Origin of the sequence: Macrococcus lamae, from assembly GCF_004359545.1 — a bacterium.
In the GTDB taxonomy this organism is placed as follows: domain Bacteria; phylum Bacillota; class Bacilli; order Staphylococcales; family Staphylococcaceae; genus Macrococcus; species Macrococcus lamae.
The window spans coordinates 1-57,188 of record NZ_SCWB01000014.1; the positions used below are offsets into that span (position 1 = coordinate 1).

At 42.1% G+C, this 57,188-nt stretch carries 55 protein-coding genes, 33 tRNA genes and 1 rRNA gene (1 of these 89 running past the window's edge); 75 read left to right on the forward strand and 14 right to left on the reverse strand.

Features of this window, described 5'->3' with window-relative positions:
- Positions 1-9: 9 nt before the first annotated feature.
- The 32 genes from rrf to ERX29_RS08380 all read left to right on the forward strand — a co-directional run bounded on the left by rrf (position 10) and on the right by ERX29_RS08380 (position 11,448).
- Positions 10-124, forward strand: a 5S ribosomal RNA gene (gene rrf, locus ERX29_RS08225).
- 10 nt (positions 125-134) lie between these two features.
- Positions 135-210, forward strand: a tRNA-Val gene (locus tag ERX29_RS08230).
- A gap of 9 nt (positions 211-219) precedes the next feature.
- Positions 220-295: transfer RNA gene (locus tag ERX29_RS08235), tRNA-Thr, on the forward strand.
- Positions 296-300: 5 nt separating this feature from the next.
- A tRNA-Lys gene (locus ERX29_RS08240) sits at positions 301-376 on the forward strand.
- Between the two features lie 13 nt (positions 377-389).
- A tRNA-Leu gene (locus ERX29_RS08245) sits at positions 390-473 on the forward strand.
- 4 nt (positions 474-477) lie between these two features.
- Positions 478-552 (forward strand) — tRNA-Gly (locus ERX29_RS08250).
- Positions 553-586: 34 nt separating this feature from the next.
- Positions 587-675 (forward strand) — tRNA-Leu (locus ERX29_RS08255).
- A 14-nt stretch (positions 676-689) separates the two neighbouring features.
- Positions 690-766 (forward strand) — tRNA-Arg (locus ERX29_RS08260).
- A 17-nt stretch (positions 767-783) separates the two neighbouring features.
- Positions 784-857 (forward strand) — tRNA-Pro (locus tag ERX29_RS08265).
- Positions 858-885: 28 nt separating this feature from the next.
- Positions 886-961 (forward strand) — tRNA-Ala (locus tag ERX29_RS08270).
- Positions 962-981: 20 nt separating this feature from the next.
- Positions 982-1,055: transfer RNA gene (locus tag ERX29_RS08275), tRNA-Met, on the forward strand.
- Between the two features lie 29 nt (positions 1,056-1,084).
- A tRNA-Ile gene (locus tag ERX29_RS08280) sits at positions 1,085-1,158 on the forward strand.
- A 10-nt stretch (positions 1,159-1,168) separates the two neighbouring features.
- Positions 1,169-1,261, forward strand: a tRNA-Ser gene (locus ERX29_RS08285).
- 43 nt (positions 1,262-1,304) lie between these two features.
- Positions 1,305-1,378, forward strand: a tRNA-Met gene (locus tag ERX29_RS08290).
- A 4-nt stretch (positions 1,379-1,382) separates the two neighbouring features.
- Positions 1,383-1,458 (forward strand) — tRNA-Asp (locus ERX29_RS08295).
- A 5-nt stretch (positions 1,459-1,463) separates the two neighbouring features.
- Positions 1,464-1,536, forward strand: a tRNA-Phe gene (locus tag ERX29_RS08300).
- A gap of 16 nt (positions 1,537-1,552) precedes the next feature.
- Positions 1,553-1,628 (forward strand) — tRNA-Thr (locus tag ERX29_RS08305).
- A 6-nt stretch (positions 1,629-1,634) separates the two neighbouring features.
- Positions 1,635-1,718, forward strand: a tRNA-Tyr gene (locus ERX29_RS08310).
- Between the two features lie 4 nt (positions 1,719-1,722).
- A tRNA-Trp gene (locus ERX29_RS08315) sits at positions 1,723-1,796 on the forward strand.
- 2 nt (positions 1,797-1,798) lie between these two features.
- Positions 1,799-1,871: transfer RNA gene (locus ERX29_RS08320), tRNA-His, on the forward strand.
- A 10-nt stretch (positions 1,872-1,881) separates the two neighbouring features.
- Positions 1,882-1,953 (forward strand) — tRNA-Gln (locus tag ERX29_RS08325).
- Positions 1,954-1,960: 7 nt separating this feature from the next.
- Positions 1,961-2,034 (forward strand) — tRNA-Cys (locus tag ERX29_RS08330).
- A 238-nt stretch (positions 2,035-2,272) separates the two neighbouring features.
- Complete coding sequence (locus tag ERX29_RS08335) at positions 2,273-3,340, forward strand: hypothetical protein (protein ID WP_133444237.1); 1,068 nt, start codon at positions 2,273-2,275, stop codon at positions 3,338-3,340.
- Between the two features lie 87 nt (positions 3,341-3,427).
- Positions 3,428-3,511: transfer RNA gene (locus ERX29_RS08340), tRNA-Leu, on the forward strand.
- Positions 3,512-3,641: 130 nt separating this feature from the next.
- Positions 3,642-4,685, forward strand: a complete 1,044-nt coding sequence (locus ERX29_RS08345) for a PTS sugar transporter subunit IIC (protein WP_424960633.1) — start codon at positions 3,642-3,644, stop codon at positions 4,683-4,685.
- A gap of 190 nt (positions 4,686-4,875) precedes the next feature.
- Positions 4,876-6,282, forward strand: coding sequence for an ABC transporter substrate-binding protein/permease (locus ERX29_RS08350; RefSeq protein ID WP_243720019.1), 1,407 nt, complete (start codon positions 4,876-4,878; stop codon positions 6,280-6,282).
- Entirely contained in the window at positions 6,275-6,997 is a 723-nt protein-coding gene (locus ERX29_RS08355) for an amino acid ABC transporter ATP-binding protein (RefSeq protein ID WP_133444239.1), read from the forward strand. The genes ERX29_RS08350 and ERX29_RS08355 overlap by 8 nt, the downstream gene beginning before the upstream one ends.
- Before the next feature lie 100 nt (positions 6,998-7,097).
- Complete coding sequence (gene queG / locus ERX29_RS08360; RefSeq protein WP_133444240.1) at positions 7,098-8,234, forward strand: tRNA epoxyqueuosine(34) reductase QueG; 1,137 nt, start codon at positions 7,098-7,100, stop codon at positions 8,232-8,234.
- Positions 8,221-8,697: a tRNA (uridine(34)/cytosine(34)/5-carboxymethylaminomethyluridine(34)-2'-O)-methyltransferase TrmL gene (gene trmL, locus ERX29_RS08365; protein WP_133444241.1), complete on the forward strand. Its 477-nt coding sequence runs from the start codon at positions 8,221-8,223 to the stop codon at positions 8,695-8,697. The genes queG and trmL overlap by 14 nt, the downstream gene beginning before the upstream one ends.
- Positions 8,698-8,708: 11 nt before the next feature.
- Positions 8,709-9,455: an oxygen-insensitive NADPH nitroreductase gene (nfsA, locus tag ERX29_RS08370; RefSeq protein ID WP_133444242.1), complete on the forward strand. Its 747-nt coding sequence runs from the start codon at positions 8,709-8,711 to the stop codon at positions 9,453-9,455.
- Between the two features lie 216 nt (positions 9,456-9,671).
- The gene (gene nagA, locus ERX29_RS08375; RefSeq protein ID WP_133444243.1) at positions 9,672-10,814 is read left to right on the forward strand and encodes an N-acetylglucosamine-6-phosphate deacetylase; all 1,143 of its coding nucleotides are present in this window, start codon (positions 9,672-9,674) and stop codon (positions 10,812-10,814) included.
- Positions 10,815-10,833: 19 nt separating this feature from the next.
- Positions 10,834-11,448 carry a 6-phosphogluconolactonase gene (locus ERX29_RS08380; RefSeq protein ID WP_133444244.1) on the forward strand — a complete coding sequence of 205 codons (615 nt, stop codon included), beginning with the start codon at positions 10,834-10,836 and terminating at the stop codon, positions 11,446-11,448.
- A 158-nt stretch (positions 11,449-11,606) separates the two neighbouring features.
- Here ERX29_RS08380 and ERX29_RS08385 read toward each other — a convergent pair whose 3' ends face one another.
- Positions 11,607-12,515, reverse strand: coding sequence for a nuclease-related domain-containing protein (locus tag ERX29_RS08385; protein ID WP_133444245.1), 909 nt, complete (start codon positions 12,513-12,515; stop codon positions 11,607-11,609).
- A 110-nt stretch (positions 12,516-12,625) separates the two neighbouring features.
- Here ERX29_RS08385 and ERX29_RS11005 point away from each other — a divergent pair, with 110 nt between their 5' ends.
- The 4 genes from ERX29_RS11005 (at position 12,626) to ERX29_RS08400 (ending at position 18,044) form a co-directional block, all read left to right on the forward strand.
- Positions 12,626-12,778: an SAS053 family DNA gyrase inhibitor gene (locus ERX29_RS11005; RefSeq protein WP_165981116.1), complete on the forward strand. Its 153-nt coding sequence runs from the start codon at positions 12,626-12,628 to the stop codon at positions 12,776-12,778.
- A 75-nt stretch (positions 12,779-12,853) separates the two neighbouring features.
- On the forward strand, positions 12,854-14,239 hold the full coding sequence (gene fumC, locus ERX29_RS08390) for a class II fumarate hydratase (protein WP_133444246.1): 1,386 nt from the start codon (positions 12,854-12,856) through the stop codon (positions 14,237-14,239).
- 51 nt (positions 14,240-14,290) lie between these two features.
- Positions 14,291-15,823, forward strand: a complete 1,533-nt coding sequence (gene ppx / locus ERX29_RS08395) for an exopolyphosphatase (protein ID WP_133444247.1) — start codon at positions 14,291-14,293, stop codon at positions 15,821-15,823.
- Between the two features lie 58 nt (positions 15,824-15,881).
- Positions 15,882-18,044 (forward strand): RNA degradosome polyphosphate kinase, encoded by a 2,163-nt coding sequence (locus ERX29_RS08400; RefSeq protein WP_133444248.1) that lies wholly within the window; start codon positions 15,882-15,884, stop codon positions 18,042-18,044.
- A 40-nt stretch (positions 18,045-18,084) separates the two neighbouring features.
- Here ERX29_RS08400 and ERX29_RS08405 read toward each other — a convergent pair whose 3' ends face one another.
- Complete coding sequence (locus ERX29_RS08405; RefSeq protein ID WP_133444249.1) at positions 18,085-18,696, reverse strand: nitroreductase family protein; 612 nt, start codon at positions 18,694-18,696, stop codon at positions 18,085-18,087.
- 64 nt (positions 18,697-18,760) lie between these two features.
- On the reverse strand, positions 18,761-19,582 hold the full coding sequence (locus ERX29_RS08410; protein WP_133444250.1) for an RluA family pseudouridine synthase: 822 nt from the start codon (positions 19,580-19,582) through the stop codon (positions 18,761-18,763).
- 80 nt (positions 19,583-19,662) lie between these two features.
- Between ERX29_RS08410 and ERX29_RS08415 the strand changes: the two genes are divergently transcribed.
- From ERX29_RS08415 to ERX29_RS08425, 3 genes are read left to right on the forward strand one after another with little or no spacing between them, the layout of a single operon-like run.
- Positions 19,663-21,201 carry a bifunctional GNAT family N-acetyltransferase/carbon-nitrogen hydrolase family protein gene (locus ERX29_RS08415; RefSeq protein WP_133444251.1) on the forward strand — a complete coding sequence of 513 codons (1,539 nt, stop codon included), beginning with the start codon at positions 19,663-19,665 and terminating at the stop codon, positions 21,199-21,201.
- Between the two features lie 9 nt (positions 21,202-21,210).
- The gene (locus ERX29_RS08420; RefSeq protein ID WP_133444252.1) at positions 21,211-22,314 is read left to right on the forward strand and encodes a GAF domain-containing sensor histidine kinase; all 1,104 of its coding nucleotides are present in this window, start codon (positions 21,211-21,213) and stop codon (positions 22,312-22,314) included.
- 4 nt (positions 22,315-22,318) lie between these two features.
- Entirely contained in the window at positions 22,319-22,951 is a 633-nt protein-coding gene (locus ERX29_RS08425; protein ID WP_133444253.1) for a response regulator, read from the forward strand.
- Positions 22,952-22,956: 5 nt separating this feature from the next.
- Here the strand turns inward: ERX29_RS08425 and ERX29_RS08430 are convergent, their stop codons facing one another.
- Complete coding sequence (locus tag ERX29_RS08430) at positions 22,957-23,826, reverse strand: cation diffusion facilitator family transporter (protein WP_133444254.1); 870 nt, start codon at positions 23,824-23,826, stop codon at positions 22,957-22,959.
- Between the two features lie 172 nt (positions 23,827-23,998).
- Here ERX29_RS08430 and ERX29_RS08435 point away from each other — a divergent pair, with 172 nt between their 5' ends.
- The 7 genes from ERX29_RS08435 to yhaM all read left to right on the forward strand — a co-directional run bounded on the left by ERX29_RS08435 (position 23,999) and on the right by yhaM (position 33,105).
- Positions 23,999-25,297, forward strand: a complete 1,299-nt coding sequence (locus ERX29_RS08435) for a dicarboxylate/amino acid:cation symporter (protein ID WP_133444255.1) — start codon at positions 23,999-24,001, stop codon at positions 25,295-25,297.
- Positions 25,298-25,460: 163 nt separating this feature from the next.
- Complete coding sequence (xdrA, locus tag ERX29_RS08440) at positions 25,461-25,925, forward strand: XRE family transcriptional regulator XdrA (protein WP_133444256.1); 465 nt, start codon at positions 25,461-25,463, stop codon at positions 25,923-25,925.
- Positions 25,926-26,039: 114 nt separating this feature from the next.
- Positions 26,040-26,405, forward strand: a complete 366-nt coding sequence (locus ERX29_RS08445; protein WP_133444257.1) for a YlbF/YmcA family competence regulator — start codon at positions 26,040-26,042, stop codon at positions 26,403-26,405.
- Positions 26,406-26,461: 56 nt separating this feature from the next.
- Positions 26,462-27,937 (forward strand): coproporphyrinogen III oxidase, encoded by a 1,476-nt coding sequence (locus ERX29_RS08450; protein WP_133444258.1) that lies wholly within the window; start codon positions 26,462-26,464, stop codon positions 27,935-27,937.
- Positions 27,938-28,076: 139 nt separating this feature from the next.
- A complete protein-coding gene (locus ERX29_RS08455; RefSeq protein WP_165981117.1) occupies positions 28,077-29,258 on the forward strand; it encodes a metallophosphoesterase family protein in 1,182 nt (393 codons plus the stop codon).
- Positions 29,255-32,164, forward strand: coding sequence for an AAA family ATPase (locus ERX29_RS08460; RefSeq protein WP_133444260.1), 2,910 nt, complete (start codon positions 29,255-29,257; stop codon positions 32,162-32,164). The genes ERX29_RS08455 and ERX29_RS08460 overlap by 4 nt, the downstream gene beginning before the upstream one ends.
- A complete protein-coding gene (gene yhaM, locus ERX29_RS08465; protein WP_133444261.1) occupies positions 32,164-33,105 on the forward strand; it encodes a 3'-5' exoribonuclease YhaM in 942 nt (313 codons plus the stop codon). The genes ERX29_RS08460 and yhaM overlap by 1 nt, the downstream gene beginning before the upstream one ends.
- Before the next feature lie 63 nt (positions 33,106-33,168).
- Here the strand turns inward: yhaM and ERX29_RS08470 are convergent, their stop codons facing one another.
- The 5 genes from ERX29_RS08470 to ERX29_RS08490 all read right to left on the reverse strand — a co-directional run bounded on the left by ERX29_RS08470 (position 33,169) and on the right by ERX29_RS08490 (position 36,230).
- Positions 33,169-34,092, reverse strand: coding sequence for a foldase protein PrsA (locus tag ERX29_RS08470; protein ID WP_133444262.1), 924 nt, complete (start codon positions 34,090-34,092; stop codon positions 33,169-33,171).
- Positions 34,093-34,191: 99 nt separating this feature from the next.
- On the reverse strand, positions 34,192-34,737 hold the full coding sequence (locus tag ERX29_RS08475; RefSeq protein ID WP_133444263.1) for a DUF3267 domain-containing protein: 546 nt from the start codon (positions 34,735-34,737) through the stop codon (positions 34,192-34,194).
- 45 nt (positions 34,738-34,782) lie between these two features.
- Entirely contained in the window at positions 34,783-35,328 is a 546-nt protein-coding gene (locus tag ERX29_RS08480; RefSeq protein ID WP_133444264.1) for an HTH-type transcriptional regulator Hpr, read from the reverse strand.
- A gap of 84 nt (positions 35,329-35,412) precedes the next feature.
- Positions 35,413-35,769, reverse strand: coding sequence for a YtxH domain-containing protein (locus ERX29_RS08485; RefSeq protein WP_133444265.1), 357 nt, complete (start codon positions 35,767-35,769; stop codon positions 35,413-35,415).
- A gap of 47 nt (positions 35,770-35,816) precedes the next feature.
- On the reverse strand, positions 35,817-36,230 hold the full coding sequence (locus ERX29_RS08490; protein ID WP_133444266.1) for an HIT family protein: 414 nt from the start codon (positions 36,228-36,230) through the stop codon (positions 35,817-35,819).
- Positions 36,231-36,339: 109 nt separating this feature from the next.
- Here ERX29_RS08490 and ERX29_RS08495 point away from each other — a divergent pair, with 109 nt between their 5' ends.
- Together ERX29_RS08495 and ERX29_RS08500 are read left to right on the forward strand one after the other, a co-directional pair.
- Positions 36,340-37,077, forward strand: coding sequence for an ABC transporter ATP-binding protein (locus ERX29_RS08495; protein WP_133444267.1), 738 nt, complete (start codon positions 36,340-36,342; stop codon positions 37,075-37,077).
- Entirely contained in the window at positions 37,070-38,287 is a 1,218-nt protein-coding gene (locus ERX29_RS08500; RefSeq protein WP_133444268.1) for an ABC transporter permease, read from the forward strand. Before ERX29_RS08495 ends, ERX29_RS08500 begins: the two co-directional genes overlap by 8 nt.
- Before the next feature lie 73 nt (positions 38,288-38,360).
- On the opposite strand, the gene ERX29_RS08505 is transcribed toward ERX29_RS08500, so the two are convergent.
- Complete coding sequence (locus tag ERX29_RS08505) at positions 38,361-38,858, reverse strand: antibiotic biosynthesis monooxygenase (protein ID WP_133444269.1); 498 nt, start codon at positions 38,856-38,858, stop codon at positions 38,361-38,363.
- A 137-nt stretch (positions 38,859-38,995) separates the two neighbouring features.
- Between ERX29_RS08505 and hemE the strand changes: the two genes are divergently transcribed.
- From hemE to lplA, 4 genes are read left to right on the forward strand one after another with little or no spacing between them, the layout of a single operon-like run.
- Positions 38,996-40,039 carry a uroporphyrinogen decarboxylase gene (gene hemE, locus ERX29_RS08510; protein WP_424960634.1) on the forward strand — a complete coding sequence of 348 codons (1,044 nt, stop codon included), beginning with the start codon at positions 38,996-38,998 and terminating at the stop codon, positions 40,037-40,039.
- A 13-nt stretch (positions 40,040-40,052) separates the two neighbouring features.
- Positions 40,053-40,988: a ferrochelatase gene (hemH, locus tag ERX29_RS08515; RefSeq protein WP_133444271.1), complete on the forward strand. Its 936-nt coding sequence runs from the start codon at positions 40,053-40,055 to the stop codon at positions 40,986-40,988.
- A gap of 6 nt (positions 40,989-40,994) precedes the next feature.
- A complete protein-coding gene (gene hemY / locus ERX29_RS08520) occupies positions 40,995-42,377 on the forward strand; it encodes a protoporphyrinogen oxidase (protein WP_133444272.1) in 1,383 nt (460 codons plus the stop codon).
- Positions 42,378-42,421: 44 nt separating this feature from the next.
- A complete protein-coding gene (gene lplA / locus ERX29_RS08525; RefSeq protein WP_133444273.1) occupies positions 42,422-43,402 on the forward strand; it encodes a lipoate--protein ligase in 981 nt (326 codons plus the stop codon).
- 77 nt (positions 43,403-43,479) lie between these two features.
- Here lplA and ERX29_RS08530 read toward each other — a convergent pair whose 3' ends face one another.
- A complete protein-coding gene (locus ERX29_RS08530; protein ID WP_133444274.1) occupies positions 43,480-43,689 on the reverse strand; it encodes an IDEAL domain-containing protein in 210 nt (69 codons plus the stop codon).
- 209 nt (positions 43,690-43,898) lie between these two features.
- On the opposite strand from ERX29_RS08530, the gene ERX29_RS08535 reads away from it, so the two are divergent.
- The 14 genes from ERX29_RS08535 to ERX29_RS08600 all read left to right on the forward strand — a co-directional run bounded on the left by ERX29_RS08535 (position 43,899) and on the right by ERX29_RS08600 (position 46,560).
- Positions 43,899-44,462 carry a competence protein ComK gene (locus tag ERX29_RS08535; RefSeq protein ID WP_133444275.1) on the forward strand — a complete coding sequence of 188 codons (564 nt, stop codon included), beginning with the start codon at positions 43,899-43,901 and terminating at the stop codon, positions 44,460-44,462.
- An 81-nt stretch (positions 44,463-44,543) separates the two neighbouring features.
- Positions 44,544-44,618 (forward strand) — tRNA-Asn (locus ERX29_RS08540).
- Position 44,619: 1 nt separating this feature from the next.
- Positions 44,620-44,707 (forward strand) — tRNA-Ser (locus tag ERX29_RS08545).
- A gap of 144 nt (positions 44,708-44,851) precedes the next feature.
- Positions 44,852-44,926, forward strand: a tRNA-Glu gene (locus ERX29_RS08550).
- Between the two features lie 67 nt (positions 44,927-44,993).
- A tRNA-Met gene (locus ERX29_RS08555) sits at positions 44,994-45,067 on the forward strand.
- Positions 45,068-45,071: 4 nt separating this feature from the next.
- Positions 45,072-45,144, forward strand: a tRNA-Asp gene (locus ERX29_RS08560).
- A 10-nt stretch (positions 45,145-45,154) separates the two neighbouring features.
- Positions 45,155-45,227 (forward strand) — tRNA-Phe (locus tag ERX29_RS08565).
- Positions 45,228-45,239: 12 nt separating this feature from the next.
- A tRNA-His gene (locus ERX29_RS08570) sits at positions 45,240-45,312 on the forward strand.
- Positions 45,313-45,318: 6 nt separating this feature from the next.
- Positions 45,319-45,392 (forward strand) — tRNA-Gly (locus tag ERX29_RS08575).
- Positions 45,393-45,399: 7 nt separating this feature from the next.
- Positions 45,400-45,474: transfer RNA gene (locus ERX29_RS08580), tRNA-Asn, on the forward strand.
- Positions 45,475-45,546, forward strand: a tRNA-Glu gene (locus tag ERX29_RS08585).
- 39 nt (positions 45,547-45,585) lie between these two features.
- Positions 45,586-45,674, forward strand: a tRNA-Ser gene (locus tag ERX29_RS08590).
- Positions 45,675-45,790: 116 nt separating this feature from the next.
- Complete coding sequence (locus ERX29_RS08595; RefSeq protein WP_133444276.1) at positions 45,791-46,276, forward strand: PH domain-containing protein; 486 nt, start codon at positions 45,791-45,793, stop codon at positions 46,274-46,276.
- A gap of 20 nt (positions 46,277-46,296) precedes the next feature.
- A complete protein-coding gene (locus ERX29_RS08600) occupies positions 46,297-46,560 on the forward strand; it encodes a hypothetical protein (RefSeq protein WP_133444277.1) in 264 nt (87 codons plus the stop codon).
- Positions 46,561-46,610: 50 nt separating this feature from the next.
- Here ERX29_RS08600 and ERX29_RS08605 read toward each other — a convergent pair whose 3' ends face one another.
- On the reverse strand, positions 46,611-47,531 hold the full coding sequence (locus tag ERX29_RS08605) for a 1,4-dihydroxy-2-naphthoate polyprenyltransferase (protein WP_133444278.1): 921 nt from the start codon (positions 47,529-47,531) through the stop codon (positions 46,611-46,613).
- A 127-nt stretch (positions 47,532-47,658) separates the two neighbouring features.
- Between ERX29_RS08605 and ERX29_RS08610 the strand changes: the two genes are divergently transcribed.
- From ERX29_RS08610 to ERX29_RS08640, 7 genes are all read left to right on the forward strand, one after another.
- Positions 47,659-48,951 (forward strand): isochorismate synthase, encoded by a 1,293-nt coding sequence (locus tag ERX29_RS08610; protein ID WP_133444279.1) that lies wholly within the window; start codon positions 47,659-47,661, stop codon positions 48,949-48,951.
- Positions 48,948-50,624 (forward strand): 2-succinyl-5-enolpyruvyl-6-hydroxy-3-cyclohexene-1-carboxylic-acid synthase, encoded by a 1,677-nt coding sequence (gene menD / locus ERX29_RS08615; protein WP_243720018.1) that lies wholly within the window; start codon positions 48,948-48,950, stop codon positions 50,622-50,624. Before ERX29_RS08610 ends, menD begins: the two co-directional genes overlap by 4 nt.
- Positions 50,590-51,375: a 2-succinyl-6-hydroxy-2,4-cyclohexadiene-1-carboxylate synthase gene (gene menH, locus ERX29_RS08620; protein ID WP_165981118.1), complete on the forward strand. Its 786-nt coding sequence runs from the start codon at positions 50,590-50,592 to the stop codon at positions 51,373-51,375. The genes menD and menH overlap by 35 nt, the downstream gene beginning before the upstream one ends.
- Positions 51,368-52,186, forward strand: coding sequence for a 1,4-dihydroxy-2-naphthoyl-CoA synthase (gene menB / locus ERX29_RS08625; RefSeq protein WP_133444282.1), 819 nt, complete (start codon positions 51,368-51,370; stop codon positions 52,184-52,186). The genes menH and menB overlap by 8 nt, the downstream gene beginning before the upstream one ends.
- A gap of 79 nt (positions 52,187-52,265) precedes the next feature.
- The gene (gene menE, locus ERX29_RS08630; protein ID WP_133444283.1) at positions 52,266-53,660 is read left to right on the forward strand and encodes an o-succinylbenzoate--CoA ligase; all 1,395 of its coding nucleotides are present in this window, start codon (positions 52,266-52,268) and stop codon (positions 53,658-53,660) included.
- Positions 53,647-54,612 (forward strand): enolase C-terminal domain-like protein, encoded by a 966-nt coding sequence (locus ERX29_RS08635; RefSeq protein ID WP_133444284.1) that lies wholly within the window; start codon positions 53,647-53,649, stop codon positions 54,610-54,612. Before menE ends, ERX29_RS08635 begins: the two co-directional genes overlap by 14 nt.
- Positions 54,613-54,865: 253 nt before the next feature.
- Complete coding sequence (locus ERX29_RS08640) at positions 54,866-55,381, forward strand: hypothetical protein (RefSeq protein ID WP_133444285.1); 516 nt, start codon at positions 54,866-54,868, stop codon at positions 55,379-55,381.
- A 25-nt stretch (positions 55,382-55,406) separates the two neighbouring features.
- On the opposite strand, the gene yidD is transcribed toward ERX29_RS08640, so the two are convergent.
- Together yidD and ERX29_RS08650 are read right to left on the reverse strand one after the other, a co-directional pair.
- The gene (gene yidD / locus ERX29_RS08645) at positions 55,407-55,631 is read right to left on the reverse strand and encodes a membrane protein insertion efficiency factor YidD (protein ID WP_133444286.1); all 225 of its coding nucleotides are present in this window, start codon (positions 55,629-55,631) and stop codon (positions 55,407-55,409) included.
- A 9-nt stretch (positions 55,632-55,640) separates the two neighbouring features.
- Positions 55,641-56,396: a hypothetical protein gene (locus ERX29_RS08650; RefSeq protein WP_133444287.1), complete on the reverse strand. Its 756-nt coding sequence runs from the start codon at positions 56,394-56,396 to the stop codon at positions 55,641-55,643.
- Between the two features lie 61 nt (positions 56,397-56,457).
- Here ERX29_RS08650 and ERX29_RS08655 point away from each other — a divergent pair, with 61 nt between their 5' ends.
- On the forward strand, positions 56,458-56,910 hold the full coding sequence (locus tag ERX29_RS08655) for an NUDIX domain-containing protein (protein WP_133444288.1): 453 nt from the start codon (positions 56,458-56,460) through the stop codon (positions 56,908-56,910).
- Positions 56,889-57,188 carry the beginning of an alpha/beta hydrolase family protein gene (locus ERX29_RS08660; protein WP_133444289.1) on the forward strand. 468 nt of this gene lie beyond the right edge of the window, so only the first 300 of its 768 coding nucleotides appear in the window; the start codon lies at positions 56,889-56,891; the stop codon falls past the right edge of the window. The genes ERX29_RS08655 and ERX29_RS08660 overlap by 22 nt, the downstream gene beginning before the upstream one ends.

The window sequence follows — 57,188 nt, forward strand, 5'->3', positions numbered from 1 at the left end:
TCCACCCTGTCTGGTGACGATGGCAGAGAGGTCACACCTGTTCCCATACCGAACACAGAAGTTAAGCTCTCGAGCGCCGATGGTAGTTGGACTGACGTCCCGCGAGAGTAGGACGTTGCCGGGCAGAAACATATGGAGGATTAGCTCAGCTGGGAGAGCATCTGCCTTACAAGCAGAGGGTCGGCGGTTCGAACCCGTCATCCTCCACCATTTTATTATGCCGGAATAGCTCAACTGGTAGAGCAACTGACTTGTAATCAGTAGGTTGAGGGTTCAAGTCCTTTTTCCGGCACCATGTAAGAGCCATTAGCTCAGTTGGTAGAGCATTTGACTTTTAATCAAAGGGTCAGAGGTTCGAATCCTCTATGGCTCACCATTATTATTAATATGCGGGTGTGGCGGAACTGGCAGACGCACTAGACTTAGGATCTAGCGCCTACGGCGTGGGGGTTCGACTCCCTTCACCCGCACCATATTGCGAAAGTAGTTCAGTGGTAGAATACAACCTTGCCAAGGTTGGGGTCGCGGGTTCGAATCCCGTCTTTCGCTCCATTATTATTTTTTTGTCAAAAATCGAGATATACCAGCCGGGGTGGCGGAACTGGCAGACGCACAGGACTTAAAATCCTGCGGTAAGTGATTACCGTACCGGTTCGATTCCGGTCCTCGGCACCATTAATATTATTTATGCGCCCGTAGCTCAATTGGATAGAGCGTTTGACTACGGATCAAAAGGTTAGGGATTCGACTTCTCTCGGGCGCGCCATTATTATTTTAAAGCTACGGGAAGTAGCTCAGCTTGGTAGAGCACTTGGTTTGGGACCAAGGGGTCGCAGGTTCGAATCCTGTCTTCCCGACTTACTTCTAAATGTAGTAATATATTATGGGGGCTTAGCTCAGCTGGGAGAGCGCCTGCTTTGCACGCAGGAGGTCAGCGGTTCGATCCCGCTAGTCTCCACCATTTATAATAAAATTTAATACGGCGGCGTAGCTCAGCTGGCTAGAGCGTACGGTTCATACCCGTGAGGTCGGGGGTTCGATCCCCTCTGCCGCCACTAATTTTTAAGTGTAACTTCTGGATTTAGGACCTTTAGCTCAGTTGGTTAGAGCAAACGGCTCATAACCGTTTGGTCGCAGGTTCGAGTCCTGCAAGGTCCACTTTTATAATGGAGGAATACCCAAGTCCGGCTGAAGGGATCGGTCTTGAAAACCGACAGGGGCTTAACGGCCCGCGGGGGTTCGAATCCCTCTTCCTCCGCCATTATTTTTACTTCAGCAAATAGCAAGACCATATTTATTATTATCGCGGGATGGAGCAGTCTGGTAGCTCGTCGGGCTCATAACCCGAAGGTCGGTGGTTCAAATCCGCCTCCCGCAACTAAGGTCCCGTGGTGTAGCGGTTAACATGCCTGCCTGTCACGCAGGAGATCGCCGGTTCGATCCCGGTCGGGACCGCCATGTATGGCTCAGTAGCTCAGTCGGTAGAGCAATGGATTGAAAATCCATGTGTCGGCGGTTCGATTCCGTCCTGAGCCATCTTTTTATTGTATATGCCGGAATAGCTCAACTGGTAGAGCAACTGACTTGTAATCAGTAGGTTGAGGGTTCAAGTCCTTTTTCCGGCACCATTGCTTGGAGGGGTAGCGAAGTGGCTAAACGCGGCGGACTGTAAATCCGCTCCTTCGGGTTCGGCAGTTCGAATCTGCCCCCCTCCACCATAATAGGGGCATAGTTTAACGGTAGAATAGAGGTCTCCAAAACCTTTGATGTGGGTTCGATTCCTACTGCCCCTGCCATGGCGATTGTGGCGAAGTGGTTAACGCACCGGATTGTGGTTCCGGCATTCGTGGGTTCGATTCCCATCAGTCGCCCTTTGATTAATGGGGTATAGCCAAGCGGTAAGGCAACGGACTTTGACTCCGTCACTCGTTGGTTCGAATCCAGCTACCCCAGCTTTTCTGGCGCCATAGCCAAGTGGTAAGGCAGAGGTCTGCAAAACCTTTATCACCGGTTCAAATCCGGTTGGCGCCTCCATTAATTAAATATGCGGGAGTATTTCAACTTTTAGAATACTGACCTTCCTGGTTAGAGATACAGGTGTAAGTCCTGTCTTCCGCTCCATTTTTTAGAGACTATGATAGTCTTATTTTTTTTGATTTTTTTCCTTAACTAATTCTTAAAAGTTTGATTACTTTAAATATAAATGTTTACAGTAACTGTAAACCCCCTATATAATTGTGATGTACCGAATATAGAAAAAAGGGGAACTACTATGAAAAAAATCATTCTATCTACTGTTGCTGCTGCTTCACTACTTTCGCTCAGCATTCCTTCAGTCCATGCTGCGTCTTATCCTAAAGATGCTTACTGGCCATCTCCAGCTACAAAGAATCCTGTTAAAGTTGAACTACCGAATATTAAGAGTAAAACTGTGATTAATCAGATGAAGAAAGGAACATACGCTGTTCGCGGAATTAAATTAGGTTCTCCATACGGCTATGTGATTAAACAGCTGGGCGTATCCAAAGAAGAAATGATCAACCGATCAGATGACTATGTAGAAGTCACAGCAGCTTATGGAAATATGTATATCTCAGCGGATGCTGAAGAACGTTATGCATCTCTTAATGATCTGAAAGTGTCTTATCTGTCTTTCAATTACTTGCCTAAGAAAATAAAGCAGAAAGATATGATTAAACTGCTCGGTAAAGCAGACAATACAGAAATATATGGTGACGATACTAAAATAACTGACGATGACTTCATGATGAATGACTATGGTCACCTTAATGTGACTTTCACTAAACAAAAGGGACTGTGGGTATTGGAATCTGTCTCAGTCAGTCCAGTCGATGAGTCAGACGCCGGGAAGACATTAAAAGATAGAAAAATTAAAGCTTTGACTGATCAGGAATTACTCTCAATGAAAAAAGGAACTTTCAGTTTTTATGGTGTCAAACCTGGCATGAATCATGCTGAAGTCTTGAACCTGGTAGGAGAGTCCTCTGACGATTATATTTATAGAAATGGGAAGTCCGTTAACATAATAGCGAATTATGGTAGTGATAACGATGTGACTTTCGAATATCAAAGCAACGCGAATCAAGAGATGGTATTGAAGACGATGATGTGGGCAAACTATAATCAGCAGTCTAAATTATCAGCACTTGAAAAAATAATCGGAAAACCGACAAAGAAAACCTATGACAGCTATACCAGTGAAGAAGATGGTAAAAATGTAGTTTATAAAACTTTCCAGCATTTTTATGAAAAACATATCGTCGTATCAGGTGAGCAGTCTAATAAAGTCTGGTATGTCAATGGCATTACTTATAAATAATAAAAAGGCCGTGAAGGCCTTTTTATGTTATTGACGTGAGTTTCATATTAATATATAATAAATTCGTTGTCTGTTAATACATATTAAGCCACCGTGGCGGAATTGGCAGACGCGCCGGACTCAAAATCCGGTTCCCTCGCGGGAGTGTCGGTTCGACCCCGACCGGTGGTATCGAAGAAAGCCTCTAAACGTAATGTTTAGGGGCTTTTGTTTATAATGAAACTAAATGACCTCTGTTTTTGATATTGTCTCTTGATGCATTATACGTTATGATTTACCTTTATAAGAAGTAAGGAGTGGCATGATGAATAAAAAAACGTTTTTCTTTAATATATTAAATGGTATGGCGACCGGTATTGTTGTTGCACTGGTGCCGAATGCGCTGCTCGGTGAACTGGTCAAATATCTGACTAACTGGTTCCCGGCGCTTAGTGTCGTGTCCCAGGCGCTTGTACTGTTCCAGTTTGGTGCTTCCTTATTTATCGGGACGCTGGTCGCTTATCAGTTCAAGATGAACGCTGCGCAGACGTCGATTGTTGCGGGCGCCAGTTTTCTAGGTAGCGGGGCGGCTGCTTTTAAAGCGGGTGCATTTACTTTAGTCGGTATCGGGGATTTAATCAATATCATGCTGGTAGTCACGATAAGCTGTCTGATCATCATGGCGCTTGGTAATAAAATGGGCAGCTTAAATATTGTCTTCCTGCCGATTCTTGCTGGCATCATCCCGGGTGTCATCGGTATGCTGACGCTGCCCTATGTGCGAACGGTGACTGGAGCGCTTGGAAATATGGTTGAACACTTCACGACGCTCAATCCGCTGCTTATGTGCATATTGATCGGTATCACTTACAGTATGCTAATGGCGTCACCCGTATCTCTTGTTGCTATTGCGACTGTTGTCAGTCTGTCAGGACTTGGAAGCGGAGCGGCTAACTTAGGAATTGCTGCCTGCTGTTATACGTTTATCTTTGGATCATGGCTCGTTAATTCCAAAGGGGTGAATACGACTCTTGTCATCGGTGCAGCGAAGATGATGATGCCGGTATTATTCAAAAATCCAGTGATTTTTATTCCGCTGCTATTAAACGGTATTGTCGCAGGAATGTGTGCTTATTTCTTAAATATACAAGGCACACCGATGTCAGCGGGCTTCGGCTATACAGGATTTGTCGGGCCGATTAATGCGTTTGCATTAATGGATGGCAGCACGACGAGCAGACTAGTGAATCTGCTGCTCGCATATGTAGTCATTCCTTTACCGGTAGCACTGGCAGTCCACTTAGTTCTGAAAAAACTAATGCCTTCTTATCAGGACGATGTTTATAGGTTTACACCAGAAGCGTAACAATCAATTTTCCATTGATTGTTACGCTTTTTTTGATAAATGCATTCACTAGTGAAATAAAATATAAATTAAATGAAAAATGTCATTGAATATATATTAATAATAATGTATATTAATTATACAAAACGATGGAGGTACAAGCGACTTGAAAATTAAAGAATTTATCATTTTAGTCATGGTATGTGTAGTAATGCTTACATTGTTACTTTTTCATCAAGCTTCTGCAGCAGGAGACAAGCTTGATGACATTAAGAAACGCGGCGAGCTGCGTGTGGGTTTATCAGCAGATTATGCGCCTTATGAATTTGAACACACAAAGAACGGTAAGCGAGAGTATGTCGGTATTGATATTGAACTCGCAAAAAAGATTGCTAAAGATTTAGGAGTGGAACTGAAAATTGTTAATATGCAGTTTGACAGTCTGCTTGGTGCTCTCAAAACAGATAAAATTGATGTCATCATATCTGGAATGAGTCCAACGCCGGAACGTAAGAAAGAAGTCGACTTCACTGATGAATATATGCAGGTGAAGCAACGTATGGTTGTGCAAAAGAAAGATCAGTCAAAGCTTCGAACTGCTGAGGATTTTAAAGGTAAAGCAGTTGCAGCACAAAAACAGACGACTCAGGAAGAGCTGGCTCAGACAGAATTACCGGAATCAAATCTAACATCACTGACACGTCTACCAGAAGCTATCATGTCGCTGAATACCGGTAAAGTGGATGGGGTCATTATGGAAGGCCCGGTTGCAGATGCTTATTTATCGAAGAATACTAACTTAGCATATTCAGACCTTGAATTCAGTAATGCAGACAAAGGAACAGCAATTGCACTGCAAAAAGACTCTCCGAAGCTGCTGGATGCTCTGAACAATTCTATTAAAGAAGTCAATGACAACAAGCTTATAGCCGGATATAAAGATAAAGCGAATGAAGCGATGTTTGATGATGGCTCGTTTTTAAGCAAATACGGGACGTATTTTCTCCACGGTATCGGAGCGACGATATTGATTTCCATATTCGGTGTTTTGTTTGGATCTCTGCTCGGTGGAATATTTGCGTTCATGAAATTGAGTACCAACAAAATATTAAAGGTAGTTGCCTGGGTTTACATTGAATTTATCCGTGGAACACCGCTGCTTGTCCAGGTGTTTCTCGTCTACTTCGGTACTACTGCAGTACTTGGGCTTGATCTATCAGCCTTTGTTTGCGGGGCCATCGCGTTGATTCTAAACTGTGGGGCTTATATTGCAGAAATTATTCGTGCAGGTATCAAAGCAGTTGATAAAGGACAGATGGAAGCAGCAAGGTCGCTTGGGATGAGCCATAGCCAGGCGATGAACAAAGTCATCATGCCGCAAGCGATTAAGAATATTCTACCGGCACTCGGTAATGAGTTTATCACTGTGATTAAGGAAAGTTCGATCGTATCGGTTATCGGTGTCAGTGAACTGATGTTCAATGCACAGGTTGTTCAAGGTGCATCATTTGATCCGTTTACACCGCTATTAATCGTGGCTATTATTTACTTTATTCTGACATTTGGTTTATCACGAGTGATGAACTTGTTCGAAAGGAGAATGAGTGTAAGTGATTAATGTTAAAGACCTCCATAAAAACTTTGGAACTGTTGAAGTATTAAAAGGAATCAACCTCGATGTCGATGCAGGAGAAGTAGTGGCGATTATCGGCCCGTCAGGAAGCGGTAAGTCGACGTTGCTGCGCTGTCTCAATTTACTTGAAACACCGACGAGTGGTGAAATAGTGTTCGAGGGCAATGTGCTGAACGACAAACGAACAAACATTAACCAGCACCGTCAGAAGATGGGTATGGTGTTCCAGAGCTTCAACTTATTTCCGCATAAAAATGTGCTTGATAATTTGACGATGACGCCGCAGTTGCTGAAAAAAGGATCAAAGACTGAACTTGAAGCAGTTGCTCTTGGGCTGCTCAATAAGGTCGGCCTGGAAGAAAAAGCGAGTAGCTATCCTTCTCAGCTGTCTGGTGGTCAGAAGCAGCGTGTCGCAATTGCACGAGCATTAGCGATGAATCCTGATGTCATGCTGTTTGATGAGCCGACTTCAGCACTTGATCCTGAGGTAGTCGGGGATGTGCTGGGAGTCATGAAGAACCTTGCACGTGAAGGGATGACGATGGTCGTCGTAACACACGAGATGGGGTTTGCCCGAGAAGTAGCAGACCGTGTCATCTTCATGGACAAGGGAATCGTTCAGGAGGAAGGACCACCTGAGCAGCTCTTCGGTAACCCTCAGAACGAACGGACACAGAGTTTTTTATCCAAAGTACTATAATACAGAGTTTTTTATCCAAAGTACTATAATTTAGTGCACAACGTTCCGACGTTGTGCTTTTTTGTGTTAAAATAATTGCATTGCTTTGGAGGTGAGAAACATGTCAGAACAGCTCAAACAGGAGATTATTGAATACAGCCGAACAATTGGTATTGATGCAATCGGCTTTACAACGGCTGAGCCATTCGAAGAGCTGCGGCCGAAGCTTGAGGAATATTATATGAAGGGCTATGCTTCTGGTTTTGAAAGTTCTGATATAGAGCTCAGAGTTAATCCAAAGAAATCACTGCCTTCTGCCCGTTCAATTATTGCGATTGCAGTCGGTTATCCGAACCGTCTGCCTGACGCACCTAAGAGCACACGCGGAGAACGACGAGGAATGTTTGCGCGGTCTTCATGGGGAATGGATTATCATTCACTGCTCAGGAAGCGGCTGACACTGCTACAGTCATTTATCGAAGAACGTGTACCTCATGCAGAATGTCTGTCGATGGTAGACACGGGTGTGCTGAGTGATCGGGCAGTTGCAGAACGCGCTGGTCTCGGGTATGCTGCGAAAAATGGATTTATCCTGAATGATAAACTTGGCACTTGGACATATTTAGGAGAATTGCTCACGTCTATTCCGCTGCCGCCGGATCAACCGGTTATTGACAGCTGTCTTGACTGTACGATTTGCGTTGACCGCTGCCCTACTGGAGCGCTGGTCGGGAACGGACAGTTAAACGCACAGAAATGCATCAGTTTTCTGACACAGATGAAAGGATTTCTTCCCGACGAATACCGCGGAAAAATCGGTAATAGATTATACGGCTGTGATACGTGCCAGCAAGTCTGTCCGAGAAACAGAGGAATCAACACGCAGCAGGATGATATCATCCTTGAGCCGCTTAAATTGAAGCCATTACTGGAACCACTGCTCACCATTAGCAATAAGATGTTCAAAAATGAATTTGGTCATTTAGCAGGCAGCTGGCGTGGGAAAAAACCGATTCAGCGTAATGCAATTATTGCACTCGCGCATTATAAGGAGACAGCTTCCATCCCGACGTTGAAAAAAGTAGCTGTAGAAGATGAGCGACCTGTCATCAAAGGGACTGCTTACTGGGCAATTGGCAGAATCGCAGGACAAATGGAAGCGCCATTTCTGATGGAAAGGTATAATATAGAAGAAGACATAGAAGTCAGAAACGAAATATTAAAAGGGTTAGAGGAGATTGAACATGTCATCAATTAATGTCGTTTTATATCAGCCGGAAATTCCGGCTAACACTGGTAACATCGCACGGACTTGTGCCGCTACAGATACAACACTGCACTTGATCCGTCCGCTCGGATTTTCAACCGATGATAAGATGCTTCGTCGTGCAGGTCTTGACTACTGGAAGTTCGTCAACATCATCTACTATGACAGTATAGAGGAATTTTTTGAGAAGACAGCCGGAGGTCATTATTACTTGCTGACTAAATTCGGTAATAAACCGCATACGACGTTTGATTATTCGGATACATCAATTGAGCACTACTTTATCTTCGGTCGCGAGACAACAGGTCTGCCTGACTGGGTGAAGGAAAAGTATATGGATACAGCGCTTAGAATACCGATGAATGACAATGTACGATCATTGAATCTATCGAATACGGCAGCTATTTTAGTGTACGAAGCATTAAGACAGCAGAATTACCCTAATCTTAAATAAGGACTGATTAAATGAATGAAGTCATCAAGCAGTTAATGGAGCATCGTTCGATCAGGAAGTTTACAGATGTGCCGCTTGACCAATCAACGGTAAAATTGCTTGTTGAAGCGGCGCAGCACGCTTCAACGTCGAGCTTTGTACAGGCGTATTCAATCATCGGTGTGACTGATCCTGATATTAAGCATGAGTTGAGCCTTATCGGGACACAGAACTTTATAGAACATAACGGTCATTTATTTGTTTTTGTAGCCGATTTCAAACGTCATCAGCTGCTGTCAGAACGCGCTGGACTTGATGCACAGCCATTTATTGGTGCGACTGAACGATTCATCGTCGGTACTGTTGATGCGAGTCTTGCGGCACAAAACCTGGCTGTTGCCGCTGAAAGTATGGGTCTTGGTATATGCTACGTCGGTGGTCTGAGAAATGATATGGCGAAGGTTATCGAATTGTTAAAACTTCCTGAGTTCACATATCCGTTATTCGGTATGGTTGCAGGCTATCCGGCACAGCAAGGCAGTAAAAAAGAGCGTCTGCCGTTTGACCATGTTTATCACGAAAATCGTTATGTAATTGATGGTGATTATATGCAGCAGATTGAAGATTACGATCGATCAATAGCAGAGTATTACCGGACTCGTACAGCAGGTGAACGTGTTGATACGTGGAGTCAGCAGATGGTTGGTAAAGTCAGAGGAAATGCACGTGAAGAAATTGATTCAACAGTTAAACGGCAAGGATTTTTAAGTCAGAAATAAAGAAAGACAGAATCGGCTCAGCCAATTCTGTCTTTTATTTGTGGAGATCTTCGTCTCTGATTCCGTAGTTAGATTCTCTGCCGGCAGTTAACATTGCGACAATGAACGATAAAGCAACCATACCAATTAATAATGTGCCCATTGATGTTGGCCTCCTATACTATTATTGTTTTTATTATATACTAAACATAGGATAAAGAAAAGGAGACGTTAGTCATGCATGTCATAAACAATGTGAAAATTTACACAGAAGATGAAGTGATTGATAGAGGTTATGTCATCATTGAAGACGAGCGTATAAAAGCTGTAGAGCATGGCGATTATGAAGGAGATCAATCCAATGTGACGGATGGCGGCGGAAATATTCTGCTGCCGGGATTCATTGATATTCATATTCATGGTGGGTACGGAGCGGACGTGATGGATGCTGACGATGAAGCGCTGGAAACACTCGCTGAAGGGCTGCTCACAGAAGGCACGACCTCATTTCTTGCGACGACGATGACCGAAGATTTAGAACGTGTGAAAAAAGCTATGACTGCTGCCAGTTCATATAATGGGGCTGGTGCTGAAATCATCGGTATTCATGTAGAAGGTCCATTTATCTCAGAACATAAAGTCGGCGCGCAGAATCCAAAATATGTGAAGCGACCGACCGTTGAATTGATAGAAGAATTGCAGGAAGCAGCAGATCATAAGATTAAGATTATGACCATTGCTCCTGAAGTCGAAGGAGCAATGGATGTGATTCGCGCTAAAAATCAGGACTTCATCTTTTCAATGGGCCATACCGTAGCGACATTTTATGAGATAAACGTAGCGGTAACAGCCGGGGCTCGGCATATCACGCATCTCTATAATGCTGCTACACCATTTACGCACCGAGATCCGGGAGCATTTGGAGCAGCATGGGTGAACGATGGACTTAAAACCGAATGCATAGTGGATGGTGTTCATTCTCATCCGGCAGCCGTGAAAATTGCCTATCGACTGAAAGGACGGGACAATTTTATGGTGATTACAGATGCCATGCGAGCTAAAGGAATGCCGGACGGCGAATACGAACTTGGAGGACAGCAGGTCATAAAGAAGGAAGGAAGAGCAGTGCTTAACGACGGAACGCTTGCCGGAAGTATTCTTAAAATGAACGATGCGCTCCGTAACTTTATGAGCTATACTGGAGAGACACTGGAGAATGCATGGCGTGTCGTAAGTTATAACCAGGCAGCAGCGCTCGGCATGCAGGATGACATCGGCAGCATTAAAACAGGGAAATATGCAGACCTTGTTTTAGTGGATGAAGAGTTAAATGTTTTAACAGCAGTAAAAAAAGGGTATATGAAATTGATAAAAAACTAGGTTTTAGGAGGAAAACACCATGGCAATGAACTTTAAAATATTTGATTCTAAAGGGATTGCAGCGAAATTTGCAGCAGACCTTGTACGTAAGCAGATGAATAACAATCCAACGTCTATCATCGCCTTTGCAATGAACGATGAACAGGACTTCTTCTATCGTGCTCTGCAGGAAGACGTGGCAAAAAATCCTGTAGATGCAAGTCAGATTCATATATTCGATTATGATAACAACGAATCTAGTTTCAAACAGATAGGTGTTGTTAAAGAGCAGTTTCATAAAGCCGATAAAAACGGCAATTTAAAAGACGATGTAAAGAAAGTTAAAACAAAAGAGAATAAAGGCAAGCTGACTATGCTTGTTTCAACTTTTAATCCTGATGGCAGCATCGGCTACCGCGAAATTGATGCGGATGATGATAAAGGTCTATTAACTGCACGTGAAGTCATCGTGCTGGTCACTGGTCCGGAAAAAGCTAAAGCCGTTAATCGTCTCTATGAAACATCAGAAACGCAAACTAATTTTGAGGCAGCTAATCTCAAAGCGCACCGAATGGTAACAGTAATTTTAGATCACGATGCGGCTCAAGGATTACCAGCTGATATTCGTGAGTATTACCGCTCATTATTCTCCTAATACCGATTTGACACCAGCGTGATGCTGGTGTTTTTTGTTGGATTAGAGATAAGTAACGGCACTGGCGACACTCACGGATGAACAGAAGGCTGAGTGACGTAGTTAGCGACACTCGCAGATGAACAACGGACGGAGTGACGCGTTCAGCGACACTCGCCTTATCGATAATGGTGTCCAAAGTGATGAGATTCAATTCTCTCATAATTATTCTTCATAATCCTTTGTACACTTCTGATGCTTACTCCATTTCCGAGCCAATCGGCAATCAACTTGGAAGTAATTAATTGATCCGGCCATATTTTTCCGATATCTTTTACAGCGTTATGAACTATATCAGATGTGTTGGAATGCTGATTACAATTCACACAAAAAACCCTCCTCTGGCTGATTCTTTGCATTTCCTTAAAGCAAACAGAACAATATACTCCTTTTTTTACAAGCGAGTAATCTACTTCCATCCTTTTATCAAAATTATTGGGAACGCTGCGTTTTAACAAGTATTTTGTTATAGCAGCAGCGGGGCCTAAATTGAACTGCTTGCGATATTCCATTAAAACATGCTGGTAATTATCTTTGACGAGTACATCGCCATTCAATAATATGCCGTGAATGGTCTGCTCTGGATTGACAAAAAACGGATAAACAATCACGTCCACAAAAGGATCATACTGCGCAATATATGAACTCACGACTTTCTTAAGTCTTGCCAACTGCTCGTTTAATGCGCTAAATGGTTCACCGTTCATCAAATAAAAATTACCGTCACGATAGTTCAGATCAAAAGACAAATTTTTAACTTCAAATACAATTACACAGTTATCGAGTACTAGAAGGCTGTCAATCTGCACTTGCTGATAATTGATGTTTAACCGTAAGTCACATAGATAAATCCCATCATCATGCTGAAAAAACAGATGCAGCAACTCATCTGCAATCGCTTCGCCTTCTTCTCCCTTAACAAGTTTATTGTATCGTTCCTGTTCATCTTCAGAAAATACATAACGTGCTTGCAACCCTCTAAAACAAAATGTTTGATGGAGCGACTCTCGACACTTCAAAGTCTTCATTCAATCCTCCTATAAAATAAATGTAAACAATTATAAAATATATCATTTTGTTAACATTAACAACTCCCATCTATCTGTAGTATAATTATTTAAAAAAGGAGGTCATCATCATGACAGACCGCTATCACGATCAGGACAATGAAATGGTTCAGGACTTTGACGAAGTTGTTGAGCTCGGCAAGGAAATGGAGCAGATTTCACTGCGTAATGAAGAAGACCGGGATAATGACTGGTCCGAAGAAGATGAACAACAGAACAGCTGATTTCTCTGAAAACAGATGAATGAAAGTATTGTTTAATGTAAAATGGAGTTATTAAGTAGATAAGGGGAGAATAGAATGTCTGTAAGAATTGAACATGATACGTTTGGTGAAATTGAAGTACCTGCTGATAAATACTGGGGAGCGCAGACTCAGCGAAGCAAGCAGAACTTCCCGGTCGGCAAAGAAAAAATGCCTCTAGAAGTCGTATATGGTTTCGCCCATCTGAAGAAAGCAGCTGCAATTGTCAATAAAGATCTCGGCAAATTATCGGAAGCAAAGTCTGATGCGATCGTCAAAGCTTGTGACGATGTCCTAGCAGGTAAACTGGACGAGCATTTCCCGCTTGTTGTGTGGCAGACAGGAAGCGGTACTCAAAGTAATATGAACGTCAATGAAGTTGTCGCGTTCGCGGCTAATCTGTATTTACAGGAGTCAGGCAGTGATGAGTCTGTTCACCCGAACGATGATGTCAATAAATCTCAGAGCTCAAATGATACATATCCTACAGCGATGCACGTCGCACTTTACAACGAAATTGAAGTAAAGCTGATGCCGGCGCTCGATAAACTTCGCAATACTCTAAAAGAAAAAGAAGAACAGTTCGACCACATCATTAAAATCGGTCGTACACATCTGCAGGATGCTACGCCTTTGACACTTGGCCAGGAAATCTCAGGCTGGAGATATATGCTTGATAAATGTGAGTCTTTACTTAACTTATCCAAAAAGGAATTATTGAATCTGGCGATTGGCGGCACAGCGGTCGGTACAGGAATCAATGCTCACCCGGAATTTGGAGACAGAGTAGCAGCCCAGATCAAAGAACAGACCGGCTATAATTTCATCTCTTCTCCGAATAAATTCCATGCGCTGACGGCTCATGATGAAGTGACATTTGTCCACGGTGCATTGAAAGCGCTGGCAGCAGACTTGATGAAGATAGCAAACGATGTCCGCTGGTTGTCATCCGGTCCTCGTGCAGGTCTCGGTGAATTATCCATTCCAGAAAATGAACCGGGATCTTCTATCATGCCGGGTAAAGTGAATCCGACGCAAAGTGAAATGCTGACAATGGTTTCGGTTCAAGTCATGGGTAATGATGCTGCTGTCGGCATCGCAGCAAGTCAAGGTAACTTCGAACTAAATGTATTCAAGCCTGTCATCATGTACAATACACTTCAGTCCATTTATTTACTGGCAGATGGTATGAATTCGTTTAATGATAACTGTGCAGTGGGTATAACACCAATAGAAGAAAATATTTCAGACTACTTGAGCCGCTCATTAATGCTCGTGACGGCACTCAATCCTCATATCGGATATGAAAAAGCAGCATATATTGCTAAGACTGCTCACAAAGAAGGGCTGACTTTAAAACAGTCTGCTATCAACAGCGGCTATTTAACTGAAACTGAATTTGATGAGTGGATTAAACCGGAAGAAATGATTCATCCAAAATAATGTGAATGCCTGCAAAGTTGCGGGCATTTTTTACTAAAGAGGAGTTTATCAATGAGAAGATTAGGATTAGTAGATATAGGTTCAAACACCATCCGTCTTGTTATCTTCGAGTATACTGAGTCAAAAGGATTGCAGGAACTGCAGAATATTAAGACACCTGCGCGGCTATATCAGTATCTTGATAAGAACAAAGTGATGAAGCAGGAAGGAATTGACGTACTCTGTGATACACTTAACAGCTTTCAGCAAGTAGCCGCTAAGTTTAATGTAGAAGCATTGTATCCTGTCGCTACAGCTGCGGTCAGACAATCGAAGAACATCGAAGAGATCATCGAACGCGTCAAAGAGAACACAGGAGTCACGATGCAGATTATCACAGAGAAGGAAGAAGCATTCTTCGGCTACTATGCTGTTGTCCATACGCTTAACTTCAGCGACGGTGTGACCGTGGATATCGGCGGAGGAAGTACTGAAGTCACTTACTTCGAAGATAAAGAACTGAAATTTTCACACAGCTTTCCGTTCGGTGTCGTCACTTTGCAGAAATTATTCTTTGACAATAAAAAACATAACGATGAAAAAGCCGTTTCGCAGGCACGGGCATTTATTAAAGAACAGCTGCAAGGCCTAAAATGGCTGGCAAAGCGCAAAGTTCCTATCATCGCAATCGGTGGCTCTGCGCGTAATATCGCTCGTATACATCAGTCACTCGTCGAATATCCGATTGCCGGCGTTCACGGATACTCAATGAAAGAAGAAGCCATTGAAGTTGTCTACAAGAAACTGATGAATTCTTCGATGGACGATCTGGAAGACCTGGACGGATTAAGTCGTGACCGTCGTGATATCATTATACCGTCGACTCTGTTATTTAAAGAACTGTATCATGAAGTTGAAGCGACAGAGTTCGTGTTCTCCCGTAAAGGTCTGCGTGAAGGTGTCATGATGTCTATTTTAGAAAAGGAGTATAAGCATCCTTTTGATAAGCATGAAGTTTTCAAAGAAAGTTTGAGAAATCTGGCATACAGCTATAATATCGGACAGGAAGAAGCGCAGCAGCGTCAGAAACTTGCAGAGATGATTTATTACGAGCTTGAAAAGAATGGTTTGATTGATGGCAGCAAACTGGATAAAAAACTGCTCCTGCAATCGGCATATTTGTTCTATCTTGGCAGTTACATTGATTCGGATGCGGCGAGCCAGCATACGTATTATATTATTTCTAATTCAAGTTTAAACGGTGTATCCCATAGAAACAGAGTAAAACTCGCTCTTTTATCAAGCTATAAGAATAAAACGCTCCTTAAATTTTACGCGGATGAAACAGGCTGGTTCACTGAAGCTGAAAAAGCTAAAATACAGCTGCTTGGCAGTATTCTAAAGTTTGCTTACGCACTTAACAGCAGCAATACGAATGTAGTTAACTCCCTTTATCTTGAGAAGAGCAAAGACCGGTACAATCTAGTGATTCTGTATAATGGTGATCCGATAGCGGAAGAGTATCAAGTTGAGAGACAGAAAAAACATCTTGAGAAAATTGTAAAAGCAAAAATTTACATCACTTTTACAGAGAATTTACAATAGTTCGATATAACTGAAGTTGGGATAATATACAAACTATTAAAAGTGGAAGTGATTATATATGGAAACAACAAACGCGATTGATCTTAACAACAAAGATTATTACAACAATAGAGAAGTCAGCTGGGTTGCTTTTAACCATCGCGTCATTGAAGAAGCACTGGATAAAAGAAATCCGCTTTTAGAACGTCTGAAATTTCTCGCTATCGCTTCTTCAAACCTTGATGAATTTTTCATGGTGCGCGTAGCTGGCTTAAAGGACCAGATCACACTCAACTTTAATGAACGTGAAAATAAAACACAGATGACGCCTAGAGAACAGCTGGTTGCGATAGACAGAGACAACCGTGAGAACGTAAGGCTGCAATATGAACAGTATCATCACCTGCTACAGGAACTGGAAGGGCATCATGTCTTTTTGAAACAGCCGGATGAACTGGAAGCCCATAACTATGAAGTGATTAAACAGCGCTTTGAGTATGAAATTCTACCGACCTTAACACCTCTTGGCATTGATGCATACAGACCATTTCCGAAACTATCGAATAAATCATTGAATGTATTTGTTGATGTTGTTAATCCTGAAGGCGAAAATAAATCGGCCATCGTGCAAATACCGGCATTATTAGACCGCATCATCTTGCTGCAGGATGATCAGCGTATGATTTTCGTCATGCTTGAGGATGTCATTATTCATTTTATCAATAGATTGTTCACTGGCCACGAAGTACGTCGCGCATTTACGTTCAGAATTACACGAAATGCGGATTTATCTATTCATGAAGACGGGGCTGAAGATCTGCTGATTGAAATCGAGAAGTTTCTGAAAAAACGTAAAAGTGGTGCAGCGGTACGTCTTGAGATCGATACGAGAAATGATCCGACAATTGGCGGCTCATTTTTAACTCATGAGCTGGAAATAGAGGAACGCGACGTCTATAAGATTGACGGACCTCTTGACTTGACGATGTTGTTCCAGTTATCAAGTATGGTATCGAAAAAATATCCACAGTTTGAATTCAAAAAATTTGAACCCGCACCTCCTGCATCACTCGGAATGAAGAATATTTATGCAGCAGCGCTTGAGCGGGACGTGTTCTTCCATCATCCGTATGAATCTTTTCAGCCGATTGTAGATTTTATCAAGGAAGCGTCAGAAGATCCGGCAACTCTTGCGATTAAACAGACGTTATACCGTGTATCAAGTGATTCGCCTATCATTGAAGCGCTTAAAAATGCAGCTGAAGCTGGTAAACAGGTCACTGTTCTTGTCGAGCTTAAGGCACGTTTTGATGAAGAGAACAATGTCCACTGGGCGAAGATGCTTGAAGAAGCCGGCTGTCATGTGATTTACGGGATGACTTACTTGAAAACGCACAGCAAGATTACGTTGGTCATCAAAAAAATAGATGATGAACTGATTCCTTATGTCCATTTAGGAACAGGGAACTATAATGATAAGACCGCGAAGATTTATACAGATATGGGAATCATAACGACAAACAGAGAAATCGGTCAGGATGCGATGAATTTCTTCAACTATCTAAGCGGCTATTCTGAAAAACCAGAATATAAGCGGCTTCACGTCGCACCGTTTGAAATAAGAGAAGAATTCCTTGATCATATCGATCAGGAGATTGAATCTCATCTTCAGAATGGCAATGGTCTGATCATCGCAAAAATGAACTCGCTGACCGACAAAGCAGTGATCAAAAAATTATTTGAAGCAAGTCAGGCCGGTGTCAAAGTCAACTTGATCATCCGTGGGATCTGCTGCTTGAAGCCGGGAATTCCAGGCGTCAGTGAGAATATCCGTGTCATCAGTATAGTCGGTCGTTTTCTTGAACATTCAAGAATTTATTATTTCTATCATAATGGTAAAGAGAGAATGTATTTATCCTCAGCGGATATGATGACGAGAAATATGATTAAACGTGTGGAAATATTATTTCCGATTATTGACGATAAGATTGTGACGCGACTCAAAGAATTTTTGCAGCTGCAGTTGAATGATAATCAGAAAGCACGTGAACAGGATAGAAACGGTATCTATCATTATGTGAAAAATGATCTTGAACCGACCAATTCACAGGAATATTTAGTGAAAGAATCAGAACAGTTCAGACGCACATTGACGAAAGAAAAATCGGTCGTACATGAACCAGTCATGTCACGGCGCTCCAAATTACTTGATCGGGTCATCTCACGCATCAGAAAAAACTAAAAACAGACATTCCTGAAGGAATGTCTGTTTTTGCTCGTTATTAGAGAAATGTTGCGGTTTCTTCCACTGTTAATCTAGAAGTTTCACGCGGTTCTTTAAGGGTTTTGCCGATAGTGATCAGCATCAGAGGAAGATAACGCTCTTCAATGTTGAACTGCTTAATGAGTTCTGTTCGTTTGAAGCCGCCGATCGGACATGTTCCAAGTCCCGCAAGAGTAGCTGCATTCATCAGCTGCATCGCTGCAAGTGAGGCGTTCAGTACGCCGGATTCGAAGCGGTATTCCGGTTTGGCATACGCGCTGTCAACCTGCTTAGTCAGCAGCTCCTTGATTTCTTCAGTCATACGACCTTCTGCAACGTCCTGGCTGAAGATAGGCTCTGCCTGCTTATGTCCTTCTCTGTCCGCAAGAATAATGACTGTAGCACTTGAATCCATGATCTGCTGCTGATAAAACGCAAGCGGCAGCAATTTTTCTTTTGCTCCATCACTATGGATGACCAAGTATTTCCAGTGCTGCAGGTTCCATGCAGAAGGTGCCTGATTTGCCTGTCTGATTAACTCAGACAACTGTTCCTGAGCCAGTTTGAATTCAGGATCATACTCCTTCACTGAACGTCTGTCAAAGAAAATATCTGTATGAGTTTGTATCATAATAATCCTCCATATTAAAACTTCATATTTAATATGGTATAGCTGAAAGTATTAAATTGCAATATTACTGCTTAAGTTCTGCCTGTACCAGTTCACCGGTGAAGGGATGAATGAAACTTAATTTATACCCCGTAAGTTGCAGTTGACGAAGCTTGGAGTCACTGTATAATGGGTCGCCGAGCACAGGATAACCGATTGCTGCCAGATGAACACGGATCTGGTGAGTGCGCCCTGTATCAAGTTTCAGTTCGACTTCTGTAACTCCGTCACCTAGTACTTTAGAGCTGATGATATGAGTCACTGCATGCTGACCTGTATCGGATACCCGTCGTTTATTAGGATGGAATTTATCTTTGCCGATCGGCAGTTCAATGGTCTGGTTTTTAATAGGGAGCAGGCTTCTGACTTTTGCTTTGTATGTTCTAGTAATTTCACGCTGTTCAAGCATCCTATCAAGAATTTTTTTAATCAGCGGATTTTTAGCAACAAGCACAAGACCGACTGTCTCCTGATCAAGCCTGTGAATCGGTTCTACATAGTCTGATTTCAATGTATAGACAGCGTGGTTCAGCAATGTATTCGTCTCCATCATATCGTTCGGGTGAGTCTTCACGCCTTTTGGTTTGATGAGTATCGCCAAATAGTCATCCTGATAGACGACTTCACATAGACGGTGTGACGACTTATAGTGACTGTGTTCTTCTGTAATAGGAAGGTCGAGAATGTCTCCCGTGTTCAGTGCTGTACTGAACAGCGCCTGCTCTCCGTTAACTGTCAGTGCTTTTGACATTCTTAGCTCATGAATCATTTTTTTCGGCAGTACCCAGTGTTTCAGCAGTGCCTCTATCGTCATTCCATCGAATTGCTCATTTATTGTTATTTTCATTGTTTCCTCCAGTGCAGTTCGTTTGATTGTAACTTTATTCGTGTATAATATATGTATAGTTTACATGAAGGAGCCTGAACATGACAGAAGAATTGAATTTAGAGGAATTAAATAAGTCAATAGAAACGCGTCCAATGACGTTCGAAGATATAGATGAAGTGATGCAGCTGCAGGAAATCTGCTTCCCTGGCATGGAGCCATGGAAGAGAGAACAGCTGGAATCGCATCTGCATTTATTCCCGCGAGGGCAGATGGTTATTGAGTATGAAGGAAGCATCATCGGTTCATGCTCCAGCCTGATCATCAATTTTGACGAATATGATGATAGACACACGTGGGATGATATTACCGATAACGGTTATATTACAAACCATAACGAAAATGGACATAATTTATATGGTATAGAAGTCATGGTACATCCAGACTACCGCGGAATGCGTGTGGGCCAGCGTCTATACGAAGCACGCCGGGAAATAGCATATGAACTGAACTTGAAAAGTATCATTATCGGGGGTCGTATACCGAATTATCATCTGTATAAAGATGAGCTGACACCACGTGAATATGTGACAGACGTTATGAAACGGAAAATTAAAGACCCGGTACTGACGTTCCAGTTTATGAACGGCTTCACATTGATGCGTATCAATCCAGGTTATTTGAAGGACGATGTGAAAAGCAGCAAATATGCGACGTTGATGGAATGGAACAATCCGGACTTTGTGGCTAAGTCGAATCTTCACTTTAAGACGAGCCATCCGATACGTATTTGTACGGTCAACTATATGATGCGTAAAATCGATTCATTCGAAGAGTTTGCTAACCAGATTGAATATTTCGTAGATGTAGCTTATGATGCCGGCAGTGATTTTGTTGTATTTCCTGAGCTCTTGACCACACAGTTGATGAGCTTTGATGAAAAACGCAGCCCTGCTGAATCCATCCGTCAGCTGACAAAGTATACAGAACAGTATATTGAAATGTTCAATGATTTTGCGATGCGCTACAACATCAACATTATCGGCGGTTCTCATTTCGTTGAGGAAAATGATGATATTTACAACATTTCATATTTATTCCGTCGTGATGGTTCCATAGAAAAGCAGTATAAAATACATGTGACACCGAATGAACGACGATGGTGGGGAATTTCACCTGGGAAAAAAGTCGAAGTATTTGATACAGACTGCGGAAAAATTGCTATTCAGATTTGCTACGACAGTGAATTCCCGGAAATGGGACGTATTGCTACAGAAAAAGGTGCGAAAATCATCTTTACACCGTTCTCTACTGAAGACCGTCAAAGTTACCTGCGCGTGAAGTACTGTTCAATGGCACGTGCTATTGAAAATCAGATCTACACTGTAACAAGCGGAACTTGCGGGAACTTACCGCAGACAGAAAACATGGACATTCAGTACGCTGCCTCTGGAATTTATACTCCAAGTGACTTCGGCTTTGCTCGTGACGGTATTGTCGGAGAAACAGGAGAGAATGTAGAGATGGTAATGATCGGTGATGTCGATTTAGAAGTTTTACGACGTGGCCGTGAAGACGGCACTGTCAGACAATTAAGAGACCGTCGTCATGATTTATACCGAGTTGAATATAAGAGGTAAGGTGAGACGATGAAGTCTAAGACAGGGTTACTGAAAGAGATTGCGGAATTCCTGAATGAAGAGACGGAAACATATTCAATGCTGGATGGTGCGTTAAAACGTCTTGTAGAAGGCACTGATTTTGCGACCGGCTGGATTTTCTTCATCGATGACACCGGTAATCACCAGCTGGTTTCCGACTATCGGCTGCCGGAAGCTCTGGAACAGAATGACTGTCACTATATGACTGAAGGTCCATGCTGGTGCGTGTCACGCTATCATCAAGGCAGACTGACTAAAGCGTCCAATATCATCACGTGTTCACGTATCGTCAAAGCGAGCCGTAAATATCCAGATGGTACAGATGATATAACGCATCATGCAACTGTACCGCTGCAGTCCGGTCAGGAACGTTTCGGTCTGCTCAATGTGGCGACACCTCTTAAAAAGAGTTACAGCGAAGATGAACTCGAGCTTCTTGAATCTGTAGCATTTCAAATAGGAAGCGCGGTTAAACGAATTTTTCTGACGGAGCGGGAACGCGAGATTGCTTTGACGAATGAACGGAACCGTCTCGCACGTGATCTGCATGATTCTGTCAATCAGATGCTGTTCTCGCTCAGGCTGACCGCTCATGCTGCGGCATCCAATACAGAGGATGATAAGGCGAGGTCTGCATTCGAACTGATAGAAGCGACAAGCCAGTCTGCTGTCAATGAGATGCGGGCATTGATCTGGCAGTTGAAACCGATTGGACTTGAGCAGGGTCTTGCTCATGCAATACATCAATATGCAGATGTACTGGATTTGAATGTCACAATGCATGTTGACGGCTTGATTCAACTCAATAATAAAGAGGAGACCGTTGTTTTTAGAATTGCTCAGGAAGCGCTGAATAATATTAAGAAGCACGCGGGAACTGCTGAAGTGGAAATTATCATTGATCAGCTGACAGCATTCAGTATGACGATCAAAGACAGCGGAAAAGGCTTCATGGTGAAATCAGCAAAACAGCTCCCGACTCACGGACTCAGCAACATGAGGACACGGGCAGAATCAATTGGCGGCACGCTTTTGATCACGAGCAGGAAGGATTCAGGAACAATTGTGACTCTGACGATACAGGGAGGATGAGAATATGACATCTATTATACTGGTCGATGACCATCATATCGTCAGGCAGGGATTGAAATTTCTGATCAGCTCTATGACAGACTTTTCAATTATTGGTGAATTCAATGACGGTGTTGAAGTGATTGATTATTTATCTTCAAATGAGCCGCCGGACTGCATTTTAATGGATCTTGTCATGCCGAAGATGGACGGTATCAAGACAACTAAGAAATTAAAGGAGCTCTATCCGGATATTAAGATTCTCGTGTTATCGAGTTATATCGATGAAGAGCATGTAATCGGAGTGATGGAGGCGGGAGCGGACGGCTATGAAGTCAAAGATACAGAACCTGCGAAACTGATTGAAACAATCAGCCAGGTAGCAGCAGGCGAGAAAGTCTTTCATCCTTCAGTAATCACGGCAGTCAGAAATGCAGAGCAGCTGCCGCATTTGCAGAAGAAGCTGTCGAAGCGGGAACTGGAAGTGCTTGAGCAGATGGTCAAGGGACTGACAAATAAAGAAATTGCAAATATTTTATTTGTTTCCGAGAAGACAGTAAAGACTCATGTCAGTCACATCTTCTCGAAGCTCGCAGTCAACGACCGGACTCAAGCTGCTATTTATGCGATGACTTATAATTTAGTGAAGAAACAGTAACAGGTTTAGATATCTTCAGGTTCTATATGAACAATCGTTTCAACAGACCCGAATTTTTCTTTCATCTGCTGTTCAATCTGTTCAGCAATATCATGGCTTTCCTTGACAGAAAGAGTAGGCTGTACAGTAACAGTAACATCCACAAAAGAAATAACGCCGTGATTCCGTCCTTTAAGATCCATTACCTGTATAACTCCTGGTATCGATGACACAAGATTTTTCATCTTCTCTAAAGTCTCAACTTCAAAGCCATCAGTCAACGTAATAGCAGTATCTCTGAAAATATCGATTGCTGTTTTCATGATGATAAAACCGACAACAATGGCCGCGATGGTATCGAGCATCGGAATTCCGACATAGACACCCATGATGCCAATGAATGTCCCGATGCTGACTAAAGCGTCGGATAAGTTGTCATAAGCTGCTGCTTTCAGGGCACTTGAATCGACTTTCTTTGCGAGATTGCGGTTGTAGAAATACACGCCGAACATAATGATAGCTGACAGAATAGCAACTACTGCTGCTTCAATCGTAGGAGTTGAATAGTCTCCTTTGAAGAAATTTGTGACGCCGTGCACAATGACTTGAACTGATACGGCGAACATAATAAATGACGCTGTGAGTGATGCGATGAATTCAGAGCGGTAGTGACCATAGTTATGGTTGGAATCAGCTGGTTTCATAGAGATTGATAGTCCGATGAGCAGAGCGATGGATGAAATGACATCTGTCGCATTGTTCAGTCCATCGGCAACGAGTGCCTGAGAGCCGTTTATCCAACCGAAAAGTAATTTAGTCAATGTCAAAATAATATACATTAAGATACTGAGGCGTGCGCCTTTTTTCGCCTGCTCCAGCTTATCTTTAATATGCACTATAATCGCATCCTTTACGTTTAATACTGTCTTATTATGAAGTATTATCATAGAAATATCTAGTAAATATTATTAATAGTACATTCATTTCTACTATAAAAGTTATTGTATAATAATAATATTTACTTTATAATTATAATAAGTTGTCAGAATATTTAAAAAGAGGTGGACTATGAAAATAAAAAATAATATGACTGTTAGAATCATCATAGCATTAATATTAGGTATAGCTGTTGGTTCTATTTTTAATCTTTTTGCCGAGGCAGACTGGGTTAAAGGCATCAATCAATATGTCTTCAATGTTCTTGGACAGGTTTTTCTTAATCTTATCTTTATGCTTGTCGTACCGATTGTATTTGTTTCTATTGTACTGGGCGTTGTCGGTGTCGGTGACCCGAAACTCCTTGGAAACATTGGACTTAAAACGCTGCTGTTCTTCCTGACAACTACAGCGCTTGCTATCATTATTGCGATGGTACTGGCATCAGTGTTTAAGCCGGGAGAAGGAAAGACAGATCTGCTGCAGAGCAATGACGTCAAGCAGTATGAGCAGGAGCAGAAAGCGAAGGCGAAAGAAGCAGAGGAGCAGGGAATGGCGACGGAACAAACTTTTGATCAGACGCTTATCAATCTCTTCCCGAAAAATCCTATTCAGGCAATGGCTACAACGAATGTGCTGCAGGTCATTACATTTGCAATATTTATCGGTGTCGGAATGATTGCTCTTGGTGATAAGGTCGCAGTGGTCAAGACATTCTTCGAGCAGGTCAATGAAATATTGATGCACATTGTTATGATGATCATGAAATATTTCGCTCCATTTGGAACGTTCGGCCTTGTTGCTACAGCATTTACCAATGCCGGATTCGGCGCCATAAAACAATTATTCATGTACTTCTTTATAGTACTGCTTGCATTACTGATTCATATGGTAGTTGTCTACGGAGGAGCTGTCAAATTGCTTGCCGGTAAAAGTCCGGTCTGGTTCTTTAAGGGATTTGCTCCAGCGATGACGGTCGGTTTCAGTTCTTCAAGTTCAAATGCGACACTGCCTATTTCTTTGGAGTGTGCACAGGATAACCTTGGTGTACGTAAGGAAATCTCTTCTTTCGTCCAACCGCTCGGTGCAACGATCAATATGGATGGTACAGCAATCATGCAAGGGGTCGCCACAATATTTATCGCTCAGATTTCTGGTGTGGACCTCACGTTCATGCAGCTTGTAACAGTAGTCATTATCGCTGTCGTTGCATCTATCGGTACAGCAGGAGTTCCTGGTGTCGGACTAGTGATGCTGGCGATGGTGCTGACAGCCGTGGGACTAAATCCAGCTGCTATTGGTATCATCCTAGGAATTGACCGTCTACTTGATATGTCACGTACTGCAGTGAACATTACAGGCGATGCAGCATGTGCTGTCATTATTTCAGAACGTGAAAAAAGAAAATTAAATCGTACAGCCGCTCATTAAGTGACAATTTTGCGACAGAGGGAAAACTTCGAGTTTTTCCTCTTTTAATTTGCTGTAAATTATATTAAGATGGTAAATGTGTCTTAAATAGATGTGTATTATTTCAATTTCATGCACTGAACATATATTAGAGCATAAATATATAGATGAAAGGTCGTATATAATGGATAAACAAAACTTCACAGATTTATTACAGACAAAATTTAAAATGGTCCGTATAGAAGCTGGCTATACTCAGGATACAATGGCTCAGACGATCGGTTTGTCTAAAAAGACGTTAGTTCAAATTGAAAAAGAGCGTGTGCTGCCTAACTGGACAACTTGTGTATCGTTATGTGCATTATTCAGAGACTCAGAAGTGTTACAGACAACGCTTGGCGGAGATCCACTCGAAGTTATTCAAGTGATTTCACGCGGCGCCTGTGCTTACCCAAAGAATGAAAACCTTGATGAACTATGGTGGGAGACGAAGCAGAAAGAAGCGGGTTACACTCTGCAATTCAATAAAATTTCTAACCTATACCGTGTCATCGATTCAGCAAACCAACCATTATTTGGTTCAAACAAAGAACGTGAAGCAGATACTTTCTTCAATAGAAGAGTGTCTGACCAGTTAATCAATGCTTAAGCAGACGACCAGTCGTTTGCTTTTTTTGTCACTGTAGCTGTATGGCTATTCATTGGTTAATCCATTGAATTATGGTACATTATTATCAGATATTATTTAAAGGAGCTATTCAAAATGACAGTTAATATTTATGATGAAGCAAATCGTCTCGAAAGTGCATTACGTCAAAGTGACGAATACACTGCAGTAAAAACTTACTTTGAGGCAATCAATAATAATCCTGAATCGAAAAAGCTGTTCAATGAGTTCAGAAACATCCAGCTGACTTTACAGGAGAAACAGATGTCTGGTCAGGAAATCACTGAAGAAGATATCGCAAGTGCAAACAATGTAGCTGCTAAAATTGAGCAGGATGAAAATATTGCTAAATTAATGCAGGCTGAGCAGCGTATGAGTCAGATTATCGAGGATTTAAATCGTATCATTATGAAACCATTACAGGATTTATACGGTGTAAACGACGCCGCAACAGAACAATAATAAAGTGAAAATAAACGAAATCGACATTTCGTTTATTTTTTTTAAGAGGTTATAAGATGAAGATATATGTAAATCATCCGGAACTTGAACCACAGCTGCTGTTCATCAAAAACATCTTCAATCTATATTTTGAAGATGCTATATTACTCATTGGGACAGGAGATAACCAGCTGACGTTTGATGTTACAACAAATGTCTCAACGGCTGTGCAAGCGACATTGACACTTAATGGCAGAACTTATCATGCAGCCGCAGAACGGCAGGAGACCGATAAGAAGTCTGTTAAGCAGGCGATGGCGAAGACACTTGTTACTATGCTGACAGAGCACACAGGCATCACACAGAGCTGGGGGACGCTGACCGGAATACGTCCTACTAAGCTCTATCATCGGCTGTACAGACAGGGTCTTGACCATGAAGCCATCTGTGAACGGTTGTCAGCAGATTATTTGATCAGCCGGGAGAAGCTTGACTTGATGCAGGACATTGTCCGTATTCAGAACGAAGCAATACCTGACCTGTATGACTTGAAGCGTGAAGTCAGTGTCTATATCGGTATTCCGTTCTGTCCGACAAAATGTGCTTACTGCACATTTCCTGCTTACAGCATACTCGTCCATAAAAACGATGTTCCCGAGTTTCTTGTCGGTCTACTGCACGAAATCAAGGAGACTGGAGAATGGCTGAAAAGGAATGATATTAAAGTCACTTCCATCTATTTCGGCGGCGGAACACCGACTTCTATTACTCCTGAAGATTTAAAGCTGTTACTTGATGAATGCTATCGTTCGTTCGATATGTCAGCAGTACGTGAAGTCACTGTTGAAGCAGGACGTCCGGATACGATAGACCATGAAACATTGAAAGTACTGAATGACTTTAATATCGACCGTATCAGCATCAATCCGCAGAGTTTCACTGACGAAACATTGAAAGCAATCGGCAGACATCATTCTGTGGCTGAGACAGTGGATAAATTCAAGCTTGCACGACAGCATCACATGAATAATATCAATATGGATCTGATTATAGGTCTGCCGAATGAAGACCGTACACATGTCAGACATTCACTTGCTGAAGTGGATCAATTGAAACCAGAATCACTGACCGTTCATACTCTGAGCTTCAAACGAGCAAGTGAGATGACGCGTAATAAATCAAAGTATCCGGTAGCTGACCGAGAAGAAATTATGACGATGATGAATATGACGAAAACATATGCCAGAGACAATGGTTATGTTCCTTATTATCTATACCGCCAGAAAAACATTCTCGGTAATCTTGAAAATATTGGCTACGCTACCCACGAAGAATACTCTCTTTACAATATCCTGATTATGGAAGAAGTTCAGACTATTCTAGGACTTGGCTGTGGTGCTTCAAGTAAATTGATTCACCCCGAAACGGGGAAAATTGAAAATTACTTGAACCCGAAAGATCCGAAGAGCTATAACAATTCATACGAGCATTACACGACAGAGAAAATCAAAAAGTTAGAACGGCTCTATAATGGCATGACGCTCGTTCAGTAAGAAATGTTCCTTCATCGATAGAGATGAAGGAACATTTTTTTGTCATCATTCAATGAATATAGACCTTTTTTCTGGTATGCATACAACTGACCTAGTTTTTGTTGTAAAATAAATTGAATACTAGAAGTGAGGGATGCTTATGATCAAATTTATCCACTGTGCTGATTTACATCTTGATGCACCATTCAAATTGAATCACTACGTATCAGACGCTATTATGGGAGACATACGCAAATCCAGTTTCGAAAGTTTCAGACGGCTTGTAACAGATGCTATTAATCTGAAAGTTGATTTCATTCTGATAGCAGGTGACATGTTTGATTCTAGAAATCAGTCATTATGGACGATGGTGTTTTTAAAAGAGCAGTTTGAACGACTGCAGGATGCTCATATATTCGTCTATATCATCCGGGGCGAAGCGGATAACATGAAATATTCGCGTATTAAATGGCCTGCTAATGTCGTTGTGTTTGGTGAGCAGGTTGAAACATATGAGTTTATCACTAAAGAAGGAAATGTCGTCTATATTCATGGCTTCAGCTACAAGGAACATACAAGTTATGAAAATAAACTTGAACAATATCCGACTAATCAGGTGGATTCAAGTATACATATTGGAATGCTGCACGGTACATTCGTCAAGCATCAGACTGAAAACCCGCTCACTGAATTCAGTCAGGAGGAACTGAACGAAAAGCTCTATCACTACTGGGCATTAGGTCATATTCATGAGCGCCGGCTGATCAGTGAACTCCCTCACATTCATTATCCTGGCAATATTCAAGGTTCTAATATTGGAGAATTAGGTAAGAAAGGTTATCTGCTTGTAGAAGGTGATCATGTATCGATGGATGTCGTCTTCGTGCCGACGCAATATATTCGCTTTGAGAAAGCAGAGCTGACATTGACGGATACGGGCAAGAATGCCATCTATCAAGATTTGACTGATTTCAAGAATGAACAGAGAAAGTATGGTAAATGTATCTACCAGGTTAGACTCGTTAACGATAGTGAGCAATTGATCAATCAAAGTATGCTTGAAGAGCTGCTGACACTCGTGCAGCAGTATGAGACACATGAGCAGAACTTCATCTGGATAGATCAGCTTACACTCTCTCAGCAGCATGATGTAACGACACTTAACCAGGAATTTGACAGTGATTCTCTTAATGATGAGCGATTATACAGTGAAGCACTAAGTCCGTTATATCATGATCAGACGTTCAGCAGATTTCTGGATAATTTCGAAACATTCGATAAGAAAGAGCTTCTTGACATCGGTGAGAGACGGATCAAAGGGCGAATGAGGGATGACGGATGAAGATAAAATCACTTGAAATATATGGTTACGGTAGATTACAGCAAAGGACATATAATCTGGACCGGTCATTCACTCAAATTTTCGGTGAGAATGAAACTGGTAAATCAACAATGCAGCTGTTTATTCATTCGATTTTATTCGGATTTCCCGAGGCAGGTGATGAACCGCGGTTGATGCCGAGATTTTCTACGACATATGGCGGTAGTCTGCTGCTTGAAGTGGGTGGAGATGATATGTTCATAGAACGGGTGTACCGTAATGGCATGGAAGAACTGACAGTGAGGTTCAATGACCTGCTGAAAGATGAAGCATGGTTAAGTCAAAAACTGAACTTTATTACGAAAGATACATATAGACAAATATTTTCATTCGATGTGTTACGCTTGCAGCACGTCCATCAGCTGACTGAGAAGAAACTGCAGAACTATTTGCTGCAGGCAGGGGTATTTGGTTCTACTGAATACGCTAGTCTTGAGGAGAAACTGGAGGAAGAAAAAACACATTTAATCAGTGACAATCATGAATCGGGAGAGCTGTATGATCATGTGCTTGAGCTGACGAACCTTGAGATACAGATCAGAGATGAAGAGAGTAAGCTTGAGCAATATGACATTCATGAAAGCCGTGCTTATCAGCTGAGAGGGAAGATTGATCTGTTGAATTCCCATATTGAACAGCTATCTGTCATACAGCAGAGAAAGCAGAAGGAAATGATGTTCCATGCCGATATGAAAGAGTGGAAACAGCTTGAACATCAATTGAATATTGAACCGATCACTTTCCCGGATAATGGCATCGAACGGTTTGAATCACTGAAACGTCAGAGTTATAATACTGACCGGGATATTATGCTCCGTGCTGAAAAGGTGGAGAGTCTGACAAAAGAAATGACCGGCATAGAACTGATGCCGGATCATGCATACGAGGCGGCTCAGCAGCTGCTTAAAGAAGAACCGGTCATCAAACAGCATGAGAAGACGCTGAAGACACTTGACCGCGAGATACTGGATAAACAGGCTGCATTGCATGCCATGCAATCAGATATCGGCTGGACTGATTATTATGATGTTCCTCTTAGCAGCCAATTGAAAGAACAGGTTGTATATAATGTCGCAGAAAAAGAACGGCTCGTCTCACAGCTGGACCAGCTGAATCGTGAGCTTGAGCAGGCAAAGTCAGAAGAAACGCTCACAGAGAACGAGCGATTGGAACTGATCCTTCATATCGTTTCTGATGATCAGTACAACGACGGCATTCAGCTGACTGCTCAAAAAGATGAGCTCGCACAAAAGACTGAATTATATAACAAACTAAATAGCGAACAGAAGAAACAGGCACTCATCGAAGAAACGAGAAGGAAACGGTTAAATATCGTTTATAGTGTGCTCGGCACTGCAGCTCTTATCGCAGCCATATATTTTTTCTTCAGTGCTCTTGTTATTCCAGCTATAGCTCTGCTTGCTATTCCTATTGTGATGATTATACTTCTTCTGATGAATAAACCCTCACTTAATCATCATGGTATGATTATGGAAGATGAGATTAATAGCCTTGAACAGTCTATTACAGCGCTATCCGGCCGACTGGACAAATCTTTTAAGCTGGCTGAGCAGCAGGAATTCAGAGAAAGAATGACGGTCTTGTCGAGAGAACTAGAGGCTCATGGACGAAAAGAGCAGCAACTGCAGTCAAGAATTGAGAAGAAAAAGGATGAATTCACTTCAATCGGTAAGGAATTAATACAGACTAAAGAACAGCTGCATCTGCCAGCAGACTTTGAAGACAGTCTGCTGCATCACGCTTACCGAACAATTGATAAAATGCAGCAGCTGTCAGCTACTATTGCTCAGCTGAAAGAACAGTATTCAGCTGAACAATCAGCACTCGAGAAGTTTAATGAACAGCTGAGCCACTTTGATCATAAATGGGACATTGAACACTTAACGCTTGTTTTTCAGGAACTGAACACGCTAGTCAAATCTGAGGATAAGAAACGCGTGCAGCAGCTGCGTCTGACAGAGCAGCTGGCACTCAGTGAACGGGAACTGGCTGCCGTTAAAAAATCAGCCGAAGAAATGAACAATGAAACGATGCAGCTGTTCAGTGACGCAGGTGCAACTGATGAAGCTGCTTATTACACGCGTTATAATAACTACACTCAGTATAAGAATAATTTCGAACGTCATCAGTTGCTCAGCCGGAAACTTGAAGATGAGAATTTTACTTATGAAGTAAATACAGAGCTTGCTTATACGTCTGCTGAAGACTTAAGAATAGCAGAAGCAGAACTTAGCAATCAGCTCAACCAGCTTAAAAACGCTCTTCAGTCAGAACAGTTTGAGCTGCATCAGACAGAGCAGGCGATGCATGCGCTAGAACATGATACGACATTATCAGAACTGAATTATCGTTATGAAATTGAAAGACAGATTGTCAACAGAATGGCTAAAGCACATGGTGCACTCAGTTATATTGAAAAATTGATTTCAGTACACCGTCAAAAAGTTAAAGAACAAAGAATACCGCATATCATTGGTGAAGCATCACAGATTTTTAGTACACTGACAGAAGGTAGATATATTGCTGTCATGTATGAATCAGAACTTGTGGTCAAACATAAAGATGGACAAGTGTATCATCCGACAGAATTATCACAGTCGACTAAGGAACTGCTGTATATTACTATGCGCCTCAGTCTGATTCAACATCTACATCAGCTATATCCATTGCCGATCATCATTGACGATGCGTTTGTTCATTTTGATAAGCAGCGAAAAGATTTTATTACGGAGTATTTAATGAAGAATGAAAACAACCAGGTTCTCTACTTTACGCCAAACCGTTCAGCGAATATACCTAGTAAAAATACGCTTGTACTTGAGCGTCATGACAAGGAGACTAAATAATGAGAACAATAGAGACTTTGAAGCCAGGTGAATCCGTTGATGCTTTTTTCATGATTCACCGGGCAGTTCAAGGAGTGACAGGGCAGGGGAAACCTTACTTGACGCTCTATCTTAAAGATAAGAGCGGCGATATAGAAGCAAAAATGTGGACAGTCACAGAAGAAGATATGAAAAGACTTGTTCCTGAGACACTGATCCGTGTGAAAGGAGACGTCATTGATTATCGCGGCAGAACGCAGATGAAAATTAATCACTGCCGCCTTGCAGTACCGGAAGATGGTGTGAGACTTGAGAACTTCCTTGAATCAGCACCTGTAACAGCTGACGACATGACTGATCAGCTGATGACTTATGTGATGGATATCAGCAATGCGAACTTGCAGCGTGTGACGCGTCTATTGCTGAAGAAGTATCAGCAGGAATTCATGACTTATCCTGCAGCAAGCTCGAACCATCATAACTTTGTGTCAGGACTGATGTATCATGTAGTGACTATGCTGAGACAGGCTGAAGCGTTATGTAACATCTATCCCTCACTGAACCGCAGTCTGCTGTATTCTGGAGTGATACTGCATGACATGGGGAAAGTGAAGGAATTATCCGGACCTGTCGCGACAAGTTATACAGTAGAAGGAAATTTGCTGGGACACATCTCAATTATGAGTGATGAGATTGCAGAGATAGCGAAGGAACATAACATTGAAGGGGAAGAAATTCTTCTGCTCAGACATTTAGTACTATCACATCACGGCAAGTATGAATACGGCTCACCTAAGCTGCCGATGATCAAAGAAGCTGAGATTCTGCACTTTATTGATAACATCGATGCCCGTATGCAGATGTTTGATAAACATCTGAAAAAAGTGGACAAAGGACAGTTCACAGAACGTATATTCGCGCTTGAGAACAGACAGTTCTATAAGCCGGAATCGCTGGACTGACCCAACATATATTGATCTCAGACAAAAAAGCACAGCCGAATATTCGGCTGTGCTTTTTAGCTGTTACTGCTGAGCTCCTTGCGTTGTAAGAATCTGCTCATCCACTACTTTTTTGATATCTTTATCTTTATAGTCAACATCATAGTCTTTAAGCAGCTTTTTGTAAGCGTCAATCATCAACTTAGGATTTTCCTGGATTTTCGCTTGACGTACTTTTTCTTTTAAGCTGTCTTTTTGCTTATTGAAGTCATCCTGCTTGTCTGCTTTAATGATGTGATAACCGTAGTCGGATTTAACAAGACCGGAGATTTCATTTTCATCAAGTTTGAACAGTGCTTTTTCGAATGCTTCTACAGTCTGTCCTTTAACGACATAACCGAGTGATCCGCCGTTTGCTTTAGAACCAGTGTCACCGGATTCTTTCTTAGCGATTTTTGCGAAATCATCAGGATTTGCTTTAACTTCTTTTAGTACATTCTCTGCTTTTTCTTTCGCTTTTGTAGCCGTCAGGCCTGATGGATCTGTTTCAGATTTAATTTTGATTAAAATATGTGAGCCTTTTTTTGCGTTCTTTTTCACTTCATTGTCCGATACTTTGACAGTATCTTTCATCAGTTCTGTCTGATATGCATCGTTAATACGTGATTCTTTGTATTTACTGATTGTCATACCGGCCTGCTGCTGCTGAAGAATGGATTCAAACTGTTTTTCACCGCCGTATTTCTTTACTTCAGCGTCGACATCTTTTTTAATTTTATCTTCATCGACTTTTTTACCGTATTTATCTTTCAGTATATCTGTCATGAGAATCTGAAAGGCTGTCTGAGCCACTTCGTCTTTGCCCATCTGGTCGATGACATTTGCAGAGCTGACATCGCCTGCTTTAGATGTAATCAATGTTTCGCCTTCGTTGTTGCCACATGCTGCCAGTCCAAGCACTGAAACAGATAGTACAGCAGGTAGTACAGCCGTTTTGAATTTATTCATTATAATTCTCCTTTTTTAGAAAACGTACACCCAATATAGCATACTGAAATAATTGATTGCAATTTACTGTATCATTCACTGATTAAAATGATATGAGAATTACCCATCACATTTAATGAGTAACTCAAGACCGTAACGTCTTTCTTCGATGAAAGTACCTCTAGGTGTATTAAAAATATACTTCAAATAGATGAAGTCAATAAACGAGATGCCGACATTCACTGAACACAGAAATAAAAAATAGTGCCCATATTCCGGCATAACGATGGCAGCGGCAATGGTTAAAGTAGTAATAATGACAAATGGTAACAGTAGCGCAATGATAAAATGAAACTTGCTGACTGGATGATTCACCCGCACATTGATAAGCGGCGGCCATGAGTTTCTTGTAATCTTCTGGATAACAAATGATTTCGTATCCCCGATAAAAGCTAATAAATGAAGTAATTTATGAACTGGATATAGGAGGAAGAGCGCGCACAGAAAATAAAGAAAATTGGCATCGCTGAACTGTCCTCTGACAAACGATATAAAGATCTCAAATGATATCAGGAAAATAACAGTACTGACAATGGCTGAGATGAAGATGATTCTCTGAATACCATACGTTGTTTTAATATTGAAATTTTTTGTGCATGATAACACGTTAAAAACTCCTTATTTATTAGAAATGTAGTCATATCTTTAGCATTATGCATTATCACTATCATTTTCGTCAAGTAGAATTTTCAGCAGGTCATCATGACTCTTGTTCAGCTGTTCAATGAAATCTTTTCCATAAATCTGACCGACCATAAAAGTAATATCAGTAAAATGAGGTAAGGACAGCATGAATTCGTTGTATTCCTCAGCAGCATCGTAAATCCGATTGTCGATACTATTGTAGCCGACATAAGTCTCATACAGCACATCTTTGCCTTTTTGTGTCAGCTCTAAATAGGTGTTTCGTTTATCAAATTCGCTCTTCGGCATCGTTAAATAGCCGCGCTTTTCAAGGTTTTTAGCAAAGTTGAATACAGTAGAGACGTGCATGACACCATACTGTGAAACTTCAGATATCGTCGCTTTCTCAAGGTTTCTGATGATGATGAGAATATGATGTTCATTGATATTCAAATCATACGGCTTGATCCAGTTCTGCCAGTCTTTCTCAACAGTTTTCCATAATGCTTTACTTAGCTGTGAAATTCTATGAGTATATAACATTTTCTCGATCGTCGCGCGATCTCTTTTCATTGCCTGACCTCCTTGATATAAAGAAAAGCATGATGTTATGCATCATGCTTTTTAAACTCACTTATTATTATTTTAGCATAGCTATTATTTTTTTGAAAACGTTTGTTTCACTTCATCAGCGCGATTTTTCACATTTTCAACATTCGATTTAATGTGTGTAATGTTAGGGTCAATATCACTTTTATACGTGGCAATCATCGATTTTACTTCATCGCCCATCGTCTTCATGACAGCCTGACTTTCATTTTTTGTTTTCATCACATAATCTTTAACTTCAGTCGCTTCGATTTTCAGCTGATGAAGTAATGACTTTGTTTCATAAGAATTTGAGACGAAGTTCTGTTCAACTTCATGCTGAGGACGAGGCGATCTCATCATTCCTGTGATGATGCCTGTTGCAACACCTGTCGTAAAGCCGAATAGCACGGTTCTTAATTTCATGTTAATTCCTCCAATATTTTTGTTAGTTATACCCCAGAACGAGATTATCAACCATTGTTAATCTTATTCAGAAGTTCTGTCATGTCAGCCGGGTCAACGTTATGTGTCTCCCAGTGATAGCCGAATCCGTCCATCTCATGCTGATAACGAGGCATAATATGGAAATGCAGATGGAAAACGCTTTGATCAGCGAAGCTCCGATTATTCTGGATGATATTAATACCATCTGGTTTTAATGCTGAATCAATCTGTTGTGCCACTTTTCGGACAGTGGTGATTGTATGCTGCAGCACTTCAGTATCAGTACTGAGCAGATCGTCACTATGCTGTTTCGGAACGACGAGAGTATGACCTTTTGATACTTGTGATATGTCGAGAAAAGCAAGTGTATGCTCATCCTCGTAAATTTTATAGGCTGGAATTTCACCGTTGATGATCTTGCAGAAAATACATGTTGTCATATGAGTCCCTCCAATCATTTAGTGATATTATATCATTTAATTGATTTCGATAGGAGAATGGATAAGTTATTTGATACAATATGAATTAAAGAAAAGTGGAGGTGCGCGTGTGACTGTAGAAGTAAAACAGCTGACCGGTGGTTATGGTAACCAGCCGGTCGTCCATGATATTAATTTCACATTACAGAAAGGTCAGATTGTCGGTCTGATCGGGTTGAACGGTGCCGGTAAGAGCACAACGATAAAACATATGCTTGGCCTGCTGAGACCGATGGAAGGGGAAATTTTCATCGATGACTTATCGTTGAATACATCACCTTATGATTATCGAAAGCAAGTAACCTACATTCCGGAATCACCAGTGCTTTATGATGAACTGACATTGGAAGAGCATATAGACATGACAGCGATGGCCTATGGACTTTCTAAAGACGAGGCGAGAGAGAGAAGTATGCCGCTTCTTGAAATATTCAGATTGCAGGATAAACTGAAGCAGTTTCCTCAGAACTTCTCTAAAGGGATGAAACAGAAGGTGATGATCATCTGCGCCTTTTTAAGCAGACCGAAACTACATATTATTGATGAGCCGTTTCTAGGGCTTGATCCGCTTGGAATTCAGTCGATGCTTGAACTGATGGTCAGCGCAAGAGAAGATGGACGGACAGTGCTGATGAGCACTCACATTTTAGCGACGGCTGAGAAGTATTGTGACTATTTTCTGATTATGCATCAGGGAAGACTTGTTGCTAAAGGAAATATGCATGAGTTGCAGGATCAGCTTCACATGCCAGGTCAGTCACTTGATGATATCTACATCCGTCTGACACAAGGTGAAGTCAATGTTTAATGCACGGACGCTGTTTGATAAACGGTCGACTGATAATAGAAAAGAAGTGCTGCACTACAGCAGATTTATTTTTAACGGTCATTTCATATTGTTTCTGTCAGTGGCATTTGGAGCTTTGATGCTGCAGTACAGCGATCTACTTAAACATCTGCCTCGCGGTATTAACTACCACTTTATCATTGCCTTACTGTTATCAGTGAGTGCGATTGCATCACTCAGAACTTATTTCAAGGAAGCGGACCAAGTCTTTCTGCTGGCATACGAAAAGCAGTTGAACTCATATGTGAAGAAGTCCATTATGGCAGCATTTATAAAACAGGCCGTGATATGGACTATACTGTTTGCATTATTATTTCCGTTGTATCAGGCAGGATCTCATTTCTATCCAATAGGTATGGCATGCGCTTATGTATTCGGGCTTGTCGCGATGAAGCTCGGTCTATTCGTCCGCTGGTCAGCGATGAAGCTTGGTATGAGCAATATGGCTGTCAACATTCTGTTGTTTCTTATATTGATGGCGGGCATTTATAATTCACTTGAAGGTGTTTATTTCACAGCGCTTGGTGAACTGGCCTTTTTAGCGGGTCTGTTATACTTGATGAATCATATTACGAAGAATTATGTATTTAACTGGGAGACAGTAATCGATTATGAACATGAGCTGACGCAGCGGCAGTATAAGACGATTAATATGTTTACTGATGTCAAAGGACTGAAAGACAATGTCAGACGTCGTCGTTTCCTGGATGGCCTGCTTAAACAGCCGGACAGAAAATATAATCAAAAGAGCATGTTTCTCTATCTGTTCAAGCGTAATTTTGTCCGCAGTAAAGATGCCTTCTGGATCATCATCAGGTTAGTCGTGATTGGCGGCTTAATCATCTGGCTTGTACGGCAGCCTATTATCGCAGCGATCATCGGTATTTTTCTTATTTATATTGTTGTGCTGCAGTCCTCGCAGTTCTATAAACAGCAGGCTTATCAATTATGGCCGCAAGTCTGGCCGGTACGTGAAGAGTTGGTCATCGATGGTTTCAGACAGTTTTTATGGCAGCTGTCACTCGTTACGGCGATTGTCATTACGTTAATCTACGTGGCATTCTATCCGGGTCATTTTTATTATGCGGCAGCCTTCTTTATAATCATGTGGTGGACCAATCAGCAGGTAATGAACAAACTAAAGAAGAAGATGACATTGCTGAAAGACTAATGCATCTATCGATTTAAAATATGGCTCAATATTCAACAAAAATTGAGCCATATTTTGATTTATGGCTCAAAATTCAATCTGTTATTGGTCGCAGTAGTTTTGTGAAATGAATATTAGAGATGAAATCTGCTGTTTCATACTGCTTAAGTACCGCATTTTCATAATGCTCGCGGTAAACCGAGCTTTTCCTGAAATCGTCAAGCATGTCTTCATCCTGAAACTGTAGAGCAACACAGTATGTCTGGCCGCGCAGTGGTCTGAGCAGACGATAAGCTATGTAGCCGTCATACTCAGCGAAGTTCTTCTCTCCAGTCAACCTGCTCTCTGCTGCTTTTCTCCGTTCATCGCTGACTTGGAAGTAACGCAGCATCAAAGGCGCATCATCAGTCATTGAACCATCACTTTCAACGACTTCGAATGATTCAGGAGAACTGAAGACAGATTTCTCTGTAGTTTCCTCATATAAGATAATATCTTCCTGACCGGCATATTTCATTAATGTCCGGTCATTATTGTTATCAATCAATCTCTGCATATAGTATTCAGAACCATGTGTTAAATAAGTATACATCTCATTCACTCCTTTATTAATATCTTACCCAATTATTTTGTATTATGTCAGTTTTATGACAAATGCATATTCGAGAGCGGCTTAATTATGGTTGTGTTAAAATAATTTATAATCATTATTAAGTAGGAGGAATAGCTTTGAAGCCGTTCAACGATACAATTTTAAAGGCTGCGTATGGTGAGAAAACAACGCATACGCCGGTCTGGTTCATGCGTCAAGCTGGCCGTAGTCAGCCAGAGTACAGAAAAATCAAGGAAACACATTCTTTATTTGAGATTACACATGATCCAGAGCTATGTGCCTACGTCACGAAGCTGCCGGTCGATCAGTACAATACGGATGCGGCTATTCTATACAAAGATATTATGTCACCACTTGGTGCACTTGGTGTAGATGTGGAAATTAAGTCAGGCATCGGTCCGGTCATAGGCAATCCGATCCGTCATATCAGTGACGTTCAGAAACTAGGGGAAATTAACCCGGAACAAGATGTGCCTTATATCCTTGATACGATAAAATTACTGACGACTGAACAGTTGAATGTCCCTTTGATCGGTTTTACAGGTGCACCGTTTACGCTTGCGAGCTATATGATAGAAGGCGGGCCGTCAAAGAATTATAATAAGACTAAGGCATTTATGTATGAGCAGCCTGAAAGCTGGCATCTACTGATGGAGAAGCTAAGTGACATGTGTATCACCTATACACATGCTCAGATTGATGCGGGCTGTAAGATGATTCAAGTGTTCGATTCATGGGTCGGTGCACTTAACCGTGAAGATTACCGTACATTCATTGCGCCTCATATGCAGCGTATTTTTACAGGCATTAAAGAAAAAAATGTACCGGTAACGACATTCGGTGTCGGGGCAAGCCACTTAATAGAAGAATGGAATGCGCTGCCGGTTGACGTGGTTGGTCTTGACTGGCGCCTTCAGATTGAAGAAGCACGTGAAAAAGGAATCACTAAAACATTACAGGGCAACCTGGATCCTGCGATTCTGCTTGCGCCTTGGGCAGTAATTGAAGAACGTCTGAAACGCATTTTAGATCAAGGGCTGCAGTCAGACAGCTATATCTTTAATTTAGGGCACGGGGTATTTCCGGAAGTTAAGCCTGATACATTAAGACGTGTATCTGAATTTGTCCATACGTATTCAGCAGATTACAAATCGAAGTAAGGAGTTTTATGTAATGAAAAAAAGAGGATTACTAGTAATGGCGTACGGCACGCCTTACAAAGAAGAAGATATTGAACCGTATTACACACATATCAGACACGGCAGAAAACCATCCGAAGAAAGTCTTCAGGACTTAAAAGACCGCTACAAAGCAATCGGCGGCATCTCCCCGCTCGCCGGCACAACAGAACGTCAGGCTGAAGCACTGCGCGATGCGTTGAACAAACAGAGTAAGGACTTTGAATATGTTCTTTACATCGGTCTTAAACATATTGCACCGTTCATCGAGGATGCAGTGAAACAGATGCACGATGACGGTATTGAAGAAGCGGTGACGATTGTTCTCGCTCCTCATTATTCAACGTTCTCTGTTGCCTCATATAATGAACGTGCAGCAGAAGAAGCATCTAAATATGGTATTAAACTAACACACGTCAAAGACTTTTACCGTCAGCAGAAGTTCATTACATTCTGGCGCAACCAAGTGGACGATACATTGAAATCAATTCCGGACGATGAATTAAATGAGACTGTTCTCATCGTCAGTGCACACAGTCTGCCGGAGAAGATTAAAGAGAAGGGTGACCCGTATCCTGATCAGTTGACAGATACAGCACGGTTAATCAGTGATGTCTCGCAGATCAGAAATGTAGCAATTGGCTGGCAGTCAGAAGGTAACACACCTGACCCATGGCTGGGACCGGATGTCCAGGATCTAACCCGTGAATTATACCGTCAGCATGGATATAAACATTTCATCTATACACCAGTCGGTTTCGTCTGTGAACATTTAGAAGTGCTGTATGATAATGATGTTGAATGCAAAAATGTCTGTCATGAAGTCGGTGCAGTATACCACCGGCCAGCAATGCCTGATACACACCAATTGTTCATTGAATCCATGGTCGATGAAATCAACTCAGTACTCAAAACACAGGAAATGAAGTGACCTCTCATGAAAAAAGTAGCAGTCATCGGGGCAGGAATTACCGGCTTATCAGCGGCATATTATCTGCAGCAGCAAAGTGACGCTCAAATTGACATCATTGAACAATCAAAACGCCCAGGGGGCAAGATTAAGACCTATCAGCGTGACGGCTATACGATTGAGCTCGGTCCTGAGTCATATTTAGCCCGCAAAACGATTATGACAGAGCTTGCTGAAGAACTCGGCATGGCAGATGAACTGGTGACGAATAACACAGGTCAGTCTTATATTTATGCACGTAATCAGCTGTTCCCGATGCCTAGCGGCTCAGTCATGGGCATCCCGACTGAGCTGAAACCTTTTATAAAGACTGGTCTGCTGTCACCGGCAGGTAAACTTCGCGTGGGAATGGATTATTTCATCAAGCCGAAAGAAATGACGACAGACGTGTCAGTCGGCGCATTCTTTCGGAAACGCCTTGGCAATGAAGCACTTGAGAATTTAATCGAGCCGCTGCTGTCAGGTATTTACGGTGCAGATATTGACAAGCTGAGTCTGAAATCGACATTTCCGAATTTCAAGGAGCAGGAAGAGAAGCACGGCAGCCTGATTAAAGGTATGCGTATCCAAAAAAGCAGTGCACCAAAATCTACAGGCAAACCAAAAGGACAGTTCCGGCAGTTCCTTAACGGTCTGCAGAGCTTCATCGATAAACTGGCAGAAACAGTGACAGCCCAAGGTGCAGCTATTCATTACCAAAGTGCGGTCACAGGCATCGAATACCGTAACAATCAGTACGCGGTGATGGTGAATGATGTTGAAAAACACTATGATGGAGTGATTATCGCGGTGCCTCATACGGTGTTCAGCAAGTGGTTTATTGATGCGCCGCTGCGTTATTTCAAACATATGGCTGCTACTAGCGTTGCCACTGTTGTCATGGCATTTGACGAAAATCAGGTGAACAATGAAGAGAACGGCACAGGTTTTGTGATTGCCCGTAATTCAGATACTGTGATCACTGCATGTACATGGACCGATAAAAAATGGGCTCATTCAGCACCAGCTGGCAAAGTGCTGCTCCGCGCCTATGTCGGTAGACCAGGGGATAATGTGGTGAAAAACCACTCTGACGAAGAACTTGTTAAGCTTGCGAGACATGACCTTGATAAAATGATGCACATTAAAGGTGAGCCTGAATTCACTATTGTTACACGACTGATGCAAAGTATGCCGCAGTATGAAGTCGGGCATATTGACCGTGTGAAAGTGGTAAGAGAGTATGTAGAGAAACAATACCCGGGATTATGGCTTGCTGGAGCTTCATTTGAAGCGGTCGGTCTTCCAGACTGTGTCAAGCAGGGGAAAGAAGCAGCGACAGCCTTAGCCGTTGAATTAAATCATCATTAATACAAATTCCTATTTGCATGACTATCACGCTCTGGAGGATGACTATGAAATTTATAAGTAATAATAACATCACTGATCCTGCAATTAACCTGGCAATGGAAGAGTATGTTCTGACAAACCTGACAGACGATTCATATTTTCTGTTTTATATCAACGAACCGTCCATCATTATCGGTAAAAACCAGAACACTTACGCAGAAGTCAATCAGGCTTATGTGGATGAACACCATATTCATGTTATTCGTCGTATTTCAGGTGGAGGCGCTGTCTACCATGATCTCGGTAACTTGAACTTCAGCTTTGTGACGAAGGCAGATGAAGATAGTTTTCATAATTTCAAACGATTTACGATGCCTATTGTTGAAGCATTGAATGAAATGGGAGTGGCAGCCGAACTGTCGGGCCGCAATGATCTGCAGGTCGGCGAGCGTAAAATATCAGGCAATGCGATGTTTCAGACTAAAGATAGAATGTTCTCGCACGGTACGCTGATGCTGAACAGCGATATTGAAGAAGTTGTACGCAGTCTGACCGTTAAAGAAGAGAAACTGATTACGAAAGGCATTCGGTCTATCCGTTCACGTGTCGCAAATATATCAGAGTTCCTCGATGAACCGATTACGATAGAAGACTTCAAGCAGCACTTATTGAACCATATTTTTCAAGGCAATGTAGAAGAATATGTGCTGACTGATGAGGACTGGGCTGCTATTCATCAATTAAGCAGAGAGAAGTATCAGACGTTTGAATGGAACTACGGAAAGAATCCTCAGTATAACTACGAAGTGCGGCAGAAGTTCCCAGGAGGACTACTGGAACTGAAGATGAATGTTAAAAAAGGAATCATCGAAGACATAAGAATCTATGGAGATTTCTTTGGAGTCGGTGAGATCGCTGATATTGAACAGCGGTTGGTTGGTGCTGCCCATCAAAAGCAGACGATTGCTGACCAGCTTCGCGAGATTGACTTTGCACATTATTTCGGCAGAGTCACTGAAGAAGAGTTTTTAAGTTTATTGTCATAATAAAAAAGATGTTATTCATTTCCGGTAGAAGTGAGTAACATCTTTTTTATATATAGTGATTATAATGACTGTTCAATTTACATTTCCTCCAGCTCTTTTAAAGCTTCAGTATAAGTTAGGAAGGCTGCTTCATCGCGATTTAGTAACGACTGGTCAATCAGCTGGTGGTATTCTGCTTTCTTCTGAGTTCTCAGCACGTCATCAATCAGAAGTTCGATATATAGATTGTTCAAATTGCTGACAAATGTTTCAAGTCCATTTTGTTTAACTTGTGGATACTGGTTCATGGAAATCCCTCCTCAATATGATTTGTATCAGTATAAATTAATTATACCCAAAATTCAATGAATATTCAGAATATTAATATATAAAATATTGTAATTTTACATGATAGTTTTAAAGCGCTGTAAAATTTGTAAAATTAGCTAAAATGTTAACTAAAATATAACATTTTATTTTATAATTAACGTACTACAACTACATCTTGGAGGGCTATATGGCAAGCTTTCGATATATTATTCGTGAGACAACCATGTATATCAAACCAGTATCAATTGATAACAAGATTTATTCAGAAGTCAAAGAATATAACAAACCGACATTTATCATCAAACAGAAACCGCTGACACTGATAGAACAGTCATGCCATTTCTATAACACAACCTACTCAGCAAGAAAAGAGACGACGAGAATTGTCGCTGATATTTGTCAGAAGCCGCCGATTGTGCTGAAGCCGGAAACAGGAACTTATTTCTTTCCGACGCATAGTGACCGCATCAAAGAAATGCACTGGTTTAATTTGAGTATGATCAAGTACTACCGGCGAGGTAAATACAATGATACGGAAATTTTCTTTGATGATGAGAGTATGGTAGTTGTGCCGACCAGCTACCATATTATCAATACCCAGTACCTGCACGCTGTTAAATTGGAATATTGCTTAAGAACTAAGGCTATAAAAAATGATAAGGTCAAAAGTCAGGATATTGATTTTAAGCAGGCATGCACTAATATATATGAAGTATTAGCCATGTATGCACTTCTTGAACGGCAAGTGTAAATGTTCCATAAAAAATTTTACTGAAAAACCTTGTAATATTAGGTGGAGTTGATATAATAATATTTGTTCATTAAAAACTGATCCACAGTAGCTCAGTGGTAGAGCTATCGGCTGTTAACCGATCGGTCGTAGGTTCGAGTCCTACCTGTGGAGCCATGGAGATGTACTCAAGTGGCTGAAGAGGCGCCCCTGCTAAGGGTGTAGGTCGGGTGACCGGCGCGAGAGTTCAAATCTCTCCATCTCCGTTATCTTAAACCATCACGTGCGTGATGGTTTTTTTGTTTCCTGCAATCAAATAAAAGATATCCATTCAAATAATAAAAACAGTATATAAATAAGGTGTTGACGTCTTTACTGATTATTTATATACTAAAAAAGTCCTTAAATTCGGCCCCTTGGTCAAGCGGTTAAGACACCGCCCTTTCACGGCGGTAACACGGGTTCGAATCCCGTAGGGGTCACCATTTACACTTTTTAATCGTTGACTGGTACGAGTCGAAAATGATATATTAGAAAAGTACTTTTTATTGGCGCGGGATGGAGCAGTCTGGTAGCTCGTCGGGCTCATAACCCGAAGGTCGGTGGTTCAAATCCGCCTCCCGCAACTAAGGTCCCGTGGTGTAGCGGTTAACATGCCTGCCTGTCACGCAGGAGATCGCCGGTTCGATCCCGGTCGGGACCGCTTTTTTTTTGGCTCAGTAGCTCAGTCGGTAGAGCAATGGATTGAAAATCCATGTGTCGGCGGTTCGATTCCGTCCTGAGCCATCTTTTTCTATGGCGATTGTGGCGAAGTGGTTAACGCACCGGATTGTGGTTCCGGCATTCGTGGGTTCGATTCCCATCAGTCGCCCTCGATGCGGGTGTAGTTTAGTGGTAAAACCTCAGCCTTCCAAGCTGATGATGTCGGTTCGATTCCGATCACCCGCTCCATTATTTTTCCACAGTAGCTCAGTGGTAGAGCTATCGGCTGTTAACCGATCGGTCGTAGGTTCGAGTCCTACCTGTGGAGCCAGGCCCCTTGGTCAAGCGGTTAAGACACCGCCCTTTCACGGCGGTAACACGGGTTCGAATCCCGTAGGGGTCATATATCAGAGGTGAAATATCGCTTCTGATTTTTTAATATGGAGGGTTGTCCGAGCTGGCCGAAGGAGCACGCCTGGAAAGTGTGTAAACGCCACAAGCGTTTCGAGGGTTCGAATCCCTTGCCCTCCGTTTAATATATCAATTTCATTTCCAAAGATAAAATCTCGAATTTCTTGGTTTTATCTTTTTTTGTTTTTATTAGAAACGGGTATTATAATATTATAAAATAGTTAAATGAGGTTACTATGGTAAAGAAGAAACAATCCACCAGAGACGTCCTGGAACAGATTAATTATCCAATTAAATATAAGAAGTTTTCTAAGGCATTCAAAAAGATCAAAAAAGCTGATAGACGTTTTTTTATCAAACTTCTGAAAGTATTCTGTACTGAAATCAATAACCATGAATATGTTCACTATGCATCATACAGCGCGCTGAACTTAAATCAGCAAGGCGTTATTCTTCTGCTCGATGATCGCGCTATACTTGTGCATAGTAAAGAGAAGACAAAATTAGTTCACTTTAATCAGATTAAATATAAAGAGATTGATACGATTGATTTTGATCGTGTCAATAGTGACAATAAAGATGAACTATACGGGTCATTGTTCTTAAGAGTGAAACGTAAGAATTTGGGTACAAAGAACTTTACTGTAAGAAATCTGAAGCGTGATGACTTGCCTGAAATCACGGAGTTTATTAGAATGAAAATGCCGATACACAAAATATAACGACAAAAGGGGTGTTTGAAATGGCTAATATTGATAAATTAGTGCAGTATGCTGAACTGAAAGTGGGACAATTTGGTGCTGATTACCGTGAGAATTACGAGGATGACAAAGTCGCAGAAGTGAAACCAAAATCTATTCATGCTGAAGGGGAGCAAGTGATTGTAGCGTATGATGACAATACTTACACGATTGACTTGAACCGTTCAGGTGTAGCAAATGATGTGACACCGGAAGAAGCTGCGGAAGTAGCAGCACGCGTTGATGAATATTTCAGATACGTTTAATAGCTAATAATAAAAAAAATTCACAAGGAAATGATTCCTTGTGAATTTTTTTATATTGCTAGTATCGCCATAAAGTATAATGCGATAGCTAAGAGGAACCCGAACAGCGTATTGAACTGACCGGTCACTTTCATCGCAGGCATCAGTTCAAGGGGTTTGTCGCCTTTCAAGAATCTGTTGACTGCTTTGATCGGTAGGTTCGCACTTACCAGGACAAGCAGCAGGAACAGTGAGCCGTAGAGTTTCGTGAACGCGATGTAAATAATCACCGCAAAGCTGATGAAGTAAAGGATAGCCATTGTCATAATGGCGATTCTTTTACCGACAAGAATCACGTATGTCTTGCGGCCGCTTGCTTTATCTTTCACGCGGTCACGGATATTGTTAGCCATATTGATCATCCCGATATTGATAGAGATAGGAATGCTCATTAATGCTGGATACCAGTGGACGTGGCCGGTCTGGATGAAGAAAGTGATCATAATGATGACAAATCCCATGAAGAAACCGGCAAATACTTCTCCGAATGGTGTCCATGATATCGGGACAGGTCCGCCGGTATACAGGTAGCCGACTGCCATACAGATTATCCCGACGACAAGTATCCACCATGACGAATTCGCACAAATATACAATCCGAGAATAGCGGCAATGACATAAAACGCAATAGCCAGATTATATACTGCACGCGGCGACATCCCGTTCCGTACGATGGCGCCGCCGATACCGACTGATGTATGGTCGTCAAGTCCGCGCTTGTAGTCGAAGTACTCATTAAACATATTGGTCGCAGCCTGTATCAGAAGGCAGGCAATCAACATGACAATGAGCAGATCTAAACGGATGTGACCGAAAGTCCGGGCAGCTGCTGTGCCGACCAGAACAGGAACGAATGCAGCAGTCAATGTATGCGGCCGCATCAGATGATAATATTTTTTTAAACCCGTTTGTGCTGTTAAATGTTCTGACATATGTAATCTCCTATTCGTTCATTTACAGATTGTATTTTATGCTTATTTCAAATAGTAGTCAATGACGAGTGCATCATATCCACTTCTGCTGAAAAAGTGGTAAACTATATATGTATATAATAGTGAATTGAAAGAAGCTGAAAGTGAAATGATGGAGGACTATACATCCAGAAGGACTATCTATCAGATACAGTGGGATAAAGAAATCCTACCGTATCAGTTATTTAATTTATATCAGGAATATGCGGGGTCACGCTATTTCTTTATGACAAAGGAAAAGGACGAATGGCTGCTCGGTCTCGGCGTTGAGAAGCTGATCAATGTCAATCATCGCTCGCCGAGCTATGTCACTCAAGTCTTTAATAAAATGCTTGAGTCATGTACTGTTACTGGAATTTCACCTAATTTAATCAGATTATTCGGTGGCTTTCAGTTTGACGAAGGGAACAATGCAGATTTTGAAGGATTCGGTCACAGCCATTTTATATGGCCGAAGATTCAGGTGCTGTTTAAAGATAAGTGTTATTATCTGTCATTCACCAATATGGAAACGTCTGCAGTGGAAGACTTTCTGTCAAAGCTAGACCGTACAATAGCTACGGCTCAGCTGCCGCAAGTAGTCGAACATCATAATGTGAATGAAGAATTGTTTCTTGCCAATGTCCGCAGGGCAGTCGGTGATATGTCGAATGGTCTGCTGTCAAAAGTCGTGCTGTCCAGACGTAAAAAAGTACTCCTCGCATCTGCCATTGATAACAGTACATTAATCAGACGCGGATTCCATGACCACGAGCACAGCTATTTTGTGCTGCTTGAACATGGCGCTCGTACTTATGTCTCGCGGACGCCTGAACAGCTGGTCAAAGTGACAGGAAATCATTTGGCGACCAATGCGATTGCAGGAACGATGAGCGCAAAATTTGCAGACGCGAAAGAACGGCTGCTGCGCGATCATAAAAATTTAAAGGAACATCAGATTGTCGTCGGAAGTATTGAAGATGATCTGAAACCTTATACTTCAGAGCTGACTGTTCCTGCAGCTCCTGACATTCTATCAAACCGTTATTTCTATCATCTTTACACGCCGATTAGCGGCACTATTAAAAACAGCGATATACTGACGCTGACCCAGGCGATGCATCCGACACCTGCCCTCGGCGGATTTCCGAAAGCAGAAGCAGCTGAGTTTATTCAGCAGGTTGAGGGGAACAGAGGATTTTACGGTGCGCCGATCGGTTATATCGATGCTCAGATGGACGGCGAGTTTGTCGTCGCCATCCGTTCCATGGTGCTGGCTGGTAATGAGGCAGTGCTCTATGCTGGGTGCGGTATCGTCCAGGACAGCCGTCCTGAAGAAGAACTTTATGAAACAGAAATTAAATTTAAGCCTATGCTTCAATTGTTAGGGGTGTCACAGTGAAAAATGAACAACTCACAAAACAAGTGTATCAGACAATCAAAGGTCTATATGATTACGGAGTACATGAGGTAGTCATCTCGCCAGGCTCGCGTTCAACACCGCTTGCGATGGCATGCGAAGTGCATCCGCAGATGACGACGTATATTCATCCGGACGAACGGAGTGCAGCTTTCTTCGCGCTCGGTCTCATCAAAGCGACGAAAAAACCAGTGGCAGTTATTTGCACATCAGGTACGGCGGCAAGTAATTATATGCCTGCAGTGTCGGAAGCTTATATCAGTAGAATGCCGCTGGTCGTTATGACGAGTGACAGACCTCATGAACTGCGTAATGTCGGGGCACCGCAGGCAATCAATCAAGTGCGTATGTTCACTAATTTCGTCAACTATGAAGTAGATTTTCCGGTTGCAGATGATTTTCAGTCATCGCACGATTTTGTTGATGCTGTGCTTCTCCAGGCATCACGCTATTTTTCAGGACCAGAAAGTGGACCGGTTCATTTCAATATGCCGTTCCGTGAACCGCTTATCCCAGATTTATCGGCGACAGAATATTTGAAGGTGGAACCGAAGAGTCAGGTAACTTATCAGAAAATGGTCAATATCGAGCCGTTAAGACAGTTTATAAAGCGTGGCCGAGGAATGATTGTTGTCGGCGACTGCCAGAATGAGGACCTTTCTCAACTGTTATTGTTTGCTGCGATTCATCATCTGCCGGTGTTTGCGGATCCGTTAAGTCATCTCAGACACCAGGATTCACCGTATATATTGTCGACGGGTGATACGCTGTTTAAAGTCTATCAAAATGTTGAACCTGGCTATATTATACGTGTCGGCAAACCTGTCGTATCAAAAGCAATGAATCGCTTTCTGGCGGCTGTTTCAGCACCGCAGATTTTAGTGCAGAATTCGTTGAAGCCGGATACATTTCCGGTTGTGCCTGATATGCATCTCGAAATGACGGCCAATGACTGCTTCAGACAGCTGGCTGAAGAAAGCCCGGTGCTTAGTCCCGGCTGGTTTGAATTCTTTGCGCACTTGAACGCTGTCGTCACAAATGTCATTCAGCAGCATGTTCATACGGTCAACGATGAAGGGACTATTTTTGCGAGACTGGCAGGACAGCTGGCTGCAGATGAAGTGTTATTTCTAGGTAACAGTATGCCTATTCGTGACTGTGATACATTCTTTGTCGGCGGACTCGCTAAACCATACTGCAACCGCGGTGCTAACGGCATTGATGGTGTTGTATCAACAGCGATGGGAATGGCAGTCCACAAAAAAGTCACCCTTGTCATCGGTGATATTTCATTTTTTCATGATATGAACGGTCTGATCATGAAAAAGCTGGAAGGACTTGATATCAGGATCATCGTCATGAATAATAACGGCGGTGGTATTTTCAGTTATCTGCCGCAAAAAAAAGAAGAGCTTCTCTTTGAAAGATTATACGGTACGCCACTTGACCTTGACTTTGAACACACTGCGAAACTATATGGTTTTAACTATCAGCGCTATGAGACTTACGACAATATTCAGCTGCCTAAAGATGGTGCTCATATTATTGAAATACTGACGAACAGACAGGATAATGTCATCGCCCATCAGGAACTGACTGAGAAAGTAAAGGATGCAGTACATGCTGAACTATCATTTAACTACGCAGCGGAATAAGACACTGCTCGTTATGCTGCATGGCTTTATGGGCGACCATCACGCGTTTGATGAAGCGATCGAACGGTTACAGCACGATGTGGACATCATGACGATTGACTTGCCCGGTCATGGTGCGAGTTGTGAAACGAGACATCAGACATGGTCATTTGACTGGATAGCAGGAGAGATTAAGGCATTGCTGACACCGCTGCATTATGAGCGAATTATTATGTATGGCTATTCCATGGGAGGCAGAGTAGCTCTATATTATGCACTCAGCAATGAAATAGACGCTCTTATTTTGGAGAGTGCTTCTGCAGGACTTGATAGCGCGGAGGCGCGTGCAGAGCGAAGAAAGATAGACGACGAGCGAGGAATAGAAATCATCACGGACTATGATGCTTTCGTAACCAGCTGGTCGAATCTTCCGCTGTTTAAAACGCATCAACCGCTGCCGGAAGATGCGAAGATAAAGCTGGATGAGATGAGACGACGCCAGCATCCTGAAGGTTTGAAGAAGGCGCTGCAGGACTACGGCACTGGTTCTCAGCCTGCTCTCTGGCACCGATTGCAGCAGTATCATAAACCAGTGCTTCTTCTGACAGGCACATTGGACAAAAAGTTTGAACAGTTGAACAGTCGGATGCATCGTCTGCTGCCCAACAGCCGGCATATTAAATTACCGGCAGGACATACAATTCATGTGGAACATCCCGAGATATTTGATACAATAGTAATAGAATTCATTAAGGAGGCTAACCATGTCTAGAGTATGGGAAACAGTCAAAGAATATAAAGAAATCAAATATGAATATTTTGAAGGAATCGGTAAGATTACAATCAACCGTCCGGAAGTGCGTAACGCATTTACGCCGAACACAGTCATGGAGATGATTGACGCATTCTCACGTGCACGTGACGATCAGCGCATCGGTGCTATCATCTTAACTGGTGAAGGAGATCTGGCGTTCTGTTCAGGTGGCGATCAGTCAGTGCGTGGTCACGGTGGTTATGTCGGCGACGACAACATTCCACGTCTGAACGTTCTGGATCTGCAGCGTCTGATTCGTGTCATTCCGAAACCAGTTATTGCGATGGTACGCGGCTATGCAATCGGCGGCGGTCATGTGCTTCACGTTGTTTGTGACTTAACAATCGCTGCAGACAACGCACGTTTCGGTCAGACAGGTCCTAAAGTAGGATCGTTTGATGCAGGTTACGGCTCTGGATACCTTGCCCGTATCGTCGGTCATAAGAAAGCCCGTGAAATCTGGTACTTATGCCGTCAGTACAATGCACAGGAAGCTCTTGACATGGGGCTTGTTAATACAGTTGTACCTCTTGCAGACATTGAAGATGAAACAGTGAAATGGTGCAAGGAGATTCTGCAGCACTCACCGACTGCACTTCGCTTCCTGAAAGCTGCGATGAATGCAGATACAGACGGTTTAGCTGGACTTCAGCAGTTTGCCGGAGACGCAACACTTCTTTACTATACATCTGATGAAGCGAAAGAGGGCCGCGATGCGTTCAAGGAAAAACGTCAGCCTGACTTCGATCAGTTCCCGAAATTCCCATAAATAATCAATTGACTATACGCGCGCTTTCAGTTGGAAGTCAGCGCGTATTTTTAGCTTGTTAATGAAGGAGTCACTATAAATGAATCACTGGTTATATACACAAGCAAAGAATAGACCGCATCATACCGCAATCAGAACTGGCAGCGGAGAGCTGTCTTTTTGTGAACTGTATGAACGTGCTGCGAAAGTCAGAAACCATATTTCGCTGCTTGACATGCCGTACCGGATTGCGATTCAACCGAAAAATCACTTGTCATCAGTCATTATTTTGCACGGACTGATTCTTGCGGGCCGCGAAATAGTGACGGTCAATACACATCTGACAGAAACTGAAGTCATCAAACAGTTATCTTCGATTCAAGTGGATGTTCTGATCACTGATAGTATTTATGGGAACATTAACTGTATTTCGCCTGAGTCACTATTGAATGATTCAGAAGGACAGGGCGCAGAAGACACCACATTTGAGCCGGAAGATGTTCTGTCCATCATGTTCACATCTGGAACGACAGGCGTGCAAAAGGCAGTGCCGCAGACCTACAGTAATCATTTTGCCAGCGCTGAACGCTGCAAGCAGGCGTTTCCGTATGATACGGATTCAAAGTGGCTGCTTTGTCTGCCGCTCTATCATATTTCAGCGTTCAGTATTCTGTTACGAAGTGTAATAGAAGGATTTACGATTGTACTGTTCGAGAAATTTGAAGAAGCGGCGATCATGACTTCCATTAAAGAACAAGGCATTACACATATTTCTCTTGTTCCTCAGACACTTGAATGGCTGCTTGATGCCGGACTTGAACGTCATGAACTACAAGGACTGCTGATCGGTGGTGCTAAAATGGACGAGCGGACGCTTGAGAAAAGCCTGGAACGTCATTTGCCGATCTATACGTCATTCGGCATGACAGAGACGTGTTCTCAGTTCATTACGGCGACACCGGAAGATATTGAGAAGTATCCTAACAGTGTCGGACGCGTTACAGCGGATATTAAAGTCGCGGCACCGCTGAACGGCGCAGGAGAGATTTTAGTCAGAGGTGATAACGTCATGAACGGTTACCTCTATCCGGCAGAAGCCAATGCAATATCATTTACAGACGGCTTCTTTATGACAGGAGATATCGGTCGAATCAGCAACGGTTATCTCTATGTACTTGACCGTAGACGTGACTTGATTATTTCCGGCGGTGAGAATATTTATCCAAGTGAAATTGAACAGGTCGTGCTCGCCCTGCCGGAAATTACTGCCTGCGCAGTCGTTCCTGTCGATGACGAAAAGTGGGGGCAGCGCCCGGCTCTGATTTACGAAGCGGCAGAAGATTTGGAAGAACAGATTAACACGCTTATTGATGACAGCATCGCTAAATATAAGCATCCGGTCATTATAAAACGTACAGCACATATCGAACGGACAAGTAACGGTAAAATTTCACGGCACCGTGTAAAGGAATGGCTGATGAATGAAGTTCAATAACCTGAAGTGCTATAAATTCAACGCGCCGTTTAAGACACCGATCCAGACAGTGAAAACCCGACTGACAGATCGCAGAGTACTCGTCATCTCACTTGATGTAGACGACAGAACATATTTTGCTGAATCGAATGCCTTTGACACGAACTGGTATCACGATGAGACAATCGCTACTGTTCATGCCGCAGTGCAGCATATTTTCAGCGAGATCAGTGAGACGGAATGGCATGACTATGCCGAGCTCGGTACATTGCTCGCGTCATATCGAAGCACACCGCACACGATTGCGTTATTTGACTATATCGGCTGGCAGTGTACGAATGAACTGAATCCGGTGACAGTGCCGCTTGGTTTTACATTGCATCAGGGTCATACAGGTGAATTCAGTAATCGTGTGAAAGTTAAATGGAATGCGCATATTGAATCACAAGTGAAAGCATTGCGACAGCAGTATCCTGAAATCAAAATAGCAATAGACGCAAATGGCAGCCTGACAGAAGCGGATGTTCCGATTCTTGAAGCATGTATGAATTATGAAATCGACTATTTCGAGGAACCATTCAGCGATATCCGCCTTTATTCAAAATATCATCGTCTGCCATTAGCAATTGATGAATCAGCTTCGAGCATCGAACAGATCATCAAATATTACGGAGCAGGTGTCAAAACGATCATCGCTAAATATTCCAGACTCGGCGGCGGTTATCCGCTGCTGACGATTAAAGATGCAATTCCTGATATCCGTATCATTGCTGGAGGCATGTACGAGTACGGTCTCAGTAAATATTTCACAGCAGCGCTTGCAGAACAATTAGGAACCATTCCTGACATCACACCGCGCGGTTTTTATTTTGATGGCGATTATGCGGACTGGAACGAGAAGATACAGGACGGACAGCTGACAATGAGCTTTCCGCAAGTAAATGAGCAGCGCTTGATTCCGTTAAATAAATAAAGAAGAGTCTCGGACATTAGTAGTTATTCTACTGATATGTCCGAGGCTCTATTTTATGGTTAAAGTTAATGACGTAAACCAATAATTGCATCAAACCGCGAGTTCATTTGAGTCAATTATGAATAATGATCAGTAAATGCTGTTTTTACAAATAATATGATGACGAACTGAATCATTATCTCTATATGTTAATGTTGACGATTCCAATATCAAGGACTATATTGAAATAAATTGCTCATAAAGGCGGATGTATATGAAAAGAAGAGAATGCATCGTGTTATTAGGAGTATTATTGTTGACCGGTTGCAGCAAAGAAGAGCAAGTATCAGTTAAGACAATTGAAACAGTACAAAAACCAGTACCGAAACCTGTTCAACAACCGGAAGATATTGACCAGGCATTTATGTCTCCCGGATTTAAAATACTCAACTTCACATTATCGTCGCCAACTGATAACAAAGTCGTATTTCATATTAAATATCAGTTCGGAATGAATGCTATCCATCATCTGAAAACCAGTGACAAGTATTATATAGCTATTCAATACCCTGAAATTTTTGATGGCAGTACAATACTTTCGCAAAGCCCGTTAATTGAACAGCAGTCAGATGAAAGAATAATAGTCGATGCTGACATTAAGCAGTCCTTGAATGAAGCACATACAGATATCTTTAAGAAGTCTATGAAATATAATCTGCTCATATTTGATGAACATAAAAAATTAATCCACGTATACAATGACATTAAAGGCCATATACAAACACAATAACTGCAGGCGCTTAATGCGCCTGCAGTTATTCGTCTTTCTTCGGTGGTACAGGATCGAAGCCGCCTGCATGAAATGGGTGACATTTGCTGATGCGGACTGCTGTCATCAAGCTTCCTTTTAATGCGCCGTGAGTTTCGATCGCTTCTATGCCATATTGTGAGCATGTCGGCTGAAAGCGGCATGTTGGCGGTGTCATCGGTGAAATGTAATTACGGTAAAATTGGATGCCTGATATTAATAATCGTTTCATTTGTTCCCTCTATTCTGTTGGGTCGGTGACCGTTGTTTTATTGAAATCAGAATAATTCGTTGTCTGTTCCATTTGGATGCGGACTGGTTCTTCGTCAATAGTCGCTGTCATTTCTACTTTGAATGACAAAGTCTTCGGATACACTTTTGCCGGTGAATAGTTTACTGTGTATTCCCCAGCTGCCACTTTAAGATCCGTCAAATCTGATAATGCTTCTACCTGATTTAGACTGGATGATGACAAGCCGTACTCAAACAGTTCTTTCAACACTTGATTATTACCAGTATATTTGATACTGTCTTTGTCAATTGTGACTTTGTCAGCAACTGGTTTTACAACGCCTTGCAGTATGCGATTTAAGTTAAATATATCGGCAACTGCTGTTTCGATATATTTCGTGTCTGCGCGTCTTGCCTGGTAAGTGATATAAGTAGGGACAGGATTTGCTTTTAATGCGCCATTTCTGACATAAGCCTGATAGCTTTTTACTGGATAGCGGGAATGATTACTGTCTGCTTCCACAGATAGGTTGACTGTATTGTCACTGCTCGTCTGGCTGTTTGTCATTTGAGTGAAACGGGTTGTGAATTTATTATATATAACTGTTGTTTGATTTTCACTGTCACTGCTCAGACTGTCGATGGCTTTAATGGATGTCTGCATCTGTGATAATGTTTCGTCCTTCGTTCTTGGTTTCGGTGACTCGTTGCTACATGCACTCATAATTAATGATAAAATAATGATAATATAAACGAATGTTTTCATGGTAACCTCATCTGTTGTATTATCTTGATTTTATCATAGAGCATTGAACGGGGATAGATGTATGGAATTTATCGATCAGCTGGGGCACCAGGTCGTATTAAAAAAAGAAGAGCCAGTTCATGATCATGTACTGGTGATAGCATTATATCAGAATCAGTTCGTGCTGACACATCATCAAATACGCGGCATTGAGTTTCCTGGCGGCAAGCGCGAGATAGGGGAAACAACTTTTGACGCCGCACATCGTGAGCTGTATGAAGAGACAGGTGGGCGGGCGGTGTCCATGGATTACATCACCACATACACAGTATTTGGTGAAACATCGTTTAAGAAAGATGTCTTTTTAGCACAAATCGATTCCATCGAAGATAAAGCAGATTATATGGAAACGTGGGGACCGGTCGTCGTGAATCAATTGGAGGACGTTAAAGTTCACCGCAGCCGGCTGCTCGATGACGCCTGTATTAACTATATTGTGAAGGAGATGATATCATGTGGCTGGATAGACGATTGATCAATGCCTGGTATTTTGACAGGCATTTGTGCGAAGTTGACTACTATTCAGATGAATTCGTCGTCACTGCAATGCTGCTGGAAGCAAATCTTCCGAAACGCATCGTTATCTACCTTCGGGGTGGTAAAGGCGGTGTCGGTCAAGTCAGACCGGTCAGGCTGATGCAGTTTGCAGGGCCAGATACATTAGTTGCTGCACCTTACTACAGAGGCACTAGAATCGATAACGGTAAAGACGAGTTCGGCGGCGCAGATTTAGAAGATGTGCGGTCGCTCGTC

Coding starts and splice junctions, on each gene's coding strand:
- ERX29_RS08335 (WP_133444237.1), top strand. CDS start 2,273: ATGAAAAAAATCATTCTATCTACTGTTGCTGCTGCTTCACTACTTTCG.
- ERX29_RS08345 (WP_424960633.1), top strand. CDS start 3,642: ATGATGAATAAAAAAACGTTTTTCTTTAATATATTAAATGGTATGGCG.
- ERX29_RS08350 (WP_243720019.1), top strand. CDS start 4,876: ATGCTTACATTGTTACTTTTTCATCAAGCTTCTGCAGCAGGAGACAAG.
- queG (WP_133444240.1), top strand. CDS start 7,098: ATGTCAGAACAGCTCAAACAGGAGATTATTGAATACAGCCGAACAATT.
- trmL (WP_133444241.1), top strand. CDS start 8,221: ATGTCATCAATTAATGTCGTTTTATATCAGCCGGAAATTCCGGCTAAC.
- nfsA (WP_133444242.1), top strand. CDS start 8,709: ATGAATGAAGTCATCAAGCAGTTAATGGAGCATCGTTCGATCAGGAAG.
- nagA (WP_133444243.1), top strand. CDS start 9,672: ATGCATGTCATAAACAATGTGAAAATTTACACAGAAGATGAAGTGATT.
- ERX29_RS08380 (WP_133444244.1), top strand. CDS start 10,834: ATGGCAATGAACTTTAAAATATTTGATTCTAAAGGGATTGCAGCGAAA.
- ERX29_RS08385 (WP_133444245.1), bottom strand. CDS start 12,515: ATGAAGACTTTGAAGTGTCGAGAGTCGCTCCATCAAACATTTTGTTTT.
- ERX29_RS11005 (WP_165981116.1), top strand. CDS start 12,626: ATGACAGACCGCTATCACGATCAGGACAATGAAATGGTTCAGGACTTT.
- fumC (WP_133444246.1), top strand. CDS start 12,854: ATGTCTGTAAGAATTGAACATGATACGTTTGGTGAAATTGAAGTACCT.
- ppx (WP_133444247.1), top strand. CDS start 14,291: ATGAGAAGATTAGGATTAGTAGATATAGGTTCAAACACCATCCGTCTT.
- ERX29_RS08400 (WP_133444248.1), top strand. CDS start 15,882: ATGGAAACAACAAACGCGATTGATCTTAACAACAAAGATTATTACAAC.
- ERX29_RS08405 (WP_133444249.1), bottom strand. CDS start 18,696: ATGATACAAACTCATACAGATATTTTCTTTGACAGACGTTCAGTGAAG.
- ERX29_RS08410 (WP_133444250.1), bottom strand. CDS start 19,582: ATGAAAATAACAATAAATGAGCAATTCGATGGAATGACGATAGAGGCA.
- ERX29_RS08415 (WP_133444251.1), top strand. CDS start 19,663: ATGACAGAAGAATTGAATTTAGAGGAATTAAATAAGTCAATAGAAACG.
- ERX29_RS08420 (WP_133444252.1), top strand. CDS start 21,211: ATGAAGTCTAAGACAGGGTTACTGAAAGAGATTGCGGAATTCCTGAAT.
- ERX29_RS08425 (WP_133444253.1), top strand. CDS start 22,319: ATGACATCTATTATACTGGTCGATGACCATCATATCGTCAGGCAGGGA.
- ERX29_RS08435 (WP_133444255.1), top strand. CDS start 23,999: ATGAAAATAAAAAATAATATGACTGTTAGAATCATCATAGCATTAATA.
- xdrA (WP_133444256.1), top strand. CDS start 25,461: ATGGATAAACAAAACTTCACAGATTTATTACAGACAAAATTTAAAATG.
- ERX29_RS08445 (WP_133444257.1), top strand. CDS start 26,040: ATGACAGTTAATATTTATGATGAAGCAAATCGTCTCGAAAGTGCATTA.
- ERX29_RS08450 (WP_133444258.1), top strand. CDS start 26,462: ATGAAGATATATGTAAATCATCCGGAACTTGAACCACAGCTGCTGTTC.
- ERX29_RS08455 (WP_165981117.1), top strand. CDS start 28,077: ATGATCAAATTTATCCACTGTGCTGATTTACATCTTGATGCACCATTC.
- ERX29_RS08460 (WP_133444260.1), top strand. CDS start 29,255: ATGAAGATAAAATCACTTGAAATATATGGTTACGGTAGATTACAGCAA.
- yhaM (WP_133444261.1), top strand. CDS start 32,164: ATGAGAACAATAGAGACTTTGAAGCCAGGTGAATCCGTTGATGCTTTT.
- ERX29_RS08470 (WP_133444262.1), bottom strand. CDS start 34,092: ATGAATAAATTCAAAACGGCTGTACTACCTGCTGTACTATCTGTTTCA.
- ERX29_RS08480 (WP_133444264.1), bottom strand. CDS start 35,328: ATGAAAAGAGATCGCGCGACGATCGAGAAAATGTTATATACTCATAGA.
- ERX29_RS08485 (WP_133444265.1), bottom strand. CDS start 35,769: ATGAAATTAAGAACCGTGCTATTCGGCTTTACGACAGGTGTTGCAACA.
- ERX29_RS08490 (WP_133444266.1), bottom strand. CDS start 36,230: ATGACAACATGTATTTTCTGCAAGATCATCAACGGTGAAATTCCAGCC.
- ERX29_RS08500 (WP_133444268.1), top strand. CDS start 37,070: ATGTTTAATGCACGGACGCTGTTTGATAAACGGTCGACTGATAATAGA.
- ERX29_RS08505 (WP_133444269.1), bottom strand. CDS start 38,858: ATGTATACTTATTTAACACATGGTTCTGAATACTATATGCAGAGATTG.
- hemH (WP_133444271.1), top strand. CDS start 40,053: ATGAAAAAAAGAGGATTACTAGTAATGGCGTACGGCACGCCTTACAAA.
- hemY (WP_133444272.1), top strand. CDS start 40,995: ATGAAAAAAGTAGCAGTCATCGGGGCAGGAATTACCGGCTTATCAGCG.
- lplA (WP_133444273.1), top strand. CDS start 42,422: ATGAAATTTATAAGTAATAATAACATCACTGATCCTGCAATTAACCTG.
- ERX29_RS08530 (WP_133444274.1), bottom strand. CDS start 43,689: ATGAACCAGTATCCACAAGTTAAACAAAATGGACTTGAAACATTTGTC.
- ERX29_RS08535 (WP_133444275.1), top strand. CDS start 43,899: ATGGCAAGCTTTCGATATATTATTCGTGAGACAACCATGTATATCAAA.
- ERX29_RS08595 (WP_133444276.1), top strand. CDS start 45,791: ATGGTAAAGAAGAAACAATCCACCAGAGACGTCCTGGAACAGATTAAT.
- ERX29_RS08600 (WP_133444277.1), top strand. CDS start 46,297: ATGGCTAATATTGATAAATTAGTGCAGTATGCTGAACTGAAAGTGGGA.
- ERX29_RS08605 (WP_133444278.1), bottom strand. CDS start 47,531: ATGTCAGAACATTTAACAGCACAAACGGGTTTAAAAAAATATTATCAT.
- menH (WP_165981118.1), top strand. CDS start 50,590: ATGCTGAACTATCATTTAACTACGCAGCGGAATAAGACACTGCTCGTT.
- menB (WP_133444282.1), top strand. CDS start 51,368: ATGTCTAGAGTATGGGAAACAGTCAAAGAATATAAAGAAATCAAATAT.
- menE (WP_133444283.1), top strand. CDS start 52,266: ATGAATCACTGGTTATATACACAAGCAAAGAATAGACCGCATCATACC.
- ERX29_RS08635 (WP_133444284.1), top strand. CDS start 53,647: ATGAAGTTCAATAACCTGAAGTGCTATAAATTCAACGCGCCGTTTAAG.
- ERX29_RS08640 (WP_133444285.1), top strand. CDS start 54,866: ATGAAAAGAAGAGAATGCATCGTGTTATTAGGAGTATTATTGTTGACC.
- yidD (WP_133444286.1), bottom strand. CDS start 55,631: ATGAAACGATTATTAATATCAGGCATCCAATTTTACCGTAATTACATT.
- ERX29_RS08650 (WP_133444287.1), bottom strand. CDS start 56,396: ATGAAAACATTCGTTTATATTATCATTATTTTATCATTAATTATGAGT.
- ERX29_RS08655 (WP_133444288.1), top strand. CDS start 56,458: ATGGAATTTATCGATCAGCTGGGGCACCAGGTCGTATTAAAAAAAGAA.